The organism is Veillonella parvula (assembly GCF_040094895.1).
Lineage (GTDB): Bacteria > Bacillota > Negativicutes > Veillonellales > Veillonellaceae > Veillonella > Veillonella parvula_L.
Genome location: NZ_JBBNGV010000005.1, coordinates 56,090 through 110,816, shown reverse-complemented (window position 1 = coordinate 110,816; position 54,727 = coordinate 56,090). Strand labels below are relative to the sequence as shown.

Genomic DNA, 54,727 nt, shown 5'->3' with positions numbered 1-54,727 from the left:
ATCTTGAAGCTATTTGAATAGCTCATTATTTGTTGTCGTTACATTGAAGTAACTTTGAATTATGGTTGGTTTTGACTTTGTCAAAACCCGCACTCTGGCATATGTTCAATCGTTTTGATTGATTACCTATCATTGTTCAGTTTTCAAAGATCTGTTACGTTAGTTCTGCGCCCTAACGACTTGTATAGTATATCAATCTAACCTTAAATCGTCAACCTCTTTTCCAAAGATTTTTTCAACCGATTTTTGATTAAATTTATACTCACAATCATAACCAAAATCTCTAAAAATAGAGATAGAAAACTCACAAACCGAAGTTTGTGAGTTTTAATTTGGTGACTCACCCGCGACTCGAACGCGGGACACCCTGATTAAAAGTCAGGTGCTCTGCCAACTGAGCTAGTGAGTCATGTTGGCAGGGGTGGCTGGGATCGAACCAGCGCATAACGGAGTCAAAGTCCGTTGCCTTACCACTTGGCGACACCCCTACAGTGATTACGATGTGTAGGTTATGGGGTGAGTAGTGGGGATCGAACCCACGCGTAACGGAGCCACAATCCGCCGTGTTAACCGCTTCACCATACCCACCACCTTGTAGGTATCGAAGACATTGTCTTCGTAACAAAGAGAATTATATCTTTTCTAGAGATTTGTGTCAACACCTTTTTCTCAATTTCATTAATTTTTACAAACGAAACTTTTAATTGTGTTATCTCTAATATAAGCCCTTTAATCCCCATATAAATAAGGAAGCACTATCGGAAACTTTCGTTTCACAAATGGTGCTTCCCCATTATACATATTATTTACTTAGTTGGCAAATAATTTTTTACAAAATTTGGCAATGCAAATGCAGCTTTTTGAATATCTGCATTATAATACTTAGTTTCAAAGTTTTGTTCACGGTTTGGAGTCCATGTTAGAGGATCAAATGTTTTGGAACCCAATGTAAAACAATGCATTCCTGCAGGATAGATTGGAATAAAAGCTGTATATAAGCGAGCAATTGGGAAATGGCTATTAACGTAACCAAAAACTTTTTCCACTAATGGTTGATGTAACATCGGAGATTCTGTTTGTTGTACAAACAAGCCATCAGCTTTCAAAGCTTTTAATGTATTCTTATAGAATTCTTCTGTAAATAAGCCTTCACCAGGACCGATTGGATCGGAACAATCCACGATAATTACATCATAGTAATCTTCTGCTTCTGCCATGAAACCAATACCATCACCAATTTTTACAGTCAATTTAGGGTGGTTTTCAATCATAGCTTTAGCAATAGTTGGTAGATATTGTTTTGCCAACTCTACAACCTTACCATCGATTTCAACCATTGTTACTTCTTTTACACAATCATGACGTACACATTCTCTAGCTACGCCACCATCACCACCACCGATAATCAAAACGCGCTCAGGATTAGGATGTAAGAACAAAGGGATATGGCTCATCATTTCATGATAGATAAACTCTTCACGCTCAGATGTTTGGAACACGCCATCTAAAGCGAGCATCATACCATACTCTTTTGATTTAAAAACTTCAATTTTCTGGAACTCAGATTCCCCAGAGTAAAGCACTTCTTCCGCTTCAGCGCTTAGACGTAAGTGAGGTGTTTGTTCCTCAGTAATCCATTGACTCATGTAGTACCTCCTACTATTTATACTACAATACGCATCGCAAATCACTGCGATGCGTATGTATATTACTTTAATTGCTCTATTACTTACTCTTTGCGACTAATGTAACAGAATCCACCACCTAAAATAGTGTCTTTCATCCAATTCGCCAAAGAGAAATCACGAATTTCACCTTCATCAAAGATGCCACAGCGGATATCATCGCCGTCCATAAACATCTTGTGAATCGGAACCCAATGCCAGGTATAGAGAGCCTTCTCTTTTCCTTTATGACGATTTAAAAATGCTACAGGCACATCCTGTGCCAATGCATCATGTATAAACTGAGCTGCAGCCTCCACCTCTACGCGTGATGCACAGAACGGAGATACATTCAACATATGTACATCATAAGATAGGCTTTTATCCTCGAGTAAGCGAGTAAGACCACGTTCCATCCATTGAGTTTTATAAACACCACCACCAAAACGTGGCTTTACATATTTCCAAACTAAGTTCATCCGTTCTAAAGCAAGCGTTTGGTCGGATGTGGTTTCTAGATCTAATAAGCCATCCCTAAATAGCGAATAGCCCAATACTTGTGATGCCGATGTAGGCCCACAACCAGACAAGCGTTGCCACTCATCAGTGAACCACTCTTGGTCATACCCATATGATGTTTTACCATTTACATCGATATATAGCCATTCTGGATGTTTAATAGATACTTCATTCATGAGATTAACCTTCGATTACTTCTACAGTTTCCATGATAGCACCTTGTTGGATACCATCAACTACATCCATACCTTCAATGACTTTACCAAATACAGTATGTACACCATCTAAATGAGGTTGTGGCTCATATACAATAAAGAACTGACTACCACCAGTATTAGGGCCACGGTGAGCCATAGATAAAGCACCGCGCTCATGTTTATGCGGATTGCCAACTAATTCATCTTTAATTGTATAGCCAGGACCACCTGTACCGTTGCCATTAGGACAACCACCTTGTGCTACGAAACCAGGAATTACACGGTGAAAACGAAGGCCATTGTAGAAGCCTTTGTTAATCAAGTCGATAAAGTTTTGTACTGTGCCAGGCGCTTCTTTTTCAAATAATTCAATTACGATATCGCCGCCGTCAGCCATATGGATTTTCGCTTTTTTCATTGTTCAGGTACCTCCAAAATTGTACGCAACACATGTGCTGCTAATATAAAACCTGCCACTGGTGGCACAAAACTACATGTCCCAGGACTTGTGGCATCACCACGGAACTGTGGTTTTGTCGGTTTTTCAGTAGAAAATAAAACTAATTGTTTTTTTATACCCCGTTTTTTGAGTTCCCGACGCATAACGCGTGCCAAAGGACATGTATGAGACTTATTGATATCTACAATCATAAGTTTTTCTGGGTAAAAGCGATTACCTCCGCCCATACAAGAAATAACAGGGATGCTTTCACGTTGACAAACCTCAATGATATTAAGTTTCGCCGTTACCATATCGATGGCGTCAATAACATAATCAACGTTCAAGCTTTGAATAAATCCAGGATAGTTTTCCTCAGTATACATAATATCATGAGTTTCTATCACCACATCAGGATTGATAGAAAGAGCTCGCGCCTTTGCTACCTCTACCTTACGTTCCCCAATCGTATTATGAGTCGTAATCATTTGACGGTTCAAATTGCTAGGCGCTATGGAATCTCCATCGATAATGACGATGCGACCTACACCAGCTCGCACCAATGCCTCAAGGGCACCACCACCTACGCCACCTACACCAAAGAGCGCGATAGACGTGTCTCTTAATGTTTGGATTTTATTGGGACCAACCAACCACTCTAAACGGGTTAACATATATTCCATTAATATTTCCCCGCCGGAATGATTTCTGTCCAATATCCATCTGGATCTGCTATGAAATAAATACCCATATCAGCATTCTCATAAGCAACAACGCCCATTTCTTTATGCTTTTTAAGAGCCGCTTCATAGTCATCTACATAGAATGCCAAGTGGAATTCATTATCCCCCAAATTATAAGGACGATCCCAGTCACGCAACCATGTAAGTTCTAATTCATGTGCTGTATAAGGACTTTTTAAATACACGAGGGTAAAAGCACCGCTTGGGTCTTCCAAACGACGAGACTCCTCGAGCAATAACGCCTCTTTATAGAATGCTAGACTTTTATCAAGGTCTTTAACATTTATATTATTATGAGCAAACGAAAACTTCATAGAACCCCCTTCGTAAATACAGGATGTTTTTGTAGGAATTCTCCTCTTTTTATAGTAACACATTTGGCAAATCTATATCTAGTTTATGATATCTAGTTAATAACAAATTTTGCCGTACTACCGTCGTCACCTCGAGTCACTTCTAAATGAGCAGGTATACGAGACTTTAACTCAGGTACATGAGAAATGATGCCGATGAGACGTCCTGACGATTGCAACTGTAACAATGTTTCCATGGCGAGTTCCAATGTATCTGGATCGAGTGTACCAAAACCTTCATCAATAAACATCGTATCCATATGGATGCCACCAGCATAGCTTTGGATAACATCCGCTAATCCCAAGGCAAGCGCCATAGAGGCCAAGAATGTTTCACCACCAGATAAGGTATTTGCTGGTCTAGATTGGCCTGTAAAAGCATCCATAACCGCCAAATCGAGGCCTTGCTTGCCACGACCACCACCTGTATAGTCGGATCTCTCCAAGGAATATCTGTTGCGACTCATCTTCTGAAGTCGTAAATTAGCAGCATATACAACCTCATCTAAAATAGCCCCCAGCACATAGCGTTCAAAGGTAACATTTTTAAAGCCTTGCTCCCCACCATTAGCGAGATCATTTAATCGGCTTAAGAACTTCACCTTTTCACGAGCCTCACCCATAGCAGTTTCAAGTTCTTCTAATGAATTGAGCGTAGTTTCAATATGCTTTGTTTCTTTATCCCATGCCGCTAAATTACCTACTAGTGTATCCCGATGCTCTACTGCTGTAGAATAAATTTCATCAGTAATACTATCACTTGGCTTAACCATAGTTTCTGTGGCTTTTAATGCCGCATCATATACAGCTTGTGCTTTATTAAAGGCTTCAGTCAAAACGTTCAGCTGTGTTCTATAGATCTCTATCTCTTTAATCTCACGTAAAGACTCTACAAAATCATTCTCTGTTAAAGAAATGGATTGTAATGACTTTGTATAGTTCTTATACATCAAAATAAGATTTTTTGTTTCTTCTTTTACTTGAGAGGACAAAGTTTCTAAGCGTCCGCGTTTGGCATTCAATTGTTCTCGAGCAGTATCTAAATTAGTTTTGCTAACTTTCACCTGCTCATCGTAGAGTGTAATATCACTATCCAATGACTCTAACTGTTTTTGCCATGCAGCTATATCCGTGGTTGGTAAAGTTTTAGATAGAGCATCAATGTTAGCTTGTACTGAGCTAATACGAATTTCTAGGTCGTGTAGATTTTTAAGTAATTCATTATGGGCAAGTTCTAAAGTTGCTAACTTATCTCTAGCTACTTTTAACTCATGTTCATTGTCAGCTATAGTGTTACTCAACAATTCAGACTCACTATGTAAAGCTGTAAGTCGCTCCATTTTAGTCAACAAATCTTGTTGAACAGATGTAAAGTTTTTCTTAGAAAAACCATCCATAGATGACTTAAGTTTGGAACATTGTTCTACTTCTAACTTAGCTAACTCCTTAAGACGAGCATCTAATGTTTTCTGTTGTCCCACTTCGCTAGCTTGCTTTTGCAGTGCCAAGTCACGGGTTTTGCGAGCCTCTTCAATTTCATCCTTAGTCGGATACATCTCCGGCTTAGCTGCTAACCGTGGATGATCTGTAGAGCCACAAACCGGACAAGGCTCATTATCTACAACTAAATGAACTAGCTCAAAGGCACGTCCTTCTTGCATTAGATGCTCTAATCGTTCAAGATGTACCTTTGCAACCTGCAAGGTTTCATCTAAAGACGCTAACATTTGACCTTTATCGTCGATTTCTTTTTGTACCTTATTAATTTCTTCTAGCAATTCAGAATATCTATGTAAATCATTTAGTTGCCCTTGAATAACATTAGCATCCTCTAAGAATTTGTTATTATCTCGTAACTGTTTACGCAAAGCTTCTAAGTCGTTTTCTAAAGTCTTTACAAGCTTCCGTTGTTTAGCTAAGGCATCTTCGCTTTTTTTACTATCTAATTCTTCTAAATTACTCTGTAATGTGGACAATTCCTTTTTCAATACATCTAACTCATTAAACTTCTCTGCTTGTTGTTGAAATTGAGCCAAAGCAGTTCTTTTAGCTTGTATACTTTCAGCTCGACCTTCTAAGTCACTGTATACGTCTAAACATTTAGCCTCATGTTGAGTTGCTAGTTCTACATGTTCTTTCGCATCTGAAAGGGCCTGTTCTAAAGTTTTTAATATAGCTTGTTTCTCAATATATTGTTTATATAATTCATGAGTTGGTGCCAAAGAGTTAAGGAACTGAACCTTTTCGCTTAGATTTACACGCTCAGTTTCCCTTACTTTCACCATGTCAAGTTTCGAAGTAGCCTCAGCAAGAGATTGTTGAGCCTGATTATATAAAGACCATTGATTTCGGAGCACATTAAACTGTTCTACCACGGTTACTGCCTCATCTCGTTCTACCGCGAGAGCATCTCGATGTGGGCCCCGATTTGCTAGTAACTCACGCACATGCTCAATGGTTACCATTGGAGTCGCTCCATCATGAGGGATAGACTGCATAAATGCAGTTTGCTTAGTTAGATTTTCTTCAATACCTGCCTTTGCTTCATCATAGGCAACCTTCAGTGCTTCTTGTAACTTTCGATATAGCTCAGTTCTAAAAAGTGTATGCAGTAATTCCTCACGCTCACTCGTAGAGGCAACTAGCAACTTTCGGAATTCCCCTTGAGGTAATAGCACAACTTGTAAAAACTGATCCTTGCGAAAGCCTATAATTTGCTGAATAGTATCGCGAATAGCGGCAGCTGAGGTAGCAATGACCTTCCACTCACCATCTTTCCGCTCATATACAGTAGCGCTAGCATTCTGTTCACGCATCCCTGTACCACGTTTCTTTGCTACCATCTGTTTCGGTAACCGTTCAACACGATATTGTGCATTGCCAATAGCAAAGGAGAAATCGACACGAGTCATACGATGAGGTTCTGCAAAGTCACTGCGAATAGCATCTGTTTTGCGTACTTCTCCACTCGGCTCACCATACAAGGCATACACTATGGCATCTAAGATTGATGTTTTCCCTGCCCCCGTAGGACCAGCAATGAGAAACATGGAATGGTCTTGAAGCTCATTAAAATCTAAAGTGACCGAATCACGATACGGACCAAAGGCTTCTATAGTTAATGATATAGGCTTCATTTAGTCCTCCTTAAGAATTCGGTCCCATACAGAGTTGATATATTGCTGTTCTTTCTCTGTTAAAGGTTCCTTCCACACAGTTTCTGCAAACTGATTAAATAGATCACGTTCATTTAATTCTTTGAAAATTGCCTCACCCATATCTGCTATAGGCCCTGCCACGCGACCAACTAGATCAATGGTCATACAACGATGATATACCTGGCGCAGTTTAGCCATTCCATCCATAATCGGCATCGTATCAAGTAAACGGGCTTGCACATAATCATCCCTATATTTAGCCTGTAATGCTTTATCATTTAACAGGTCTTCAAAATATCCTTCCAAAATGACTACGTCTCGCTTCGCCTCTACAGGAATCGTGTTAATATCTACGTTCCCCTTTGTATCCATATCAATGATGGTAAAAGACTTCTTCTGCATATGTTCATCAAAGGAATATTTTAATGGGGATCCACTATAGCGAATATGATCAGCTCCCATTCGCTGAGGCCCATGCAAATGTCCCAAGGCAGTATAGTGAAAGTCTTTAAAGACTTGAGGATTTACCTGTTCGCTGCCACCTACAGACAAGGTACGCTCTGAGCCCCCTACTTCACCGCCCATAACAAAAGCATGGCTAATGGCGATACTGCGCATCCCCTTAGGCACTTGTTTATACAAGTAATTACTCCAAGCCTGATACATTTGGTCATAATTGTGCAGATTCAAAGCGCTTTCGCAATTTTGTTCATAACACGGTGTTACTATGTCAGTAATTTCAATATTGGTAGTTTCTGTATTAGTAGACTCTACATCAGCAAATAAAGCCTCCCCTATGCGTCGGGGCTCACTAAAAGGCATAGGACAAATAGCCACCTTGCCATCTGTCCCTTCAAATTCAAAAGGCTTCAACGCGTGATGAGGAGAGCCCCAAATATGGATACCCGATTGGCCCAACATAGAGCGCCCCACTTCAAGACGTTCTGCTCCATCGTGATTACCGCTCACCACAAAGAGAGGCACCTTGTAGTCCATAGCGAGACGAGTGATGATGGAGTCCCACAATTCGATAGCTTCAATGGGTGGCACCGCTCTATCAAAAATATCCCCTGCAAGCAATATACCATCGATGTTTTCATCTTTCAAAATATTAAAAAACTGATGTTCCAACACATGAGCTTGGTCCTCTGTTAAGTACTGGCCATAAAAAATACGCCCTAAATGCCAATCGGCAGTATGTAAAAAACGCATTTTGTCCCCCTTTCCAGTTCTCCCTATACCTTACACAACGTATGTATTCAAATGCCAAAACGAGCTCTTAGTCCCATAAGTTTATGGAAATTCAATAACTTTATATAACTTTATATAGCTTTATATAGCTTTAATAGCTTTAACAGCTTTAATAGTTTTAATAACTTTATGAGTTTGCAATAACTAGTATAGCATCAGGTATTCTACATATTTATTATATAACTAAATTAACATCTGTATTTTAATTATTTATTTTCTACGATAGAGCGTAGCATAGCAATTTCCTTTGCGTAACCGTCCAATTCATTTGGTGTTTCCAAGTAGAATGGTAAGTTCGTCAATTTAGGATGTGTTACAACGCGGGCAATAGCATCGATACCAATATGTCCTTCCCCAATTTTTTCATGACGATCTTTATGGGCACCCATAGGATTTTTAGAGTCATTCAAATGAATGGCTTTCAAACGATCAAGACCTACAATTCGATCGAACTCGTCAATAACGCCATCGAGATTATGTACGATATCATAACCCCCTTCGTGAATATGGCAAGTATCAACGCACACACCCATGTACTCTTTTAGCTTTACGCCATCGATGATGCGTGCAATTTCTTCAAAACGAGAGCCAATTTCTGTACCCTTACCAGCCATTACTTCCAAGAGGACTGTTGTCTTCATACCTGGGAATAAGATTTCATTCAAACACTCTACAATGTATTCAATACCTTGATCTACGCCTTGCTTCACATGGCTACCAGGGTGAAAGTTATACATTTGACCTGGCAAATATTCCATACGCTCTAAATCTTCCATCATAGATTGCTTCGCAAAAGCGCGTAAATCCTCTTTGGCGGCACATGGGTTATAGGTATACGGCGCATGTGCCAACAAGGTACCAAAGTTATGTTCTTTCATATATGCACTAAGGTTATTCATATCCTCAACATCGAGAGCTCGCATGCTACCACCACGAGGGTTGCGAGTAAAGTATTGGAAGGTATTACCCCCAATTTTAGTCGCTTCCTTGCCCATATGTAAATAACCTTTGCTAATTGATAAGTGACTGCCTATTACAAACATGATACTCCTTTATACGATTATACGATTTCTACAATTTTATAATTATAAAACGCTTAACTCTAATATCTATTGTATTATGCTTATATCTAATTATCGCTATTCTATAACACTAATAGATATAAGGTATACGATATACGATTAGATATAAGATATACGATAACTAATATAACCCCTGCCGTGAAGGAGCCCTTCAACAACAGGGGTTATCTATTAATGACTTTCTTTTTTTGCACACTCAGGGCAAACACCTTCGAAGGTAATATGTTGACCTGTGATTTGATATTCGCTACCTTGATCAGCAATCGTTTTGATAGCTTTCAAATCAATGCCCATCATATCCTCTACCTTATTGCAACGAATGCAACGGATATGGGAATGAGCTTGTGTATCCCAATCGTAATGAGCACGCTCATCACCAACTTCTAAAATTTTAACAAGACCGATTTTTTCAAAAATCTCCATCGTCTTGTACACTGTAGCCAAGCTCATGCTTGGATGTTCTGGGCGCAACGTATGATACAACATCTCTGCTGTTGGATGATCATGATGACCACGCAAAGCATCATAAATCGCAATACGTTGTGGAGTTACTTTAAACCCCTGGCTACGCAAAATTTGTGCGATATCCATAATAATCTACCTTTCTCCACTTGGAAATCTATAAGGCATAGGCCATTATCGACCGTTTACAAGAAATAATTATTATTTATTATACCAAAATTCTCAACACTTATCAAGATAAATAGTATTAACTATTAAGTAATAAAAAATGTGGATTGCCCAGAAGCAATCCACATCCTATTAGTCTTTAAAGTAAGGTTTAAAACCTTCACTTTGATGGCGAGTTTTTTTCTCGCCACGCGGACGATCAAATTTACGCTCATCTCTGCGGCGGTCACCTTTACGGTCATTGCGACGATCACTTCTACGATCATCGCGACTGCGACGTGGGCGGTCATCTCGACGACGATCACCATCACGACGGCGACGATCACTACGACCACTTTCACGACGACGGCGTACGCGCAATGGTTTTTCTTCTGTAATATTTACAGGAGTAGTATCTGGTTCTTTTGTTAACAATTTAAGAGCTGCCGCCAAAAGTGTTACGGAATCTGTATCATTCAACAATTCCTCAGCACTAGATTTGAAAGGCGCCAAGGCTTCTAGATTATCTGTCATTTCAACGAGGCTTTCAATTGCCAAACGTTGTTGACCTTCAAGAACTTCACCTAATGAAGGTGCACGACGACGTGCAATTTTACGTTTTGTTAAACGCTCGATAGCATGTAAATGCTCCATTTCACGAGGGATAACGAACGTGAAAGCTTGACCTGCTTTACCGGCACGACCTGTACGACCTACGCGGTGTGTGTAGCTTTCAGGATCTTGAGGCATATCATAATTATATACATGAGACACGCCAGAAATATCAAGACCACGAGCTGCCACATCTGTAGCCACGAGAATATCAATGGTACCTTCGCGGAATTGGCGAATTACGCTGTCCCGTTTTTGTTGAGACAAGTCGCCATGGATGCCTTCCGCCATGTAACCACGTTTCTTAAGACCTTCTGTCACTTCATCAACACGACGTTTCGTACGCGTGAAGATAATCGCAAGTTCAGGTGTTTGGATATCAAACAAACGACAAAGAACATCGAATTTTTGACGGTCTTGCACTTCGATATAGTATTGTTCGATCAAGTCCATCGTAACTTGAGTCGGTTTCATGCGAATCAATGTTGGCTCTGTCAAATATGTTTCAGCTAATTGTTGGATAGCTTTAGGCATAGTTGCAGAGAACAACAATGTTTGATGGTCTTCTGGGATAGCACCCAAGATTTTATTGATATCATCAACAAAGCCCATATTTAACATTTCATCGGCTTCGTCCAATACCACAACTTTCACATGGTCAAATTTAATAGAACCACGGTCCATATGATCCATCAATCGGCCAGGAGTGGCAACGATGATTTGAGGGTTCTTTTTCAAGGCACGGAACTGACGATTAATATCTTGACCGCCGTAGATTGGCAATGCTGTGATATTCGTGTACTGAGCCATTTTGTTAAGCTCTTCAGCTACTTGAATAGCTAATTCTCGTGTAGGGGATAAAATAACTACTTGAACGTGACGCTCATTCCCGTCTACGCGTTCCAATACAGGCAAGCCAAATGCTGCTGTCTTACCAGTACCTGTTTGAGCTTGACCGATCATGTCCTTACCGCTCATGGCAACTGGGATAGCTTCCTGTTGAATTGGCGTAGGCTCTTCAAAGCCCATATCGTTTAACGCTCTTAGAACAGGTTCGCTAATCATTAATTGTTCAAATTTTTCTAACATCTAAATGTGTTTCCTCCTATCGCGCACGAACTATGCGTATTTAAGTAGTATATCATATTTCGATGGTGAGCGCTATAAAAGTAATTCTGAATCTAAGCTAAATAGGATTTCTTTTCCCCTTAAAATGTTCAATCAACACAATTCCACCTGATACGCATAACAAAACAAGATATGACAAATGAATAGGCGTATACAAGCATTCAACAAGAACAACCCATATAATTAATAGTAATTTAGAAATCCATTTCGTTCTTATTTGATCAGCGATTATAAATATAGATAAATTGATAATTATTTTAATGATTATCGCAGCAATAATAACTAATGTCGTAAATTCTTCTCTATAATCAGTCAATTCATATAAGGGATATAATAAATAACTTAATAAAACGCTAAGTATTATTAAAAACCAAATATTGAGTCTCTTTAAAAGTTTAGATTTACTATAGTGAAATACGCCAACCAAAAGAAAAAGTAAAACACTAAGGAATATTCCTATAATTAATAGATAATCTAACTGAATCATGATTTATACTGCCTTTTAATGATTTTTAATTTCTAAAAATCATTCCATAAGTGCCCACACAAAACAACATTATTTTAATAATATCTGAGTTGGTATATGGTCTATTAAAATAGTACTTTCCTAAATGCATAAGCAAACACGATCATACCAAACAACACAGAAACTATAGCAATAAGACTCCGTTTAAAATATACGCTGTCTCTCTTCTGACAAAACCCTGTAAGCATTGTTAAAAAAAAGAAAAACAACCAAATACTGCCATAATTCACTATAAATTTATAATCTTTATCAATTAAAAATTTAAGATTTAATATCACCAAACTTATAATAGAAATTATTGATAAATACTTTGTTAAGCTACCAAAAATCCTATGTTCTTTTATATATTCATGTTTTTTATCAATTGGATGATTACGAATCTCAAGTTTATATAATCCCATAGATAACGACATAGATATAAAAATCCAAATATATCCTAATATTTCAAGTTTATTCATCTTCCACCTTCCACTATATGGTTACCGACTCAAATACTGACGAAGTGTCTGGTTTTCTAACGGCCCTAACTGCAATGCCTTCCGATTTTTAATTGCATCAATGGTTAATGCTTCAAAGGTAATTTTATCAAAATCAGAAAACTCGTTAAAGGAATTAAACACGATGAATCGTTGATTTAGTAAATTAGTTAATACCTCTATATCTTTCGTTCTTACTTTATTTAACTCATTTCGTGCATAAGATTCATATCTCTCATCACCTGCATTATTCTTGCTAAACCGACCTATATCAAGATTATCAGAATAATAGCTATATATAGCCTTCTGATAGAAATCAATTTTAGTCAATTTCCCGAATTCAAAATTATAATAAGCATTATTTCTTAAAATATGCTCACTACCATACTCACCAATAATAGTCCCTGTAGAAAGATCTACTATATCATTATGCTTAATCAAGTCTTCCTTTCTATACGATACATAGAAAGGTAACTTTATAGTATATCCAGCGTTTGGACCTGTATATCGTTTCTCACTATCATAAAAGATCTCATGCCATATATCTCTATCACTTTCATCAAGACTAGAAATATTAGGGTATAACTGATCAAGACTTACATTAAATTGTGTTTCTTTAGAATCTATCCGAGGAATGAAAGTATTATATTTATTAAGATTTTTATTCCAAGCATCTAGTAAACTTACATTTTCATCAAAAATACCAATACCGTCTAACGTTATGTAATAGAGTTTATTATCCACCTCATGAACAGCAACTACATTATCAGCAATCTTACGGTTTTCATTGCCATAATATAATCCACTCTCTTGAAGATCACTTAAATAAATCAAACTATTTTTAAAGTCACCACTTGCCAAGAAATATATCAATACTCCCAATATGAGTATATAAAGCACTACTATTATGCCAATAATATATCCAATCCATTTAATTACTCTCTTCAAATTCATAATAGCCCTCTATAAATAACACGATTTTATATGGCTACAATTATAACATACACTATACTTTTACATATAATAGACTATTCTTAAGTACAAAAAAGACACCTCTTTCGGGCTACTTCTTTATTATGATTTATTGAGAGGTGTGTGGTATTAAATCAGCTATATGAGTAAACATTTAATTTAGATATAATATAATTAAAATAATGTACTCCAAAATTCCACCAATAAATTAAACAATACCTGTTAAGCAATTACGATTTACTAAACTTCCTAAAGTAGTATAAAAGGAATATACAATGAAACCTTTTACCCTAAAACGATTTATATTATTTCCACTGATTATACTATCCCCCATACTAACAACGGGTTGTCATCTTCTCTCACATTATAGTGAAGATGAGGTACAACAATATATAAATGAGGATTATCCTAATCTAACATATCACTTAGAGTCTCATAGGAACAATACATGGCAAGTCACCTTTGACAAATATCCACAAATGCCCATTGAAATATCTGAAGCCTTGAACACCTCTGCACCTGTTGTACCACAAGTGGAGCGAATACTGATAACTAACATCCCATTAATAACTGCATTCCCATTAATGAAAAACTATATAACAGCAGAGGAGTTATCCTATGCTACATACGATACATCTTCTTTGTATATTGAAATGCCTATTCCCTATTCGGCCATACAAAACCAAGATGTAACAAATTTTTACAATCGAATGGATCAATTCTGCAAAGAATATGCAGCAACATATCCAGACTTCAAAGAAGATATATATATTAGAGTTATTATAAAACCTTCTGATGGTTCTGATGCACCAAAAGAGTATAGAAAAATATTCCGTCTATCTCAATATTAGTAAAAGAGGCACCTCTTTCGAGGTGCCTCTTTGTTATAGTTCATCGGAGAAGTTTATATGTTATTAATCTAAATCGTAGAAACCAGATGGTTTATCGCTCAAGTTTACGATGATGTTTTTCATTTGAGTGTAGTGCTCAAGGATAACTTTATGAGTTTCACGACCGATACCGGATTGTTTATAGCCGCCAAATGGAGCGCCTGCAGGGATTGAGTTGTATGTATTTACCCACATACGCCCTGTTTCGATACCGCGAGCTACGCGGATAGCACGGTTGATGTTTTGAGTAAATACGCCACCGCCAAGGCCGTATAAGCTGTCATTTGCTTGTTCAATAACTTCTTCTTCGCTGTGGAATTTGATGACAACAGCTACAGGGCCGAAGATTTCTTCGCGAGCTACACGCATATCATTTGTAGCATCTACAATAAGTGTAGGTCTTACAAAGCAACCTTTACCAAGTTCGCCATCAGTAACACGTACACCACCGGCTACAATGCGAGCTCCTTCTTCTTTTGCAAGGTCTACATAACTCAATACTTTATTAACTTGGTCTTCGTAAATCAAGGAGCCAAGTTGAGTAGATGAATCCCAAGGCAAACCAACTTTCACCTTATCGAATAGTGCAGCAAGTTCAGCTACGAATTTATCGTAAATTGTATCTTGTACGAAGATACGGGAACCAGCGCAGCATACTTGACCTTGGTTAAAAAGAATACCGAGCATTGCCCCGTCAAGAGCTTGTTTCCAGTTCGCATCTTCAAAGAAGATATTCGCAGATTTACCACCTAATTCCAATGTGGCAGGAATCAAGCGTTCAGATGCTGCTTTATATACATCTAGACCTACCTCTGTAGAGCCTGTGAAAGCAAGTTTGCTAAAACCAGGATGATCAAGGATATATTGACCGGATTTAGAACCTTTACCAGTTACGATGTTTACAACACCTGGTGGCAAGATTTCTTTCAAAATATCGCCAAGTTCTAATAAGCTAAGAGATGTGTGGCTAGAAGGTTTGATAACAACTGTACAGCCTGCTGCAAGAGCTGGAGCCAATTTCCAAGCGGCCATTAGGAATGGGAAGTTCCAAGGCACAACTTGACCTACAACGCCAATCGGTTCACGAACGATGAGACTCAATGTATTTTCGTCAAATACTTGTGCAGAGCCTTCTTCGGAACGAAGCACGCCTGCAAAGTAACGGAAATGGTCCGCCCCAAGTGGAATATCCACGTTCAATGTTTCACGGATTGGCTTACCATTGTCGTATGTTTCAACTTGTGCCAAATGTTCTTTGTGAGTATCGATAGCATCCGCAATTTTCAATAAATAATCAGCACGTTCTACTTGAGAAACGTTTTTCCACGTTTTGAAAGCTTCTGTTGCAGCCTCTACAGCTTTATCAACATCGCCATATGTAGCCTCTGCACAGATAGCGAGTTGTTCGCCATTAGCAGGGTTATATACTTTAAATTCAGCACCGTCAGATGCCTTTACCCATTCATTATTAATTAAAAGTCCATATCTTTCTTTAAGGTTCAAGCTCATTGCATTACCTCCTCTTTAGGAATATGATTTAGGAATTTCCCCTCTATGGTTTCATCATACTCCCTATATCTAATTTTTTCAATTAGATATATCATTTTCGATATATCTGTTCTGCATTAATATACATAGTTTTTAGCTATATAGAAAAACCACACCCTCTAAAACCATAGAGGGTGCGGTTTTTGGTATAATGACTTTTAGTCAAGAATGCCTATCATTTAAAATCTATTAATGTAGATTAACTAGTCTTCTAAGAAATTATCAGTTTCGACGATCCCCATTATTAAGAGAACCATTATGGCGATTATCATTTTGACGTCCGCCATTATTACGGTTGTTGTTTCGGTTATCATTATTTCTACGTTGGCCATTATTATTTCTATTATGGTTATTATCGTTATTCTTTGGTTTTTCTGGTTGTAATGCTTTTACAGACAGACCGATGCGATTGCGCTTTACGTCAACAGAAATGATTTGAGCTTCGATAATATCACCTACAGCAAGCACATCAGATGGATGTTGACGGCTATTGCAAAGCTCGCTGCGATGTAATAGACCATTCGTTTTAAGCCCAAAGTCTACAAAAGCTCCGAAATCAACTACGTTATGAACAGTACCTTTTACAACGGTACCGACCTTGATATCTTCAAGGCTCACTACGTGTTTTCTGGTCAATGGAGCCGGTAAATCTTCCCGAGGGTCGCGACCTGGTTTAGCAAGAGCCGCCAAGATATCCCGAACAGTCGGCACGCCCGCATCAAGCTTGGCAGCCATTTTATCGGCATCCACAAGAGGTAATTTTACTTGCAATGCTTCTAATTGAGATTTATCTTGTAAGTCTTTTAAGGTAAAGCCTAATTCACCAATGATGCGCTCTGCCAATTCATAAGACTCTGGATGAACGGATGTATTATCCAGTGGATTTTTACCGTGTTGTAAGCGCAAGAAACCAGCACATTGTGTAAAGGCTGCAGGGCCTAAACGAGGTACTTTTAGCAATTCCTTACGGCTTTTAAACACACCATTCTCTTGACGGTATGCAACAATATTTTTAGCCACCGCACTAGAAATGCCTGCAACATGTTGCAAGATAGCTGGAGATGCAGTATTTAGCTCTACCCCAACGTGGTTTACTACAGTTTCAACTACTTGGTCTAAGGTATGTGTCAATTGTTTTTGATTTACATCATGTTGATATTGACCTACGCCGATAGATTTAGGATCGATTTTAACAGATTCAGCCAATGGATCTTGTACACGGCGTGCAATCGATACAGCACCGCGAATGGTAACGTCTAAATCTGGTAACTCATCGATAGCCAATTTAGATGCTGAGTACACAGATGCGCCCGCTTCATTAGTAATGATATAGTGGCAATCTAATTTTTCCTCTTCAATCATAGTAGATGCAAATTGCTCTGTTTCGTAAGATGCAGTACCATTACCAATGGACAAGAGCGTCACCTTAAATCTACGAATCTTATCAGCCAATACCTTTTGAGCTTCCTTGCGAAGCTTTTCACTATTTGTTAAGTAGTAAGCACCGTAATCGAGCACATTGCCTTGTTGATCAATGATAGCCATCTTACAGCCGGTGCGGTAACCAGGGTCGAGACCCATGATGACGTGCCCTGCTAGTGGCGGTTGTAACAATAGATTTTTAAGATTCACACCGAATACCTTGATAGCTTGCTCGTCCGCATTTTCCGTCAATTCATTGCGGATTTCACGCTCTAAAGCTGGGAAAATAAGGCGTTTGTACGCATCGGCTACGGCGGCTGCTTTATAGTCTGCAAAGATCGACTTCGGATTTTTCTCTAACTTTTGAACCATATAAGCGACATAGGTGTCACCTGGTACAGTTAGAGCTAGTTTTAAAGCACCTAATTTTTCACCGCGATTTACCGCCAAAATACGGTGCGACGGCATTTGACGAACTGGCTCAGCATATTCAGCGTATTGCAAGAATTGTTGTTGTTCTTCCTCTTCACCGCTCAATTCAGCTTGAATAAAGCCTTCATTCCACATCTTCTTACGCAAGTACGCCCGGAAGTCTGCACTATCGCTGACGATTTCCGCTACGATATCAGAAGCACCTTGTATGGCATCCTCTGGTGTAGGAACCTCTTCTGTTATGTATTCTTTTGCGATCTCTAGCGGATCACCAGAGATAACTGTATCGTTAAGGATCATTTCCGCTAACGGCTCCAAGCCACGTTCACGGGCAATCATGGCGCGCGTACGTTTCTTAGGACGGTACGGTAAATATAAATCCTCTAACTCTTGAAGCTTTGTTGCTGCCTCTAAGGATTTCATCAACTCGTCTGTCATCTTTTCTTGCTCTGTAATAGAAGCAATGATTTCTTGGCGACGTGTTTCTAAATTGCGCAAGTATTTAATGCGTTCTTCAATGGTGCGCAATTGCTCATCTTGCAATTCGCCCGTTACCTCTTTACGATACCGCGCAATAAACGGCACCGTATTGCCTTCGTCCAGCAATTCTACTGCAGCTTGCACCTGCTTTGGCTTAACATTTAATTCACTGCCGATAAGGGCAAACATTCTTTCACTCATTTAGCTGCCTTTCTGCGATAGGTTACAAAACGATGAGGATATTGATTCTTTTCATCCACAATGCCGTCTACAACGGATTCGATAGTGAAAGCATCCTCTGAGAATTCAGGGAAAAATGCATCCCCATCAAATTCGTGGTCCACTTCAGTGATATACATAGTATCTACATAAGGTAGAAAAGCTTCGTATACTTGAGCGCCACCAATAACGTAGGCCGCATCAAGAGCACGTGCTGCTTCAGCAGCCGCCTCAGGGTTATGGAAAATCTTAACACCTTCTGGTGCATCAAAGCCTTTATCACGAGTAATTACCCAATGCTCACGATTTGGCAACAAGAACGGTAAGCTTTCAAAGGTCTTACGGCCCATGATAATAACATGTCCTGTTGTTTTTTCCTTAAAGAATTTCAAATCATTTGGCAAATGCCAAATCAAAGTATTATCTTTACCGATTACACGATTATGTGCTACGGCTACGATTAATGCTAACATACTGCCCTCTTTCAGTTAATACTATATGGCAACAGTCATAAATTATACTATTTAGCAATGGCTATAAACATAATACTATATAGCAATAGCCATACATATTATGCTATTTAACAATTGTCATGAATACAATGCTATACAGCAACAGTCATGGATAATTTACCTAAATGTTCATATCCATCTAAGGTAATGTCCTCTGGTGTGAAGTCATAGAAGTCTTTTACCTCAGGATTCACGATAATTTTTGGAGCAGGCAACGCTTGATTGCGACGTGCTAATTGCTCACGCAATGCATCTACGTGATTTTCATAGATATGGGCATTGTTGATAACATGTGTAAATTTACCTGGTTTTAAACCTGTTACTTGAGCAATCATACATTGTAATGCCGCATATTGAGCCGTGTTAAACGGAACGCCAAGCCCCATGTCGCCACTGCGTTGGATGAGCATGCAGTTCAAGTAACCATCCCCTACATCCCATAAGGTTTCATACGCACATGGTTGCAACGCCATATCATCTAAATCTTCAATATTCCAAAGGGTTACAATCATTCGGCGGCTATCAGGATCTTCTTTAATCGTTTTGATAAGCTTATCTAGTTGTTTGTACTTCGCAATTTGGTAGCCGTATGCTTTACCAATAGTACCATCTTCACGCATCCATTCATCCCATACGTGCACATTCATTTCTTGCAATTTGCGCACGTCATTGGACTGCATTTGCCAAATCCACAATAATTCTTTCACAGCTGTTTTAAAAGCTACAAATTTAGTGGTTAAAATTGGAAATTCCTCTTGCAAGTCAAATTGCATGATTTGTTGAGGCAATTTGTACGTTGCAATGCCTGTGCGATTTTGACCATAAATGCCATGATCTAAAATATTTTCAATAATACCGAGGTATTGTGTATCTGCTAAGCTCATTTATCCCCCTAGATCTATATATAATAAGCAAAAAATACTAACGTATATCTTGCTAGTCTTACTAAAATATATAGTACTATCATACTAAAAAATATACAGTACTACCATATATACAGTAAAATTTATTATCCCTTATATTCTGCAATGGCCTGTAAAAAGGTAAGTCCATATTTTTTTAATTTTGCTTCCCCTACGCCTTTAACATTGCCAAACTCACCTAATGTTGTAGGTCGTAAATTTGCCAAATCTATGAGTACTGTGTCAGGAAAGATAAGATACGGTCTAAGACCCGCTTTTTCTGCCAAGTATTTGCGATGTTGACGTAAATGTTCAAATAAGCCGCCCGATGTAGAGCTGGACTTTCCTCGCACCACTGAGGCAGCAGACTTACTAGTGCGAGAAGGCACAGACACATGTTGTCTAATTTCCTCTACCTCTTTACGACCTGCTAATACTTCCTCTGCACCAGCCGTTAAGGATAATATAGGGTATTTTCCAGTCGAACTGCGCAAGTAGCCAGATGCTACAAACTGTTGGATAAGTCCTTTAATAGATTTTTCATCTACATTGCTCAGTAAGCCAAAGACAGGCAATGCATCATGTCCAGCACGCATAATACGATCCGTTCGCTCCCCGCGGACGATAGAGGTTATCATTGATGCCCCATATCGCTCATCGGTGCCCATGATGGCACGAAAAATAGCTTTTGCTTCCTTCGTAACATTGACCTTATCAGCAGAACCCTTACAAGAGCTACAATTATCACAAGTAGTCCAAACGGTGCTTTCACCAAAGTAATTAAGCATATATTTACGCAAGCAATTACTACAGAAACAGTAATCAATCATGGACTGCAATTTGCGTAACTCCACATCTTGTCGTTCCGGCGTTTCGATAGATTGTTCAATTAAATACTTATGAACCTGTACATCCTGCCCACTATAAAGCAAGATACATTCAGCAGGTGCCCCATCACGGCCAGCTCGTCCTGCCTCCTGATAATAGGACTCCATATTACGCGGCATTTGATAATGTAGCACATAGCGTACATTGCTTTTATCAATGCCCATACCAAAGGCATTCGTCGCCACCATAACCTGTAATTTATCGTCTGCATAGGCATTCTGCATTTCATGGCGCACCTCGTCGTTGAGTCCTCCGTGGTAATGGCCAGCTTTGATGCCCGCACGGGTTAAATTTTCATAAACCCGATCTACATCCTTGCGCGTTGCACAATAGATAATACCATTTTCATTGGCGTGCTCTCGCACATAATGGACAACGTAATCCATCCGCTTCGGTGTGCGGATAACAGAGAACGATAAATTAGGCCGATCAAAACCCGTCACGTATACATTAGCCGTATCTAGACCTAATAATTTTTTTATATCATTTTCTACATATTTCGTCGCCGTCGCCGTAAAAGCCCCCACGATAGGTCTCTTTGGTAATGAATTGAGCCACTCTCCGATAAGTCGATAAGACGGTCTAAAATCATGGCCCCACTCAGAGATACAGTGAGCCTCATCCACGATAACTTGAGCAATCGGTAACGCTCGCAGTACATTACAGAAAAAATTAGAGCTCAACCGCTCTGGCGCAATATATAAGAGTTTAATTTTGCCACTGCGTACTTCGTACATGGTTTTATTAAACTCTGCTTGGGTAAGCGTACTATTGATAAGTGACGCTGGTATATTCTGTACTAAAAGACCATCCACTTGGTCTTTCATAAGAGAAATAAGCGGAGAAAACACAATAGTCAAACCCGGCTTACAAAGCGCAGGAATCTGGAAACAGATAGACTTCCCTGCCCCTGTCGGCATGATTCCAATTACATCTTCATTCCGCAACAAGGATGCAATAGGAGCCTCTTGAGCCGGTCTAAAGGAGGTATACCCAAAGTAGGTCTCTAACATACGCAACGCTTGTTGTTTCGTCACAACTTGATACGGTTTAGGTACTTCATGCTTAGTGCCTACTTGTTGTTCCATAAGGTCCTCCTTTCACGTTCCAGAAATGTAAATATTAATCTCGATGACTACTGACCAATATTTCGTATACCCAATACGAAATATCGTTTTTACATTCTTTTATTTTATCATATTTCGTTCGGTATGGGACTCATTAGTATATGATTTCATAAGCAACAATCTAATGCGTATCTCTAAAGTATATGGGCTAAATTGGTATAGGAATCTTATTAATATCACCAATTTTTTTACCCTCTAAAGTACTAATATGTGGTACAATAAAAATTATTTACTATACTATAGAATATAACTAGAACCTAAGGAGGTCTTATATAGGCATGACACAAGACAACTTAATGATTATTATCGCCTTTGCCTTATACCTAGGACTCATGATGTATATCGGGGTCTACTACTATCGCAAATCAAACAGCATTGGTGATTACATCCTCGGTGGCCGACAACTAGGACCATGGATCACAGCACTCAGTGCAGAGGCATCAGATATGAGTGGTTGGATGCTCATGGGTGTGCCTGGTCTAGCGTATACTACGGGGATTTCTGGTGTATGGATTGCCGTAGGCCTCACATTAGGTACATGGGCGAACTGGAAATTCGTTTCTAGACGCTTACGTAACCATACTGAGGTAGCCAGTGATAGCTTAACATTACCGGATTATTTGAAGAATCGTTTTCATGATCAATCCCATTCGGTAGCTGTCATTTCCGCCTTATTTATCTTGATTTTCTTCTTGATTTATACATCATCAGGATTCGTGGCAGGGGGCAAATTGTTCAATACCATCTTTGGTCTTGATTACACCGTATCCCTCTTTATCACCGCTGGCATCGTCGTATTTTATACCTTCCTTGGCGGATTCCTTGCCGTATCTTGGACAGACTGTATTCAAGGCGCATTAATGTTCTTTGCCATCTTGGCAGTACCAATTACAGCAGCCATGTACATGGGTGGCCCTATTGAAACATTCCAACTCATCCAACATGAGTTTCCACAAGGACTTAGCTTGTTTGGTAATCCATCTGATTGGTTTACTTGGGCTATCGGCCTAATTTCTTCTCTTGGTTGGGGTCTTGGCTACTTCGGTCAACCTCACATCCTAGTGCGCTTTATGGCTATCTCTGATGCGAAAGAGCTTAAGAAATCTACGAATATCGCCATGGTATGGGTTATCTTATCCCTTATGGCAGCTATTGCAGTAGGTCTCATCGGTCATGTTTACATGCTGCCAGATAAATTAGTAGGCACTGATGCGGAAACAATATTCCTCATCATGACTGAACGGCTCTTTACTCCATTTGTAGCAGGCCTTATCTGGTCCGCTGTATTGGCCGCTATTATGAGTACCGCATCTGCTCAATTATTAGTAACAGCCTCTGCTATTTCTAATGACTTCTATGCTAATATCATCCATCCAAAAGCAAGCGATAAAGAGCTTGTATTAGTAAGCCGTATCGTAGTACTTCTAGTGGCATTGATTGCCATCTATATGGCTATGGATCCAGACAGCTATATCTTGACGATGGTAGCCTATGCATGGGCAGGCTTCGGTGCAGCCTTCGGTCCAGCAATCTTGTTCTCCTTGTTCTGGAAGCGCATGACGCGTCACGGCTGTATCGCTGGTATTGTTGTAGGTGGTTTAACAGTACTCATTTGGAAACAATTTGGATTCTTTGGCCTATATGAAATTGTGCCAGGCTTCATCTTCTCTTCTATCGCAATCTATATTGTAAGCCTCATGGGTAAATTGCCTCCACGTCCGGTTCTAAAAGACTATAGAGAAGCAGAAAAAATGCACGTTCTATAAGAAAACATAAAAAAGCTAGTTGATTCACCGATCAACTAGCTTTTATTTATGAGTATTGGTGTAAACCTTCCTCAATTGCGGCTTTTACCTCTGTCACTAAAGAAGCTGGAGTAAGCACTTTTACACTTTGCATATATTGGAGCGCCCAATATTTAAAGGCGTCATGATTAACACGTACACGACATACAACATTATCAGCTGTTATATTTGTAAACTCTACATTGCCATCGAACCAATCTAAAATTTGATTTACGATGGAACGTCTAGCTTTAAACGTAACAGTAATAGATTCACCACCGAACATATAAATATGTTCCTTTACGTATTGTGACACATTAAAGGTGCGTTGTTGTTGATATCCCTTTATCTCCCGCAAAGGTTTTCTACGTTCATTTAGCACCGTAATATGTGCAATTCGATCAACGCGTAATGTAGACATGTCATCATAATTTTCGTGATTTCCTACCAGGTAATAATGTCCTCGATTCATTACTAGTTGGAATGGATTAAATACATACTTCCGTTCCTTATGATCTGGGCCAAGATTAATATGTAATCGCTTATCCACATCTGGTTGGCAATAGGCCAATGAAATTTTTCTACCCTTTTGTATTGCTTCTTCTATGAGATCAATATTAAGAAATAAATCTTGGCTTCTATGAAGGTACCCCGTATTACTTTCAATATCAATACCATGAGGCTTAAAATAGGAGCTACCCAATTTTGCAACACGCCCGATTAAATCTTTACGTTGAGATGCAGTAATATGGCGAGATGCCAATATACCATCAATCAATAATCGCAATTCAGAATCTTCAAAGGTATGAATCATATAGAAATCAGTACGTCGAATTGTGCCATCTGCTCCCACAGCAGACTCTTCACATTGAATACTAAAATCTCCAGATTCATATAAATCATTTAAATGACGGCCTAAGGTTTTCCGATCGACGGATACCTCGTACCGTTCGGCTAATATACTGCGAATCTCCTCTTGAGATAACGTATGATTAGCATCTGTTTCGTCTTTCAGGATTTCTAGTATATATACTAGAACTGCCTTCTTAGATGCCATAAAAGACTCCTTTTACAAATAATACAATTAATACAACTTTATCAACTAATACAATTTATAGAATCATCCACAACACATCGGATGATATTTACAAAATACCCATACACATTATACCATATTTTCATGAACGGCTCATTTTTTCCTCATTAAAATTATCGATTTACTATACTTTTTCAGCAATATAAAATAACTAAAAGTAATAAATATAAAATAAAAGTAAATTTAATTATATAAAACAAAACCCGTTAACACTTAGTACATAAATATGTTATAAGTGTAACGGGTTTATATTTTAGCTATAAAATCAGCAGAATATAATACAGACTCATAGCAACAGGATCAAATAAAGGGAGCTATCACTTAGGAAATACTACCTGTTTTCTTACTTCTAACAAAGCCCAAATGTTCCATACGCGTTGTTAATTCATTATAAAAAGCTTCAGCCATGGCATTTTGATGCTTTGTAGTTTGAGACTGATCTGCACTAAAGAGAGCCTCTTTAATCTTTTTAATTACCGTAGATTTCGCTTTTGGTTTGTTCAATAACTCCATAAATAATAAATCCTCTTCAGAAATATCACCAATAGCATCATTGAACATATCTGCTCCATACATATATTCACTACCACCATGAACAATAGCCTTTACAAAGTTTGTAAAACGGGCAGGTATATAAGATAAGCCCTCCATATACTCTTCTTTTACAGGGAATGTTTTATAGAAGCGAATACCACCACGTACCATATGCTCTACTACAGCTTTATACAAGCTACATACAGCAGGTTCTAATTCATCATTAGATGCATGAGCCGCCTCATGAGCCGCTTTCAAAATAGCGAAGGCCTCGATCATATTGAACGTACCACCATCTTTGATAAGCGCTTGGAACGTATCTCTTACGAGCTCATTTTCAAACATTTCCAGTGCTTCCTCATCAAAGAGAATTTGGAAAACAAAGCTATTTACAGTTGTACGTACAGGAATTGTATTCACTTCAGCCGGATTCGCAATAGCATAGTTGATATCTTTTGCAGCGCTAGCTTTACAAATAATAGACTTGCGGAATGTTGTATCTAGTATAAAATCTAAATATTGTTCTTGATCCGCTTGGCTATTAGGAGCCAGTTGTTCAAGTTTAGCTGCTATACTTTCATCGTAGGTACGAACCATAGATAGTGTAAGGTCTGCATCGCATACATACGCAAGATCATGCGCTTTCAAATGATCATTGAATTGATAGAAATAGCATGGATCATTATGAGGCTCTAGATGATCATGACCTACATAATAGTCATCCTTTTGCATGACAGAGCGCAATGCACCAAGAAATTTACTATTTCGTTCTTTAAGATTATCATAGTTAAGAATCTGAGCACCCACAAGACTGCCTACGGTCTTCCCGCGCAATACCTTTTCCTTATGAGTCAAATTATCTTGATCACGATTAGCAAATAGCATAAGCTGACGAACCTCTTCCATAGTATGCCAGCCTGGATACGTATTGTACGACACATAGGCAATGCCATTATCAGCCAAATGACTAGAAATAATATTGAGCAATTTATCCTTCATTTCATCACTAATCCAAGAGTAGAATCCATGGGCAATAATGTAATCGAAGGTCCCCATCGATTCCTCAAAATTCAAGATGTTTCCTTGTATCAAGGATACATTATCTAGTTTGGCATCACTGATGATTTGATTGCCCTTCTCTACTTGGTCTTGTGAAAGCTCAATCCCTACAAAGGTCGCCTCTGAATTAAATACGGCTTGAGAAATAATATTACCGCCATAAGTAGCACCTAGTTCAAGAACGCGAGCTGTCTTCGCAGGTGGAGTATTTAGCCCTACAAGAGCACCATACGCTTCTAAATAGGCCGGCGTCGTAAAAGGAAATGGATAGGATTTATAGCCTAACTCTTTATATATCGTTTGTTGCATGTCTTCCGTTGTCATTTGTGTATTATCCTTAGCCATATGTACCTCTATATTTAATATTAGAATTATCCAAAATATGTATTGCTAAAATTATGCATGACTCCTTATCATTATACCAAATTCCTAGTATATTACCTATGTTTTAAGCAGTTAATACGTAAGTAATACAATAGCAACTAGCACTATAACTGATTTATGGAAGATACTTAATATGATATTTAGAAAACCAAATTTACATACAAAAGAGGCACCCTCGAAAGGGTGCCTCATATAGTTTTCAGTCGTTAAATAACGAATTATTTTACGTCTTCAAAACCTTTTTGTAAACGAACATAGCTTAAGCGACGTTCTTTAGCATCTTGTTCAGTTTTAGCGAACAATTCTTCTGCCACATCTGGAGCCGCTTTAGCCAAGGAAGCGTAACGTACTTCACCTTTAAGGAAGTCTTGGAAGCTTTCAGTTGGTTCTTTGGAATCCAAGGAGAATGGATTTTTACCTGCTTCTTTAAGTTGAGGGTTGTATCTGTAAAGATCCCAGTAACCAGCTGCAACTGCTTTACGTTGTTCTTCTTGAGCTTTACCCATACCAGCTTTGATACCATGGTTGATACATGGGCTGTAAGCGATAATCAAGGATGGACCTGGATATGCTTCAGCTTCTGCAACAGCTTTCATCAATTGGTTTTTATCTGCACCCATAGCTACTTGTGCTACGTATACATAACCATAAGACATAGCCATCATGCCAAGGTCTTTCTTCTTAGTACGTTTACCAGAAGCTGCGAATTGTGCAACTGCTGCTACATTAGTGGATTTGGAAGCTTGACCACCAGTGTTGGAATATACTTCTGTATCGAATACGAAGATGTTGATGTCTTCGCCAGAAGCTAATACATGGTCAACACCGCCGAAGCCGATATCATATGCCCAACCGTCACCACCGAAGATCCAGTGGGAACGTTTGATTAAGAATTGTTTTTTCTCAAGAATTTCTTTCAATTCAGGAGTTGTAGCGCCTTCAGCTTCGATAGCTGCTACTAGACGTTCGGAACGTTGACGAGTAGCTGCACCAAGGTTAGCAAATTCAATCCATTGTTCCAAAGCTTCTTTCAATTCGCCAGTAGTAGTTTCAACTGCTTTAGAAGCCAATTCTACTAATTGTTGACGAATTTTCTTAACGCCGATGTACATACCATAACCATACTCAGCATTATCTTCGAACAAGGAGTTTGCCCAAGAAGGACCATGACCTTGTTGGTTAGTTGTGTATGGAGATGCAGGCATGGAAGCACCCCAGATAGAGGAACAACCAGTTGCATTGGCAATCATCATACGGTCACCGAACAATTGAGTTAACAATTTAGCGTAAGGAGTTTCACCACAACCTGCGCAAGCACCGGAGAATTCGAACAATGGTTGTTCAAATTGGGAACCCTTAACAGTTTCCTTCTTCATAGGGTTTTCTTTTACAGGAAGGTTAACACCATAGTTCCAAGCTTCAGCTTGTTCGATTTCAGTATCGATGGATGTCATCACGATAGCTTTGCCCTTAGGAGCTGGACAAATATCAACACAGTTACCGCAACCCAAGCAATCTAATGGGGATACAGCGATACGGAATTGAAGGTCTTTAGCGCCCAATGCAGGGATTGTATCGAAATGTTCTGGAGCTGCAGCCACTTCTGCTTCAGTTGCCAAAATTGGACGAATTGTAGCATGTGGACATACGAAGGAACATTGGTTACATTGAATACAGTTTTCAGGCAACCATTTTGGAACGAACAATGCAGGACCGCGTTTTTCGAATTTAGCAGTACCAGCAGGCAATGTACCATCTTCATAGCCAGAGAATGTGGATACAGGAAGATCATAACCAGCTTGTGCATTGATTGGTTGTGCAATATTTTGAACGAAGGATGGGCAAGATTCGCAACCAGGTTTAACTGCATGATTGCCATCATCTACTGCGTCTTTCCAGCTAGCAGGAACATCTACTTTTACCAAAGCGTTAACACCTTGATCGATAGCAGCATTGTTCATGTCAACAATATTTTGACCTTTTTTACCGTAAGAAGTTACTACGGATTCTTTAAGGTATTTAACAGCATCATCTACCGGGATGATTTCAGTCAATTTGAAGAATGCAGCTTGCGTTACCATGTTGATACGACCGCCCAAACCGATTTCGGAAGCGATTTTCGCAGCATTGATGATGTAGAAGTTCAATTCTTTTTCTGCGATTTGACGACGTAATTTAGCAGGTAAATGTTCATCCAATTCTTCAGGAGACCAAGTACAGTTCAATAAGAATGTACCGCCTTTTTTGATGCCGCGAATCAAGTCGTATTCATGTACATAAGATTGACGGTGACATGCTACGAATTGAGGTTCAGTAATCAAGTAAGGCAAGTTGATTGGGTTTTTACCAAAACGAAGGTGAGACATTGTTACGCCACCAGATTTTTTGGAGTCGTAGTCAAAGTATGCTTGAGCATACATATCAGTGTGGTCACCGATGATTTTGATAGCGGATTTATTCGCACCAACTGTACCGTCAGAACCGAAGCCCCAGAATTTACATTCAGTCAAGCCTGGAGTTTCAACTTCTACGCCTTCAGCACGATCTAAGGACAAGAATGTAACATCATCATTGATACCCAATGTGAAGAATTTCTTGCCATTTTCAGCAGCTAAGTTATCGAATACAGCAACGATATCTGCAGGGATAACGTCTTTGGAGCTCAAACCATAACGACCAGCGATAACTTTTACATTACGGCCACCGTCAACTACAGCTGCTTGTACGTCTAAGAACAATGGTTCAGCCAAAGCACCTGGTTCTTTAGTACGGTCAAGAACTGCAATGCGTTCTACAGTTTTAGGAAGAGCTTTCAACAAACGATCTGTTGCGAATGGGCGGAACAAATGAACGTTGATAAAACCAACTTTGCGGCCCAATTTGTTGAGGTAATCAACAGTGGATTCTACAACTTGAGCGGAAGAGCCCATAGTTACAACAACGTCAGTAGCATCAGGAGCACCATGGTAGTTGAACAATTGGTAGTTAGTACCTGCCAATTTGTTAACTTCGTTCATGTAGTGTTCTACAACGTCAGGAACGTTCAAGTAGAATTTGTTGGATGCTTCACGATGTTGGAAGTAAACGTCAGGGTTTTCAGCAGTACCACGAGTTACAGGAGCATCTGGATTCAAAGCATTTTTACGGAAAGCTTTAACAGCATCCATGTCAACCAATGGTTTTAAATCTTCATAGTCCCAGATTTGAATTTTTTGAATTTCGTGGGATGTACGGAAACCGTCAAAGAAGTTGATGAAAGGTACGCGAGTTTTAATAGCTGTCAAGTGAGCTACAGCGGACAAGTCCATTACTTCTTGTACAGAGGATTCAGCTAACATAGCACAGCCAGCTGCACGAGCAGCCATTACGTCTTGGTGGTCACCAAAGATAGCCAAAGCATGTGCAGCCAATGCACGAGCAGCTACTTGGAATACACCTGGAAGTAATTCGCCTGCTACTTTATATAAGTTAGGAAGCATCAATAACAAACCTTGGGAAGATGTGAAAGTTGTTGTTAATGCACCAGCTTGTAAAGAACCGTGGGTTGCAGCAGCAGCACCTGCTTCAGATTGCATTTCTACAACTTGAACAGTGTTGCCGAAGATGTTTTTTCGACCAGATGCAGCCCATTCATCAATGTGTTCTGGCATTGGAGAAGATGGAGTGATTGGATAAATCGCAGCAACTTCTGTAAAACCATAAGAAACGTGAGCAGCCGCTTGGTTGCCGTCCATAGTTTTAAATTTACGACTCATGTGATTATTGCCTCCTTAAGCATTTAGCAAAAATAGAACACTTGCTTAATCTATCATTATGTTTAGGAATAACAACCATTACAAACTTGCGCACATGAAAAAATAATGCAATAATATATATGTTATATATAATATGGCATTATGTGTGAGCATACTTTTTTGTGATGGGCACAACCATAATTCCTAATATCATAACTTGATATAGCCCTATATGCTAATTATAACGTGCTGGGCCCTATCAACGCAACACATACAGTGACTGTCGCTTTGCCAATATTGCTATCCATGCTTTACATAAAGTAATAGCTAATTGCATTACAGTAATAACTATTCTCATTTAGTTAGGTCACGTCCTATAACCAAGTTTTATTTTTAGGGGGTTAATTATGGATTTTCATCATTTGAAATACTTCGTTGAAGTAGCTGATCAAAAAAGCTTTAGTAAGGCTGCAAGGAATTTACACATCTCCCAATCTGCAATCAGCCGTACAATTAAAGCTTTAGAAGACGAACTTGGTGTTGTTCTCTTCATGCGTAATGCTAAATCTGTAGAACTTACTGATGGGGGTACCATCTTCTTAACCCACGCTAAACGCGTTGTGTTTATGTTTGAACATCTAAAAACTGATTTTGAAAACGAGTTTCGTTTGGAACAAGGTTCCATCAGAATTGGTATTCCACCAATTACTGATGCTCCCATTTTTGCCCAGTTATTAGGTGAATTTAAAAAAGTATATCCACAAATCGAATTGGAACTCTACGAACAAGGTTCTAAAAAGGTTGAGATCAGCGTTCAGGAAGGTTTAATCGATATTGGCATCATCTGTACTAAACCAAACCCTAAAGAATTTGAATCTTTCTACCTTACAAGTGACCCACTATCCGTTATCATTCCTAAATCTAGCCCTTTGGCAAAAGAAAAAGAAATTCGCTTAGAAATGCTAGCTGATGAATCCTTTGTATTGCATAAAGACGATTTCAACTTACATGATGAAATCATCAAAGCTTGTAAACACACCGGCTTCCAACCGCATATCGTGTTTGAAACGAGCCAACGTGATCTCATGTTACAAACAGTTAGTGCAAACCTTGCTATTGCATTATTACCATCTCGCCTCTGCCCTGAGGTAGGTGAAAATACGGAGGTTGGTTCTAAGGTTGTCGTAAGACCTCTCGTACCTGAAATTATTCATACCCTTTATGTAATTTGGAAAAAGGGTCATTACCTCTCCCACGCTTCTCGCTTGTGGTTAGACTTCGTAAACTCCAAATTACCATTACCTGGATTACAACTCGAGGATCGTCAATAATGAACAAACCATCTGGGCTCGCATGTAAATTGCGAGCCCTTTTGAAAGCTAAAGAAGCGCCCATGTGGGGCGTTATCATTGTGCTGGTTATCGTTATCATATTCCAGCAAATACAAATCTCTGAATTACAATGGCGTGTCGATGAAGACCACGATGGCTCTACCATCGACAGTGTAGCAGGTCGTCTTTACATTCTTGAAGGGATGGCTAATAAACATAGCGACCAACTAGACGAAATCCTAAAAGATATTCGTCAGCTACAAAATGACGGTGCCAAGTACGACTGGGAACTAAAACAATTACAATGGTTGCATCCAGAACTCAAAGTACAACCACCAGAGGCAAACCCACACCCATTCAAATCCACAGATCTAAACCTCGATATGAATCCTGGGAAAGTGCCTGATGTAACAAAATAAAATCAATAAAGAAATCAGGAATAAATAAAAGCACCTTATATACCTACAAAAGTCATCACAAATGACTCTTCTCATAGGATATAAGGTGCTTTTATCATTATTCTATTATAAATTTAATTGCTAGTTTTCCCATACGTCTCTGCAATGACAAGTTACTTCTACTTGCGATACGCTTCTAATTTATATGCATATTCACTTAAAAGATCCTTTGAATAGATTTTTTCATTTTTTGAATCTCTAACTTCTTTCCAAATAATAGATGCTACTTTTAATTTATTCGAATAATTGCCACTACATTCGTCTGCACAAAAATCCTTAAAAAATTGATTCCATTGACAAGCCGAATTGTCATACTTTGCATAATCTGATTCACCATAATATACTTTCAGCAAATCTCCAATGGTAAAGCTAATATTTTTTTCACTTTTTACTTTTCTCCAAGCAGTAGCCATATCAGCATTAAATTTAAATCGTGAAACACCTATTAAATCAGAAAAATATTCTCTAAACTTCGTATTAAAAGAAAAATTACATTCAAGTAATGGTGTATCTAAAGTAATATTTTCCACTTGTTTTTTTCTATTTTTTATTGATGATTTTTTAATTAAATTGCCTTTAAAGTACTGCTCAATAATATGATTGAGTTCTTGTTTTATTCCCCTATATTCTAATCCTAATGATTTACATATTTGTGAAAGTTCATCACGATACCAATAATATTTTTTAAATTCATCAAATGATGTAATTTCATCAAACTTAGGTCTACACTCTTTCAATATTCTGTCTCCTCAAGTTTAAATAATACTATTTTGTAAATTGTAACATAAAATTGAATAGTACCCAAAATCACACCATTGAAGCATTCGTTAAATATTTTCCTATGAAGTTATCTATAATATAACTCTACTTAATCCTCTTTATGCTCCATAGATTTTGGAAGTGTCAAAATTAATAGACCAGCAAGGAACATACAAGCCCCCATTACATAGTAGCCATAAGCAAAGCTACCTGTGTGACCATTGATGAATCCAAGCATATAAGGACCTACCCAGCCCCCCATGTTACCTGAAGAGTTAATGAGTCCCATCGCCCCCGCTGCAGCAGCGCCAGATAAGAAGGTTGTTGGCATGGTCCACCATACACCCATACCACCGTAAACACCTACTGCAGTTAAGCATATAAAGAATAAGCTAACTTCTGGAGACAGACTGTGTGGTGTTGCTAAGAAACCAATAGTACCAATGAACAATGTAGTAGCAACGTGCCAACGTTTTTCATTGCGCTTTTCAGAAGAGTAACCACAGTATATTTGTACAAGTAAGGCTGCTGTCATTGGAATAGCAATAGACCACGCTACCACACTTGGTGGCCATCCAGATAAGCTTTTAAGAACTTGAGGCATCCAAAAACTAAAGCCCCAGAAACCAATAACCCACAAGAAATAGATTAACGCTAGGCGCAATACTTTTGGGTCTTTCAACGCTTGCCAAGTAGTATATTTCTTTACCGCTTGCTTTTGTTGCTCTTCTTTTTCAAGCTCGGCTTTAATATATACCTTTTCTACATCAGTTACCCAAGATGCATGTTCAGGACGCTCTTTCATCCAGAATGCGAAAATGAACGCAAAGATCACAGCAGGAATAGCTTCAACGATAAAGAGTGTACGCCAACCATGTAGACCAAAGAACGTTGTATCCAATAAAATACCTGCCAATGGCCCACCAATGATGTTAGAGAACAATAAAGACGTCAACATCAAAGAGATCGCCTTCGCACGCTCCTTTGGCAAGAACCAATTTGGAATAAGTAATGAATAAATTACAGGATATAAAGAAGCCTCACATAGACCAAGTAAAAATCGATAAACATAAAATTCCAACTCAGTGGTCATCGTCGTCATAAGAATACATACGAGACCCCAACTAAACATGATACGCGCCACCCAATGCATAGCATTACAACGAGCTGCAATTAAAGATGCAGGCACTTCAAACAAAACATAACCAATAAAGAAAATGCCTGCCCCCATACCAAATACTTCTGGCGTCAACCACGGTAAATTCTCCTTCATAGTCAAGCCTGCATAAGCAATATTAACACGATCTAAGAAGGCAATAATAGAAACAATAAACAATGGTAAGACTACGTGAAGCATACGACGTTTCGTAAAATCTTTGAAATTGATGTCCCCACTTTGAGGCTCTAGTGTAGATGAGTTCATATAATTCCTTTCTGCTTATTAAAATATTACATACTTTACCATCTTAAAAGAACAAACGTCCTCTGTCAATGGAACTATATAAAATATAGAAATATCAAATAGGAATAGTGAAATCAAAATAATAGCATATAAAAATAGAAAAGGTATATTCGCTAGAAATGACTATATAAAATAAAAAAGCACTTTATAGTATAAATCTGTCTCTATTATAAGATAACAAAATACTATAAAGTGCTTTCATATTAATTAGTACTAACAGGATCATAATCAGCAGGCACAGGAGCGACGATACTCACAAAGATGACATCTTCTGTTCCAGTATTTTTTGCACCATGACATTCACCCTTTTTAGATACTATAACTTGCCCCTTTGTAAAAGGCACCTCCGTATCCGGCGTTGGATAAAATACCCCCTTGCCTTGCAATATAACCCATATATCATCAGAGTTATGATGGTAATGCTTTGGTAAGGTTTGACCAGCTTTAATAACCCATATTGAGCCACCTGTGGAATCAGTTTGATAAAATGGTGTCTTAACAGCTTTCTCCAAACTTTCAACTTTCACGAGTTCCATATCAAAAACACGTTGATCACTCATAATGCTCACACCTTTCATTGATTAACAACTAGCGAGTGCCCGATGCATATTCTCGCATATTAATATCTAGAACCTCTCGAACCGGGTGACTTAGAGAATCCTCATATTGTACTTTCCACTGAATATCCTGATTCATCTCGCCATTTTGTAACCCCGCAATGGTTCCCCCATCACCTATTAGATTATCATGTTCGAAAATATAATTCAACACATTATAAGCATGAAATACTACATGATTAGGATCTACACCGTGAAAGTGATACTGTAAATCAGGTAAAAATAATGTACTCATACCCACAGAATCTACCATCATATCATTGGTACCTTGAATACTAAAATAACGTACATTTACAGCATAATAAATAAAACGAGTTACCGCTTTATCTGAATGATTTTCAATCGATTCACGACTTAAGAACTTACGAGATGGACCAAATACAACAGCTTTACAAGATGGATATAGCTCCAACAGTGCATCTACATATTTCACTAGCATATCGGCCCGTTCTTTAGCCTCTAAACCAGAGGCTAACATATCCGTAGCAAACACCCTGTATTGACACTCTGTCAACAACTCATCCACATTGGGACAATCCCACACCTGACTACGTTCAAAATCATCTAATACAGGCTTATCGATTTTCTCACAATCCGTCACCATTAACGTCGGTGAAATATCTGCATCAGTATCCTCGTAATGCACCTTATAATTCTGAGGAGCAAAACCAGCAGACTCACGACGGTGATCAAAACAATCAACAGGTCCTAGATGCTTCGTAAATATCTCTATCATTGTATCCCGATCAGGCATATCACACTGCTTCGGCATTAATAACTCAACGAAAAAAATACCACCTGGTCGGACTGAAGTATCTGTTAAATCTTGTTTAAAAACTTGGCTCATATGCGCTCTCCTAATTTTTAACTATTATTCTGATGAGTGTATTAATTTATACCATTTTACAATACCTTCAGGAATTAAATAATTTTCACTTTCCATCTTAGCCTTTACCCATCGGTATAAGTCATTTGGAGTAATAATATGAATCAAATCACTTTGAACGTTTGATTTATTTACTATACCTTCTGATGTAAATAGATATACTTCTTTTTTTCGCTTTTGGTCATCTACCAAATCAACATAATTATTAAAATCTAAGGGAACACTCCCTTTTTTTACCTGAGGATATGCAAGCATCCCATTTTCTGGATTTACTAATACACATTCATATAGCTCAGTTGCAATTTTATTCGTAGATGGGATTGTCACATAACCTTTACGATCATATAAATATAGACAAACTAAATCTTCACAATCATTTGGTGATAAACAATCATAAAACAATTGTTGTAAAAATTCTTCATTTGACTTCTCTAATACCAAAGGTTTTCCCCAAAATGCATATTCAGCATATTCAAACATATAGTCTTTATTTATGCGTTGTATAGTTCGACCGCGAATAAAAGCTGTTGCTACTGCTCCTGGCACCTGACTTTCATCACCAATCCGTTCCCACTTAATTCCTGTAATTTGATTAGCTGCATCAAAATCTAATGCATCCTTGTCACAATTATAAGTAAAATTAGAATCTTCGTTCACACGTCCTAGATAATAAATACCATTATCGCGCATCCAAATATAGTCACCCTTTTCGACTTCACTCAACATATCAACAGCGACTAAACGTTTTTTTTGATTCATCCCATATAAACCATACGTTCTAATAACATCATAATACTGATCTATATTTTCTATTTGATTACGTTTTTCTTGTATTTCAATTATAGCCTCAGGATTATAGTGCTTTATATGGTCATCCTTAATACTCCATCCTAAAGCGGCAACATCATTATCTAAACAATACTTTGAAATTTTTTCTCCACTACTACTATCTGTTCTTGTTTGTAATCTCCATACAGACCCCATTGTGTCAACCTCCAAATTAAATAATACAAACTTCATACAATAAATACATTACCTTTTAATTTATAGTATACAGGATGATATTCAGTACTACAAATCGCCATCCATCGTTCTACAAACTTCTCAAAATCAATGTTAAAATTACAATTTAATAGAATTTGCATAGAGTTTTGCAATAGATATACTCGTTCAATTTCTAATCTATCTATTAAAGAATTTCTTATAAGTTCACCCTTAACAACTTGTTTAAATATTGCATATAAATAATCAATACACTGATTTTTATATCCAAGTTTATAATTGCTAGCCACAAATAAACTACGATATGATAATTCACTCGGGAGAAAAGATTCCCATTCTAGTATTTCATGTCCATCTTCAACCATTCTAATATACATATCATTAATATCAATATAATCTCGAATCCAACATTCAACCATTAAGTAAATATTTAATTCTTGCTCCATTAAGTCATCTATATAAAAGTCCTTTAATCCATCTATATCAAATTCTACATTAGCTCTATATTGATACATAGATATCCCCCTAATATATAATCACATTCTTTTATATAGATATTATAACTTTATGAATGCCCAAATTTTCACCCATAGCATCATATTTAATATATAAAAATCTCACATTATCCCCTCCCTACGGCCCTACAATTCATAAAAATACAAAAAGGCCCTCTCCGTGGTCCGTAGACGAACTTCAGTCATGTGTGAGTTCGAGGACCATAGAGAGGGTCTTTGTTTTAATTATAGAGGTTTACGAACCACGTCAAGGATAGAACCATCGCGGTATTCTACGATTGCCACGATGTCTTCATCTTTGTCGGATACAGGGATATCTTGTGGTTTACCTACTAAGTCAAATGCTAATTGTTGTAATTCTTCAATTGTGTAGATAGGCAAGTTGCTATCTTTGAAGCGTTCAATCAAATCAGTACGAGCTGGGTTGATGGCGATACCATATTCAGTAACGAGAACGTCAACGGAGGAGCCTGGTGTAATTACAGTTGCTACCTTGTCACGAATCATTGGCAAACGGCCACGGATCAATGGGCAAGTAATAACTGTGCATTTAGCACCTGCTGCTGTGTCGGAGTGACCGCCGGAAGCGCCCATCAATACACCGTTGGAGTCAGTCATTACGTTTACATTGAAATCAAGGTCGATTTCAGTAGCACCAAGGAATACTACGTCTAAGTAGTTTGTAGTGCAGTCTGTCCATGGGTTAGCGTACATGGAAGCGGACATTTCAATGTGAGCAGGGTTTTTATCCAAGGATGCAGCTGCAGTAGTATCGAATGTTTGAGTATCATAAATAGCACGAATCAAGCCTTCTTCAAGCATACCAGTCAAGATACCAGTAGCGCCACCGATAGCGAAGCCACCTACTTCACCGCGTTTACGAAGTTTTTCAGCAATGAATTTTGCTACAGTCAATGGAGCACCACCAGCGCCCAATTGGAATACGAAACCGTCTTTGATAATGCCAGCTTGGTCAAGGAATTCACCAGCTAGTTCAGCAATTTTGATTTGAATAGGGTTTTTAGTGAAACCTACTGCACCAGAAGCGATACCTTCTGGATCACCAATGCTTTCAACCTCAACAACATAATCAACATCAGTTTGAGGGATTGCATAGTTGTGTACATAATCAACCAAATTATCTGTGATAATAACAGTTGTATCTGCATAGTGGGAGTCAACTTTAGCATAGCCAAGAGCACCACATGCGGATTTGCCCATGCGACCAGTAGCATTACCGCGTGGGTCAGCTGTAGGAGCACCCATGAAAGCTACATCGATATGAACTTCGCCAGATTCGATAGCACGAGCACGACCACCGTGAGAACGAATCACTACAGGGCGTTTCAATACGCCAGGGTTTTGTGTTAAGAATTTACCAAGACGATCGCGCAAGCCAGATGTTTCAATAGCTGTTACAGTGCCGTCTTGAATCATTTCTACCAAGAATTCATGGCATGGGGACAAGGAAGAAGACGCGATAGTAATATCTTTAATACCTTTTGCTTGTACGCGTTCCATAACCATTTTCATTACATAGTCACCGTTGCGCAAGTGATGATGGAAGGACAAAGTCATGCCATCTTTTACGCCAGCCTTTTCGATTGCTTCATCGATGGAAGCAAGTACTTTATTAGTGCCAACACGGCTCATGTGTACAGGTTTACCTGCACGATGAACTTTAGGTTCAATGGCGAATTCACCTTGATATACTTCACGGCCTTCTAGTGCTGGGATATTTGTTGGGATATCGCGACCTACTTTATTTAACATCGTATTCTGCTCCTTCCTCTAATTCAACTTTAATGCCTGCTGCACGTGCTTTATCAACTACGCGTTGTGCACGAACTACGATAGGACCATCGATCATTTTACCATCTACGGAGATTACGCCTTTATTGTTGCGCAATGCATCTGCATAGCTGTTCAATACCTTAACGGAATGAGCGATTTCTTTTTCGTCAGGAGTGAATACTTCGTGGATAATTTTGATTTGGCTTGGGTGGATACAAGATTTGCCATCATAACCCAAAGCTTTAATGAATTCAACTTCTTCGCGGAAACCTTGAGGATCTTTCACATCGGAGAATACAGTATCGATTACTCGGATACCTGCTTCGCGTGCTGCATGAAGGATTGTTTGACGAGCGAACAACAATTCAACAGCTGGTTTATGTTTACCTGTGCGAAGGTCTGCACGATAGTCTTCAGCGCCAAGAGCGATAGCAACTACGCGAGGGCCGTGGCAGATTTCACGAACATTGTATAAGCCACGAACGGATTCGATAGCTACGATAATATTGATTGTACCTTCTGGCCAGCCGTTAGCTTTTTCTACTTCTTCGATTTTCTTCGCTACGATTTCAACTTCAGAAACATCTTCAGTTTTAGGTAAACGAATCATATCAGGTTTAGCTGGAACGATAACATCAAGATCGTCATAGCCATAAGGAGTTTGTGTAGGATGGTTGATACGAACAACTGTTTCTGCACGGAATTTACGGGATTTCAATGCTTCTGCAGTTAAAAGACGAGCTATGTCTTTTTCTGTAATTGGCACGGAATCTTCGATATCGATCATGATGGAGTCAGCACCGTGAATATCTGCACTGTTAATCATTTTAGGTGTATTACCTGGTACGAACATCATGGAACGAGACAAACGTTTTTTAGCAGCCTCTGTTAATGGGTTTGTTTTAACTTCTGGGAATGTTTTATCGTTAGCCATTATGCTTTGCTCCCCCTTTCCAATGCACCTAATACGCGAGCTTTAATTGTGTAATCCCAAGCATTTTTATCTTGTACGATTACTTTTACGCCATCATAACCAGCTTCTTTCACTGTGTTCAAGATAACGGATTTAATTTGATCGCCATATTGACGCATAACTTTGGATGTTAACTCGATTTCGATACCGCTAGCAATCGGTTCAACCGTTACTAATGCATCATTTTTTTCGTCGAAGCCAGCTTGTGCAGCTTTTACTAATTGTGCCATGTTGCATCCTTTCCTTGTGAAACATTTATAAAACCCAAATTTGTACAGACTCGTCGCGAGAGCCTATACAGATATTGAATACTAACAATTAAAATCTAACACTCCATAGTGAAAGTTTCTGATTACATGAAACCAGCGATTTTCCACCAAGGGATACCGATTACGTAGTTCAAAACTAAACATACAACGGCGGAGATAAGACCAACTGTCCACCAGTCTTTTACATTGTTGTAACCAGCGGAGAAGATGATTGGACCAGGAGCCGCACCGTAGTGAGTTACGGAACCACCATAGGAGTTTGTCCCAATTAAGATGAAAGCTAGTAATGTAGGATCGATACCTGCGTTGATACCTACAATCAAGAATACTGGTAACATTGCAGAAATATATGCAGTACCAGATGCAAAGAAGTAACGAACAGCAACAGAGATTACAGAAATAAGGATAAGCATCATGAATGGATCTAAGCCAAAGTTCATATGAGCCTCTAAGTATTTAGCCAACCATTCGAAGAATTTACCTTTAGTCAATGCAGAGGATAAGCCCAAGATACCACCGAACCAAATCAATGTGTTCCAAGCTGCTTTAGTTTTGAGCAAGTCATCCCAATTAATAATGCCACATACAAATGTAGCAAGCATAGCTACGATAGCCACTGCAGTAGCATTAATATTAATATCAAAAGTAGGAAGAACCCAGCCTACGATTGCAAGAAGTGCAATGGCAATAAGGCCTTTTTCAGACGCTTTCATAGGTCCTAATTCTGCTAACCCATCCTCAGCAATTTTCTTATTGTCGATTTCTTTTACAGAAGGACGTTCATACATATAACCGATGAATGGGATACACATTAACATAATGAAACCAGGTACGAACATAGCCAACGCCCATTGCGCCCAGTTCAAGGATACCCCTGTCAATTTAGTGATGAAATCTAATGCTAATAAGTTTGGCGCCATTGCAGTAGCAAAGAAGAAGGATGTGACCTTTGTTGCGAAGTAACCATTTTGCAAGAGGTAAGCACCGGCTTTTTTAGCAGTTTCACCAGGATAGGAACCAACAGCTTCAGCGATGGACAAATTGATAGGATATACGATACCTGCCGCGCGAGCTGTGTTGGATGGAGTTGCTGGAGATAAGATCATATCAAGGAATGCAGTTACATAGCCAAGACGAAGCGTAGTGCTACCAAAGGCGCGAACCAAGTGGTACGCAATGCGGTGGCCAAGACCAGTTTTACCAAACGCAACGGATAATGCGAAGGCTGCGAAGATTAACCATAATGCTGTGTTACTGTAGCCAGTTAATACATCTTTTGTGTTATTCAATAAAATAGAAGATGTAGCAACACCTAATAATACTGTAATAGGAACAGGGAATGGTTTTAATACCAAGCCCACGATAGTTGCTAAATAAATACCAAATAATTGCCATACTTGTGGTTTGAGCCCTTCTGGGGTGCCACCAAACCATGCGATTGCGACGATGGCAGCCATAACGGCAACGCGCCATAATTTGTCTTTCATGTGTGTCTTTCCCTTTCTGAATTAACTTAGGCATACATAAAATCATCTAGTCTTCAACAACATAACCGTTCGCGACGTCGATTACATTGATTAAGTCTATACTCATTATAAATGTTTAAAAGAAATATGAATAATAGATTACCTTTATAGGGGTTATAAAAACTTTTATATCTGTCAATCATACTTTTTATGCATTTTAAGCATAGTTTTACAGTCCCAAATGAAAAAAATGCATGTATACGTCCCCAAAGGGGTGTATACATGCACTTACATGGTACTGCCTTTCTCTTTCGAGACACTTTTATTATTATCTATTATATCGAAAAAGTCCAATACTGAAACAGCATGGATAAACAGTTAGAAAACCTCATAGATATGCTCTATTGATAATTCCTAAGACTTATATTCTCTAAATATACTATTATCTACAACGGTGTGTTCCTTGTAATAGTTACGGACATATTCAATAAAGGTATTAACAACGATTAAATTTTCCGAATCTTTTGTGTACACCATATTGGTATCACGGGTGATATATTCACCATTTTTACTGCGTAATGGACTCACATAAATATCTTTATCCTTACAGGATCCAAGTCCCATATAGGTCAAGATAGACCAACCAAGACCAGCACGAACAAAGTGACGACACGTACTCATAGAATTTACGTCCATCGCCACACTTGGGGGCTCGTCAAAATGTTCTGCACACCAAGTTTCGATAATATTTGCTACCGATGCATCTGTTTGGTATTTAATGAACGGTACCTTTACTAAGGATTCAGGCGGCACTAATTCTTTATATACAAGACAATAGGGCTCTGCTAGTAACAGTTCAGACTTACCAGACACGTCATAGCCACCACGAGCAAAGGCGACCATACAGTCACCAGTATTAAACATTTTTACCACTTGATGGCTGAAAGCAGTCTTCACTTGAATATGAACATCAGGATATTGTTCGCGGAAAGCTCTCAATAAAGCAGGTAGTTCATAATCTGCAAAGTTGATAGATGATGCGATTTTCAAGGTCCCTTGAATCTTGCCAGAAGCGGAGTTCATAGCGTGCTCCAAAGCCTCTTCTTCTTGCATCATTCGCTTACAGTAATCATAGAAAATTTCGCCTTGTGCCGTGAGGGCAATCCCCTCAGCAGTCCGCAACAACAGAGAATGGCCCAAGGCTTTTTCCATATGGCGCAACCGATAACTCAACGCTGGTTGCGATAAAAATAATTTTTCTGCAGCCCTTGTAATATTGCCTTCATCGACAACAGTAACAAAGGTTTGCCATTCTCTATCGTCCATACAAACTCCTTTATTATCGCTTATTACCAAAGATGCGTAATAAGGATAAGAATAAGTTAATGAAATCTAGGTATAGGCTCAAAGCGCCTGTGATTTCAATGCGGTCTAAAATTGTTTCATCCTCCATGAGCGCCACTTGTGTCACATTATTCTTAATGCGGTTCACATCGATAGCTGTAAAGATAGAGAATACTACAACACCTACATAACCTAGAACTAAACTAACAGTATCACTAAAGCCACTGAGTACAGTCCAGTTAAAGAAGCGGGCCCCCATCATCACCAAGGATACGATGATCATGCCGAACAATGCCGCCATCACATATGGTGTAAGGGATGATAAATTACGTTTAGTTGTAGCCCCTACCACTGCAAAGCCAATGAAGAAAGCAAGCGTACCTATTAACGCCGGAATAACAACATCAAACACATTGTATCGCAATGATACCAAAGTCAATGTGAGACCATTCAAAGCACTATAGAGGAAGAACATACCTCGTAACGTCATTACATTAGCAGAATATGCACGAGCACTAAAAAGGAATACCACACCTAGCTCTACTAATAAGATAATATTAAAATTTTGGTACGCAAAGCGTAACCAATTTGGATTCACTAATGCAGCAAAGCCAACACCAATAGTTGTAAGTAAGCCTACAACCATCCATAAAAAAGAGCCTTTTAATCGTTGGGATACGATACTTTCAACCTGTGCAACCTCAGCTGCAGTAGGTCCTGTTACATTATATGGATTCATACTATCCCTCCTTATTTAATTATCACTTATAGAGATTATCGAGCATTGGCAATGCCCGCAAACACCTTACCACGTTCGCCATCGATAGTCACTTCTTGACCTTCGAGGAGCACTTCATGAGCATTTTTAGCGCCTAAGATAACAGGAATACCATAGGTAATGCCCGCAATAGCGCTGTCCGATGTATAACCATCTTCTACGGCAATAATGCCACCTGCTCGTTTTGCAATAGCCATCAATTCAGGCTCAATTGTGCCTACCACAAGGATATCACCATCTTTGAAACTTTCATAATTACCCTTATGATTAGCCGCAATGTATACATTACCTGTAACGGATTTACGTAAAATACCATTGCCAGACAAGAGTACTCGACCTGCAATGTGAACGCGAATCATGTTTGTAGTACCGGTTGCACCGGATGGCACACCAGCGGTAACAACTACAAGGTCACCAGACTCGATAGCCCCAGTACCAAGCGCACCAGTAATGGCTTGTTTTACCATTTCATCGGAGTTGATAATTTCATGTCCCTTAATAGCCTCTACGCCCCAGCATAATTGCATGCGACGAATAGTTTCCTCATGAGGTGTGACAGCGATGATTTTACAATCTGGACGATGACGCGCCACGCTAAGTGCGGTGTGGCCAGATTCAGTACATGTCAAAATAGCAGCGGCCCCGAGATTTTGAGCTACGCGCACACTAGCCAAGCATACGGCGCTTGTAGTAGTCATTTCTTCATCCTCACGAGCGCGGCTATAGCTATCGTAAATAGCAGCCTTTTCCGTTACCTCTGCAATGCGAGTCATGGTCGCAACAGCTTCTACAGGATAGGAACCATTGGCTGTTTCACCAGATAACATAATCGCATCGGTACCATCCAAAATGGCGTTAGCTACGTCACTTGCTTCCGCACGTGTTGGACGTGGATTTTGAATCATAGACTCAAGCATTTGTGTCGCCGTAATAACGGGTTTACCCAAGTTATTGCATTTTTCAATCATCATCTTTTGAAGTACTGGCACTTCTTCTGCAGGGATTTCTACACCGAGATCGCCACGCGCAACCATGAGGCCATCAGCTACTTCCAAGATTTCATCGATATTTTTAACGCCTTCTGCATTTTCGATTTTCGCGATAATCTTGATATCTTTTTTCTCAGACTCAAGAATGCGGCGAATAGCCACAATGTCTTTACCCCGTTGCATGAAGGATGCGGCCACAAAGTCTACCCCTTGTTGACAGCCAAAGCGCAAGTCCGCTTCATCCTGTTCAGATACAGGTGGCAAGCTTAGTGCTACACCTGGTACGGCTACACGCTTGCGGTTGCCGATTTCCCCGCTATTTTGAACAGTTGTAATGATATTATTGCCTTCGATAGCATCGATGGTAAGTGTTACAAGCCCATCAGCCAATAGAATTTTATCCCCTACGGACACATCACCTGTAAGACCTTTGTGGTTCACGGAGCTAAGCTCTTTTGTGCCTTCCACATCATCTGTAGTCAACGTAAATGGTTGACCAGCTTCGAGGAATACCTTGCCTTCTTTAAATAGACCGAGACGAACCTCAGGGCCTTTTGTGTCGAGCAATAATGCGATCGGTTTATTCACAATCATCGCTGCATCGCGCACCATTTGCATGCGTTCTGCTTGCTCTTCATGGGATCCGTGAGAGAAGTTAAAACGAGCTACGTTCATGCCCGCCCGCATCATATCTTCTAAGATACCAAATTTATCCGTTCCCGGACCTACAGTACATACTATCTTTGTACGTTTCATCTTTCCTCCTATGAAAGCACATCCAAGATTGGATCTTTCATTTCTTATTATATCAATGTTGGTGAAAGCTATCTGTGCCTCACACAACATATGTTATTGCACCTCTACGGAGCCTTCACCTAAAATAGATTCAATAGCCCTGATGGATTCATCACTAGGGTCAAAGCACATATTTGGTGGCAGATTAATCCGTTTTCGTTGACGGTGTAAATATAATGACGTTGGCACAGAGCCAGCAGTGCTAGTCAACACGCGTTTTAAGGCTTCGCTATTTTCTGGTGTATCATATTGGCTATAAATGTGGATTGCCACCTGTTTTGCCTGCCCATAGTTTACCTTTAATGGCGTAATACGGTCTGCAATGATTTGCACACCTTTTTCATCCGCATCAACCCGGCCTTTTACCTTAACAATCATATCGACTGCAATGAATTGCTGGCTTTGACTAAAGACCTTAGGGAATGCCACTACATTAGCCGCACCAGAATAATCTTCAATGCGAAGAATGGACATAACCTCATTGCGCTTCGTCATGCGGTCTGATTTATTTTCGATGAGACCGCCAAAGGTAATGGTTTGACCATCGTATTGCTCTGGATTTTCTACGAGAGCACCCAGTTCAAAGAGGCCCTCCAACTCCTTCGCATATCCTTGCAATGGATGCCCCGTAATGTAAAAGCCGGTATATTCCTTTTCATCCTTTAATTTATCGTCTTCCGATAAATCCTCCACATTGGGAACAGGGATAAAATCGACAGATTCTTCCATATCGCCAAAGAGGTTCATAGTGCCCATAGCGGCATCCTTTTGCTCTTTAGCACCAACGGCTTGTGCGCTTTCATACATGTGCAATAATTGGTTACGATTTTCCTTAAAGCCATCCATAGCGCCGCAGCGAATGAGACTTTCAAGTAATCGTTTATTAACAACCTTATTGTCCACCCGTTTACAGAAGTCCACGATATCCGTATATAGACCATGCTCATTGCGCTCACGAATCAAGCGATCAATGGCGTTGTCCCCTACATTCTTGATACCGCCAAGTCCGAAACGAATAGCGTCGTCTTGTACGGCGAAACTACGCTCAGAATAGTTAATATCTGGGCCTAGTACCTTAACATTGTGCTTCTTGCAGGCATTAATGTAGTAGGTCAATTTCTGCATGTTCTGCATGAAGCTAGTCATCGTTGCAGCCATAAATTCAGGGAAATAGTGGGCTTTCAAATACGCCGTTTGGTACGCGATATACGCATACGCCGCACTATGTGATTTATTAAAGCCATAGCCGGCGAAGTATACGAGCAAGTCAAATACTTCGTTCGCAATGGACTCTTCTATACCATTATTAATAGAACCTTGAATAAAAGATTCGCGCTGAGCCTTTAGAACGGATTCCTTTTTCTTACCCATGGCGCGGCGCATTAAGTCCGCTTGACCAAGGGAGAAGCCGCCCATGGCGGATGCAATCTGCATAACCTGTTCTTGGTACAAGATGACACCAAAGGTATCTTTCAAAATCGGTTCCAAGATAGGATGTAAATAGGTAACCTCTTTTTTACCGTGACGACGGTCGATAAAGTCTGCCACCATGCCAGACCCCAATGGACCTGGACGGTACAAGGCTACCAATGGAATTAAGTCCTCAAAATGCTCAGGCTTAAGGTCCATAACGAGCTTTGTAATACCTTCTGATTCGAGCTGGAATACGCCAGAGGTATCGCCCTTAGTGAGGATATCACAAGCTGCCTTGTCGTCTAGTGGAATAGCATCTAAATCGAGGTCAATACCACGGTTCGCTTTGATGAGCTTTAAGGCATCCCCCATAACCGTTAAGGTACGTAGGCCCAAGAAGTCCATCTTTAAGAGGCCTAGTTCCTCGATATTATCCTTATCGTATTGCGTTACAAAGCCCTCTTCGTTGGCATTTTGTACCGGTACGTGGTCATCTAGAGGGTCTGCAGAAATTACGACACCCGCTGCATGAGTGGACGAATTGCGCGCAATCCCTTCTAACTTTTTACCAAAATCAAATAACTCTTTAACGTTTGGATCAGCTTCGTACAAAGCCTTTAATTCTTTACCTTGCAAAGCCTTATCTAAGGTTATGCCTAGTTCGTTGGGAATCATCTTAGCAATGCGGTTAACTTCCGCTAGTGGCAGGTCTAGCACGCGACCTACGTCACGGATAACGGCACGAGCCGCCTCTGTACCGAAGGTAATAATCTGGGACACACGAGCTTGACCGTATTTTCGAGTTACATATTCGATGGCTTGACCACGCTTTTCATAGCAGAAATCAATATCGATATCAGGCATGCTTACCCGCTCTGGATTTAAAAAACGTTCAAAGAGCAAGTCGTACTTTAAGGGATCGAGGCCTGTAATGCCTAATAGATAGGCTACTACGGACCCCGCCGCAGAACCACGACCAGGACCTACTAAGATGTCGTGCTCACGGGCATAGCGTACATAGTCCCATACGATGAGGAAGTAATCCTCAAAGCCCATGGTGCCAATTACATCTAACTCGTAGTCTAAACGTTTTTGTAATTCTTCAGAGGTCTCCCCATAGAGGCGAGGAATTTCTCGTTCACAAACCTTACGCAAATAGGTCTTAGACGTTTCCCCTTCTGGCACATCAAAGTGCGGCAAGTGATGTTCGTCAAAATTAAACTCCACATTACAGCGTTCTGCAATTTTTAAGGTATTTTCGATGGCTCCCGGAATATGTGAGAACAGCTCTGCCATCTCATCCCCAGATTTTAAATAGAACTCATCATTAGGGAACTTTAAGCGGTCCACTTCGGCACGACGTCGGCCTGTAGAAATACATACCTTAATATCTTGCGCATCCGCATCCTCTTTTAAGACATAGTGGAAGTCATTAGATGCTACAATGCCAAGACCATATTCCTTGCTGAGCTTAATGAGCTCCTCTTGGGCCTTTGCCTCCTCTGGCAAGCCATGATTTTGGATTTCTAAGAAGAAATTATCCTTGCCGTACGTCTCGATATACCATTCAATAGATCGCTTCGCGCCTTCCATATTATCTTGCAAGATATATTGAGGGATTTCCCCCTGAATACACGCACTGAGGGCAATTATCCCCTTACTGTATTGGCGCAATAAATCACGGTCTGCACGTGGCTTATAATTAAACCCTTCAGTAGAGGCTTTCGACACGATTTTTACGAGATTACGATACCCTTCCATAGTCTCTGCTAATAGAATGAGATGTTTCAAACGTTCACGGCTGCGACCTTCTGGTTTATCAAGGCGGCTATGTTCCGTTACATATACTTCACACCCAATAATCGGTTTAATGCCTTGTGCTACACATTCCTTATAAAAATAAATGGCTGCATACATATTGCCATGATCCGTAATGGCAAGGGCTGGCTGATTTAACTCCTTCGCACGACGTACCATGTTAGGCAAGCGACTGATGCCGTCTAGCAAACTAAACTCTGTATGACTATGTAAATGTACAAATGGCTGCATGGTACACCTCCTTTAAGGGCGATGAGCAAAATACACGTTCAATGACTTCTTACGAGCCTTCCAATCTGGCAAAAACTGTGCCACTAGATTGTGAAAGTTCTTGGAATGGTCTAAATATTTAAAATGGGCAAACTCATGAATCATAACGTACTCAATATACGCCTGTGGCCCCTCTAATAGTCGAGTATTCATCTTGATGAGCTGCTTTGTAGGCGTACAAGAGCCCCAACGACTCTTCATACGCTGCTGTTTTATGGTTGGCATAGGTACGTCAATACCTTGCTTGTGAAAGCGCTGATACACGACCTTTGCCCAATGGACAAAGACCTTCTCCCCTAAATTGCGCCAATAACTTTGCATTAATTTATGCTTCGCTTCAAAGGTCGTACCACGAGGTACCACCATGGTAAGAATGGCCTTCCCGTCAAAGCCGATATGAGGCTTTCCGTCCTGCTCAACTAGGCGCAAAGTAACGGGAATGCCGAGGATGGATAAGCTTTCACCATTCACATACTGTAGCGCCTCAACACGCTTGGCATTCAATGCATCAATCTTGTAACGAGCCCGCTCAATAAAGGGCATATTCTCGATGACAAACTTGTCCACCCTATAATCCGGCACATAGGCATTCGCCGACACATGGATCACACCATCCTTTGTAATGCGCATGTTCATGTTCTTCACACGCTTGATGGTTAACTCATATTCAATTCTGTCGCCATTATAGGTAATAGACCTAGTTGTTGAAGTATTCATACCTTTTATTTTATCATAAAACACTCATGAAAACGTAGAATTCTGGTAATTTTAATAGAACTACTTAGATTTTAATCAATACTGATTTTTATTAGTTTTCAATATAAAAATGACACCTATACCAGTCCCTTATGAAAGGTATAGATGTCATTAAAATAAGCTTATAACATTTAACACTAAATATTATTTAAGGATAGAAGTTAATAAAGGTTAATCCCAAAATTAAAAGTAATCATAAGTATAGAACCAACTTAATAATCTTTTAGAATCTATAATCCCAAGTCTATAAACTTCCCTAAAACTTTAATTTGCCAGAACATCCCTCTAGTAGCTTTTAAATCAATGTCTGTTTTTAACTTATCAAAACTCACATCATAAAATGGTAATAATACCTGTAATGATGCTAATTTTGCTTTCATAGTAATTAATTCTTTACTTAATTGCCCGGATATATTAGTATCAACTATCTCCTGTAAATTGGAAATACATGCTTGAAAATCTTCATTCTGAATACGTTCACACGTATATATTTCAGACAAATAGGTCTGTTTAATACAACTTAAGATTGATTCAGAAATGAATTCAGGTTTTTGTAAGACTTCATACAATCCTAACAAAAACAACGCCCAAAATATCTCCTCTACATAATCGGTAAAGAAATAGATACCGAACTTCTTTTCATCATGTGTAGAAATCTTTAACGCTTCAGATAAAGTATTACCCTCTAACTCCCGTTCTATTAAAGCAATCCAACTACTGCATTCAATATCATCTAACATATCATTTAATGGTGGTATAGGAATCCTACGAGCCATCCACTCATCAACATCCTCTAAACTCATCCCATCTCCAATAATATTTAACAATTTATCGGACAGATGTGCTTTTCTACACATTAATCGAATTAACATACTAAATATGTAATATTCTAGAATGGTCAAATCAATATAATTTCGTCTATATGCCTTAACAGCACCCAATATAAAGACCATTAAAAATGTATCTAAGCTTTTTTTATTTTTAAAATAAATCATAATTATACCTCTACCCACTATATTATTTTAGCTTTTGATTTACTGGTTTATCATTAACCCTTTTTATTTATAGTAATAAATAATATATATTCTTTAGCCAGACTCCCCAACTAAGTATGAATACATTGAAAAGTTAATCACTCTAAATAGTTTTCTAACCCCATTTTATGTTCTGGTTTTAAGCTCATACTCTCTCGTGCAGTGACTAACTTAACAAATAATTCTTCTATAACCTCCTTATCCTCTTTACTAAATTGACTATAATGATCTATAGCTATAATTTTATCTTTCAATTGTTTATCATGATTTCGTTCTTTGATTAATTCATTAATAATAAACTCTTTTGATTTACTAGAAATCGTCTCATTAAGAAAATTATAATTTAATAAGTTATTAGAATAGTACTTCCATACAGTACCTGTTTCTAAATCTATCTTTGTAATACTACCAAAATCAACATTATAAAATATATTGTTAGAAATTTTATACGTATCAATTTTCGATAATTTAGATCCTGTAGCTAAATTATAAATCCCACGGGTTTCGTAAGAGAAAAAGAATGGAAATCTAATTATATTGCCTTCCTCTATAGGAATTCTTTGCCTAAAATCAGCATAAAATTTGCTTTTCCAAACCTCCTGTTCCGCATCAGAGAAACGACTAAATTCCGGATATACATTAGTAATGTCATCTATTCTAATTTCATTAGGTGGCTCTTTATGTAATATAAATACATGTTCGTTATTTAATTCATTATATACACCAATACCATTTGTAGTTATATAATATATTTTCCCTCGTACTTCATCAAAACCAAGAACATTAGAAGCAATTATATTAGTTGGCTCTTTGTAATATATTATACCTCCCCTCAGATCCAAATAGTGGATAAATGGGTGCATAAAGTTTGTAGCAAAGAAAAGCCAACCGCCAAAAATAATACCTACTACTATTAAACAAGAAAGAAGTATTCTCTCAAGCCATTTTTTTGAGTTTTTTCCTATCTGCATGAAAGCTCATCCAATCAATTCCATCAACGAACTTAAAATCATTTATCTTCATAAGTTAGCTCTAAAGATACCTCACCATTAGAGGTTAATGTATATACTAAACCAGAGAATGGGTTTTGATTATAGAATTTAAAAGTCTCAATTATCGCTAAAACTTCATTCTTTAAATCATACATAACCTCCGAAATAATAGCCGGCTCTTCATCATTATTTTCTATATACTTTGTAATACATGAATCATCCTCAGTTTTATAAACTAAAAGCTCTACAGAGAGATTATCAATATTCATATCAAAGTGTAATTTAGCACGATGCCAATTTAAAGGCGTTAATTTGTATATACTTTTGGCCACTTTATTATAATGTTTCTCAAGTTCTGATTCTAAGCTTTTATGCTTTAACTTAAACGCCTTATCAATAGCAGTATAATTTTTTGCTAATACACGAGACTCCATATCTTCCAATAATAAAACACCTCGTGGACCTTTTAGCATTTTTTTATATACATCCGGATCAAATTCATCTTTATTTTCCAAAACACCAAAGTTTTTATATACCCACTTATATCTATTTTGGAGCCAGTAATCGTCAGTTACAAAATCATTATGGAATTCACAATGTGGCTCATAATCATCGTGTGAAATATACATTGTCCCCCACGTCCATTGCTCTGTAGAGGCTTCATGTAGTAATCGTACATACGTTAAAATCTCACTAGTCCCAGCTTTTATAGATTTTATTTTTTCATCACTGCAATTATATAGCAAATCTCCATAACTAATGATTGAACCAGCCGGGGTTTTTACATAATAACAAGCCGAACTCATACCTGATTCTGTACATTCAAAAAACAAATAAATCTTATACCAATATTTAGGCGTACACTCCACCAATATATCTCTTATTTTATTAATATATGTATTCATAGTAGTTCCTATTAATCTTCACTTTTCCAATTAAATTTATTTAAATCTTGATGAAATTAAATACAAACATACATGTTAATAAAAATAACATTGGCAATGTAGAATAAAAATCTTTTTTAGCTTTTTTATTGAGCATTACTTTCACGTCAGGTGATAAACTACAATCCAATTCAATAGCAGGAACTCTTAACCACATTTCTAATAAAAACAGAATTACAGATATCAATTCTAATAAAAACCGCACTAGTCTAGAATATCCTGCAAAAATAATATATAAGAAAATTATCACACCTAAAAGCAGCTCTGAAATTAACAAAGATTTTGAGCGTTTAATTTTAATATGCTGTAATGTGAAGTATGGATTTTTAATAAAATACAGACAAAATAAAAATACTAAAAATCCTGCAAATACTACTATCATAACTTTCTCCTATAAGACTAGTAAATATTTATTCCTCTTCTATAATTCAATTATATGTTAAACTAACGTATACCACCAACGAATATTTTGTTATATACGGCAAAAAAAGCACCATCTATCGAGGGACGACTTATGTGTCGGTTAGCTCCCCAAATAGATGGTGCTTTTGTTTTAAATTGTGCAAGTTAAGGAATGCCCTCAATCTACAAGGTAGTATATTAAACTACTTTAGATTCCGTCGTGCCGCTAAACTACCCGCACTGTTAGCTAGTCCAGCCCGATTGATATGAGGGTTCCCATGTTTGTACGTTTTTGGCTTGCTATCTTTATCTTCTACCTTTGATTTCTCAAATTTAGTAAATAGATTATCGAGCTCGCGCAAGAGCGCACGTTTTTGCGAGTCTTTCAACTCGAATACTTCACCTTTATAGGCAATGTATTTATTTTTTAATACAGGACTGAGATCATAGATGGGCTCGTGTTCTTCTCCATTTACATCCAACAGCTCATCCAAGGTCAATCCATAATAGCGAGACAGGGCACAGAGTGTATCTAAATCTGGTTCGCGATACCCTGTTTCGTAATTTGAAAGTGCCGCATTACTGATACCTACGGCCTTTGCTACTTCGATTTGGCTTTTGCCCATGCGCACGCGAGCACGCTTTAAGTTCTTGTAAAACTGCATGTTCATCACCTGTATCGATACATAAACAACTACAAACTATAACTTCTTATAATAATGTATCACTGATTTTTTTGAAAGCTTCATCAGCAACGGCTAATGTGCGTTCCACTTCACTGCTCTTATGGCAGATAGATACGAAATTACTTTCATAAGGGCTTGGCGCATAGTAGATACCATGGCTCAAATTATGGTGGAAGAACATTTTGAATTGTTCTTCATTGCAAGCTGAAGCATCATCAAAGTTCTTAACTGGTT

At 38.7% G+C, this 54,727-nt stretch carries 45 protein-coding genes and 3 tRNA genes (1 of these 48 only partly in view); 4 read left to right on the top strand and 44 right to left on the bottom strand.

The features are described 5' to 3' along the window. Nucleotides 1-333: 333 nt before the first annotated feature. From AAAT26_RS09070 to AAAT26_RS09000, 15 genes are all read right to left on the bottom strand, one after another. A tRNA-Lys gene (locus tag AAAT26_RS09070) sits at nt 334-409 on the bottom strand. Between the two features lie 4 nt (nt 410-413). Next, nucleotides 414-488, bottom strand: a tRNA-Gln gene (locus AAAT26_RS09065). Nucleotides 489-512: 24 nt separating this feature from the next. Then, nucleotides 513-588 (bottom strand) — tRNA-His (locus tag AAAT26_RS09060). 218 nt (nt 589-806) lie between these two features. Further along, nucleotides 807-1,646 (bottom strand): polyamine aminopropyltransferase, encoded by an 840-nt coding sequence (gene speE, locus AAAT26_RS09055; RefSeq protein ID WP_004695340.1) that lies wholly within the window; start codon nt 1,644-1,646, stop codon nt 807-809. 83 nt (nt 1,647-1,729) lie between these two features. After that, a complete protein-coding gene (locus tag AAAT26_RS09050) occupies nt 1,730-2,359 on the bottom strand; it encodes a hypothetical protein (protein WP_004695338.1) in 630 nt (209 codons plus the stop codon). A 4-nt stretch (nt 2,360-2,363) separates the two neighbouring features. Beyond that, on the bottom strand, nt 2,364-2,798 hold the full coding sequence (locus AAAT26_RS09045; RefSeq protein WP_004695336.1) for a peptidylprolyl isomerase: 435 nt from the start codon (nt 2,796-2,798) through the stop codon (nt 2,364-2,366). Further along, nucleotides 2,795-3,502 carry a tRNA threonylcarbamoyladenosine dehydratase gene (locus AAAT26_RS09040; protein ID WP_227037432.1) on the bottom strand — a complete coding sequence of 236 codons (708 nt, stop codon included), beginning with the start codon at nt 3,500-3,502 and terminating at the stop codon, nt 2,795-2,797. The genes AAAT26_RS09045 and AAAT26_RS09040 overlap by 4 nt, the downstream gene beginning before the upstream one ends. After that, on the bottom strand, nt 3,502-3,876 hold the full coding sequence (locus AAAT26_RS09035; protein WP_004695332.1) for a VOC family protein: 375 nt from the start codon (nt 3,874-3,876) through the stop codon (nt 3,502-3,504). Before AAAT26_RS09035 ends, AAAT26_RS09040 begins: the two co-directional genes overlap by 1 nt. 92 nt (nt 3,877-3,968) lie before the next feature. After that, nucleotides 3,969-7,052: an AAA family ATPase gene (locus AAAT26_RS09030; RefSeq protein ID WP_316689756.1), complete on the bottom strand. Its 3,084-nt coding sequence runs from the start codon at nt 7,050-7,052 to the stop codon at nt 3,969-3,971. Continuing rightward, the gene (locus tag AAAT26_RS09025; RefSeq protein ID WP_349209108.1) at nt 7,053-8,285 is read right to left on the bottom strand and encodes an exonuclease SbcCD subunit D; all 1,233 of its coding nucleotides are present in this window, start codon (nt 8,283-8,285) and stop codon (nt 7,053-7,055) included. Between the two features lie 245 nt (nt 8,286-8,530). After that, a complete protein-coding gene (locus AAAT26_RS09020; protein ID WP_012864699.1) occupies nt 8,531-9,367 on the bottom strand; it encodes a deoxyribonuclease IV in 837 nt (278 codons plus the stop codon). Nucleotides 9,368-9,577: 210 nt separating this feature from the next. Then, nucleotides 9,578-9,997: a Fur family transcriptional regulator gene (locus tag AAAT26_RS09015; protein ID WP_004695325.1), complete on the bottom strand. Its 420-nt coding sequence runs from the start codon at nt 9,995-9,997 to the stop codon at nt 9,578-9,580. A gap of 171 nt (nt 9,998-10,168) precedes the next feature. Beyond that, on the bottom strand, nt 10,169-11,716 hold the full coding sequence (gene cshA, locus AAAT26_RS09010; RefSeq protein ID WP_288581947.1) for a degradosome RNA helicase CshA: 1,548 nt from the start codon (nt 11,714-11,716) through the stop codon (nt 10,169-10,171). 630 nt (nt 11,717-12,346) lie between these two features. After that, nucleotides 12,347-12,739: a hypothetical protein gene (locus tag AAAT26_RS09005; RefSeq protein ID WP_024061604.1), complete on the bottom strand. Its 393-nt coding sequence runs from the start codon at nt 12,737-12,739 to the stop codon at nt 12,347-12,349. Between the two features lie 21 nt (nt 12,740-12,760). Next, on the bottom strand, nt 12,761-13,711 hold the full coding sequence (locus AAAT26_RS09000; protein WP_060919701.1) for a hypothetical protein: 951 nt from the start codon (nt 13,709-13,711) through the stop codon (nt 12,761-12,763). A gap of 293 nt (nt 13,712-14,004) precedes the next feature. Here AAAT26_RS09000 and AAAT26_RS08995 point away from each other — a divergent pair, with 293 nt between their 5' ends. Further along, entirely contained in the window at nt 14,005-14,580 is a 576-nt protein-coding gene (locus AAAT26_RS08995) for a hypothetical protein (protein WP_316115538.1), read from the top strand. Nucleotides 14,581-14,643: 63 nt separating this feature from the next. Here the strand turns inward: AAAT26_RS08995 and AAAT26_RS08990 are convergent, their stop codons facing one another. From AAAT26_RS08990 to recQ, 5 genes are all read right to left on the bottom strand, one after another. Next, complete coding sequence (locus AAAT26_RS08990) at nt 14,644-16,128, bottom strand: aldehyde dehydrogenase family protein (protein ID WP_004696787.1); 1,485 nt, start codon at nt 16,126-16,128, stop codon at nt 14,644-14,646. Nucleotides 16,129-16,389: 261 nt separating this feature from the next. Further along, nucleotides 16,390-18,702 (bottom strand): Tex family protein, encoded by a 2,313-nt coding sequence (locus tag AAAT26_RS08985; protein ID WP_316058604.1) that lies wholly within the window; start codon nt 18,700-18,702, stop codon nt 16,390-16,392. After that, nucleotides 18,699-19,193, bottom strand: coding sequence for a dihydrofolate reductase (locus tag AAAT26_RS08980; protein ID WP_008715045.1), 495 nt, complete (start codon nt 19,191-19,193; stop codon nt 18,699-18,701). Before AAAT26_RS08980 ends, AAAT26_RS08985 begins: the two co-directional genes overlap by 4 nt. A 131-nt stretch (nt 19,194-19,324) precedes the next feature. Further along, entirely contained in the window at nt 19,325-20,116 is a 792-nt protein-coding gene (locus AAAT26_RS08975; RefSeq protein WP_012864704.1) for a thymidylate synthase, read from the bottom strand. 125 nt (nt 20,117-20,241) lie between these two features. Then, nucleotides 20,242-22,110: a DNA helicase RecQ gene (gene recQ / locus AAAT26_RS08970; protein ID WP_278470433.1), complete on the bottom strand. Its 1,869-nt coding sequence runs from the start codon at nt 22,108-22,110 to the stop codon at nt 20,242-20,244. 317 nt (nt 22,111-22,427) lie between these two features. On the opposite strand from recQ, the gene putP reads away from it, so the two are divergent. Further along, nucleotides 22,428-23,915 carry a sodium/proline symporter PutP gene (gene putP / locus AAAT26_RS08965; protein WP_024061612.1) on the top strand — a complete coding sequence of 496 codons (1,488 nt, stop codon included), beginning with the start codon at nt 22,428-22,430 and terminating at the stop codon, nt 23,913-23,915. A gap of 46 nt (nt 23,916-23,961) precedes the next feature. Here the strand turns inward: putP and AAAT26_RS08960 are convergent, their stop codons facing one another. The 3 genes from AAAT26_RS08960 to nifJ form a co-directional block, all read right to left on the bottom strand. Beyond that, complete coding sequence (locus AAAT26_RS08960) at nt 23,962-24,990, bottom strand: helix-turn-helix transcriptional regulator (RefSeq protein ID WP_012864707.1); 1,029 nt, start codon at nt 24,988-24,990, stop codon at nt 23,962-23,964. Nucleotides 24,991-25,350: 360 nt separating this feature from the next. After that, on the bottom strand, nt 25,351-26,967 hold the full coding sequence (locus AAAT26_RS08955) for a methyltransferase regulatory domain-containing protein (RefSeq protein ID WP_024061614.1): 1,617 nt from the start codon (nt 26,965-26,967) through the stop codon (nt 25,351-25,353). A gap of 257 nt (nt 26,968-27,224) precedes the next feature. Continuing rightward, complete coding sequence (gene nifJ, locus AAAT26_RS08950; protein ID WP_349209107.1) at nt 27,225-30,761, bottom strand: pyruvate:ferredoxin (flavodoxin) oxidoreductase; 3,537 nt, start codon at nt 30,759-30,761, stop codon at nt 27,225-27,227. 386 nt (nt 30,762-31,147) lie between these two features. Between nifJ and AAAT26_RS08945 the strand changes: the two genes are divergently transcribed. Next, on the top strand, nt 31,148-32,071 hold the full coding sequence (locus tag AAAT26_RS08945; RefSeq protein ID WP_008602616.1) for a LysR family transcriptional regulator: 924 nt from the start codon (nt 31,148-31,150) through the stop codon (nt 32,069-32,071). Continuing rightward, the gene (locus AAAT26_RS08940) at nt 32,071-32,490 is read left to right on the top strand and encodes a hypothetical protein (protein ID WP_012864710.1); all 420 of its coding nucleotides are present in this window, start codon (nt 32,071-32,073) and stop codon (nt 32,488-32,490) included. Before AAAT26_RS08945 ends, AAAT26_RS08940 begins: the two co-directional genes overlap by 1 nt. Nucleotides 32,491-32,648: 158 nt before the next feature. Here the strand turns inward: AAAT26_RS08940 and AAAT26_RS08935 are convergent, their stop codons facing one another. From AAAT26_RS08935 to hemL, 21 genes are all read right to left on the bottom strand, one after another. Continuing rightward, complete coding sequence (locus tag AAAT26_RS08935; RefSeq protein WP_012864711.1) at nt 32,649-33,266, bottom strand: SAP domain-containing protein; 618 nt, start codon at nt 33,264-33,266, stop codon at nt 32,649-32,651. A gap of 131 nt (nt 33,267-33,397) precedes the next feature. After that, on the bottom strand, nt 33,398-34,711 hold the full coding sequence (locus tag AAAT26_RS08930) for an MFS transporter (protein ID WP_012864712.1): 1,314 nt from the start codon (nt 34,709-34,711) through the stop codon (nt 33,398-33,400). Nucleotides 34,712-34,953: 242 nt separating this feature from the next. Beyond that, a complete protein-coding gene (locus tag AAAT26_RS08925; RefSeq protein ID WP_012864713.1) occupies nt 34,954-35,310 on the bottom strand; it encodes a cupin domain-containing protein in 357 nt (118 codons plus the stop codon). Nucleotides 35,311-35,338: 28 nt separating this feature from the next. After that, nucleotides 35,339-36,214, bottom strand: coding sequence for a DUF4261 domain-containing protein (locus tag AAAT26_RS08920; RefSeq protein ID WP_024061617.1), 876 nt, complete (start codon nt 36,212-36,214; stop codon nt 35,339-35,341). 24 nt (nt 36,215-36,238) lie between these two features. Continuing rightward, on the bottom strand, nt 36,239-37,237 hold the full coding sequence (locus tag AAAT26_RS08915) for a hypothetical protein (protein WP_012864715.1): 999 nt from the start codon (nt 37,235-37,237) through the stop codon (nt 36,239-36,241). A 32-nt stretch (nt 37,238-37,269) separates the two neighbouring features. Beyond that, the gene (locus AAAT26_RS08910; protein WP_349209106.1) at nt 37,270-37,770 is read right to left on the bottom strand and encodes a hypothetical protein; all 501 of its coding nucleotides are present in this window, start codon (nt 37,768-37,770) and stop codon (nt 37,270-37,272) included. Between the two features lie 225 nt (nt 37,771-37,995). Then, the gene (citF, locus tag AAAT26_RS08905) at nt 37,996-39,543 is read right to left on the bottom strand and encodes a citrate lyase subunit alpha (protein WP_024061618.1); all 1,548 of its coding nucleotides are present in this window, start codon (nt 39,541-39,543) and stop codon (nt 37,996-37,998) included. Further along, nucleotides 39,533-40,498 carry an HpcH/HpaI aldolase/citrate lyase family protein gene (locus AAAT26_RS08900; protein WP_024061619.1) on the bottom strand — a complete coding sequence of 322 codons (966 nt, stop codon included), beginning with the start codon at nt 40,496-40,498 and terminating at the stop codon, nt 39,533-39,535. Before AAAT26_RS08900 ends, citF begins: the two co-directional genes overlap by 11 nt. After that, a complete protein-coding gene (gene citD, locus AAAT26_RS08895) occupies nt 40,498-40,767 on the bottom strand; it encodes a citrate lyase acyl carrier protein (RefSeq protein WP_024061620.1) in 270 nt (89 codons plus the stop codon). Before citD ends, AAAT26_RS08900 begins: the two co-directional genes overlap by 1 nt. A gap of 122 nt (nt 40,768-40,889) precedes the next feature. After that, a complete protein-coding gene (locus AAAT26_RS08890; RefSeq protein WP_024061621.1) occupies nt 40,890-42,293 on the bottom strand; it encodes an anion permease in 1,404 nt (467 codons plus the stop codon). A gap of 393 nt (nt 42,294-42,686) precedes the next feature. Further along, nucleotides 42,687-43,598 carry a LysR family transcriptional regulator gene (locus AAAT26_RS08885; RefSeq protein ID WP_278457999.1) on the bottom strand — a complete coding sequence of 304 codons (912 nt, stop codon included), beginning with the start codon at nt 43,596-43,598 and terminating at the stop codon, nt 42,687-42,689. Between the two features lie 13 nt (nt 43,599-43,611). Continuing rightward, the gene (locus tag AAAT26_RS08880) at nt 43,612-44,355 is read right to left on the bottom strand and encodes a Bax inhibitor-1/YccA family protein (RefSeq protein ID WP_004695271.1); all 744 of its coding nucleotides are present in this window, start codon (nt 44,353-44,355) and stop codon (nt 43,612-43,614) included. Between the two features lie 35 nt (nt 44,356-44,390). Further along, nucleotides 44,391-46,139, bottom strand: coding sequence for a pyruvate kinase (pyk, locus tag AAAT26_RS08875; protein ID WP_278458001.1), 1,749 nt, complete (start codon nt 46,137-46,139; stop codon nt 44,391-44,393). 93 nt (nt 46,140-46,232) lie between these two features. Further along, nucleotides 46,233-49,640, bottom strand: a complete 3,408-nt coding sequence (locus AAAT26_RS08870) for a DNA polymerase III subunit alpha (protein WP_349209105.1) — start codon at nt 49,638-49,640, stop codon at nt 46,233-46,235. A 12-nt stretch (nt 49,641-49,652) separates the two neighbouring features. Further along, on the bottom strand, nt 49,653-50,420 hold the full coding sequence (locus AAAT26_RS08865; protein ID WP_329881216.1) for a M48 family metallopeptidase: 768 nt from the start codon (nt 50,418-50,420) through the stop codon (nt 49,653-49,655). 245 nt (nt 50,421-50,665) lie between these two features. Next, on the bottom strand, nt 50,666-51,430 hold the full coding sequence (locus AAAT26_RS08860; RefSeq protein WP_039965274.1) for a DUF3969 family protein: 765 nt from the start codon (nt 51,428-51,430) through the stop codon (nt 50,666-50,668). Nucleotides 51,431-51,567: 137 nt separating this feature from the next. Next, a complete protein-coding gene (locus tag AAAT26_RS08855) occupies nt 51,568-52,440 on the bottom strand; it encodes a hypothetical protein (protein ID WP_287508238.1) in 873 nt (290 codons plus the stop codon). A gap of 38 nt (nt 52,441-52,478) precedes the next feature. Beyond that, entirely contained in the window at nt 52,479-53,366 is an 888-nt protein-coding gene (locus AAAT26_RS08850; protein ID WP_302682988.1) for an immunity protein YezG family protein, read from the bottom strand. A 40-nt stretch (nt 53,367-53,406) separates the two neighbouring features. Beyond that, complete coding sequence (locus AAAT26_RS08845) at nt 53,407-53,787, bottom strand: hypothetical protein (protein WP_302682989.1); 381 nt, start codon at nt 53,785-53,787, stop codon at nt 53,407-53,409. Between the two features lie 223 nt (nt 53,788-54,010). Beyond that, entirely contained in the window at nt 54,011-54,472 is a 462-nt protein-coding gene (locus tag AAAT26_RS08840) for a helix-turn-helix domain-containing protein (protein ID WP_288565861.1), read from the bottom strand. A gap of 46 nt (nt 54,473-54,518) precedes the next feature. Next, a protein-coding gene (gene hemL, locus AAAT26_RS08835; protein ID WP_349209104.1) for a glutamate-1-semialdehyde 2,1-aminomutase crosses the window boundary here: on the bottom strand, nt 54,519-54,727 show its 3' portion. 1,096 nt of this gene lie beyond the right edge of the window; the window shows 209 of its 1,305 coding nt (coding positions 1,097-1,305); its start codon lies beyond the right edge, outside the window — the gene reads right to left on this strand; it ends in the stop codon at nt 54,519-54,521.

What these genes read in the sequence shown, in the direction of transcription:
- AAAT26_RS08975 (WP_012864704.1), bottom strand. Translation starts at nt 20,116, where the DNA reads ATGAGCTTAGCAGATACACAATACCTCGGTATTATTGAAAATATTTTA.
- pyk (WP_278458001.1), bottom strand. Translation starts at nt 46,139, where the DNA reads ATGAAACGTACAAAGATAGTATGTACTGTAGGTCCGGGAACGGATAAA.
- AAAT26_RS09040 (WP_227037432.1), bottom strand. Translation starts at nt 3,502, where the DNA reads ATGGAATATATGTTAACCCGTTTAGAGTGGTTGGTTGGTCCCAATAAA.
- AAAT26_RS08885 (WP_278457999.1), bottom strand. Translation starts at nt 43,598, where the DNA reads ATGGACGATAGAGAATGGCAAACCTTTGTTACTGTTGTCGATGAAGGC.
- AAAT26_RS08995 (WP_316115538.1), top strand. Translation starts at nt 14,005, where the DNA reads ATGAAACCTTTTACCCTAAAACGATTTATATTATTTCCACTGATTATA.
- AAAT26_RS08890 (WP_024061621.1), bottom strand. Translation starts at nt 42,293, where the DNA reads ATGAAAGACAAATTATGGCGCGTTGCCGTTATGGCTGCCATCGTCGCA.
- AAAT26_RS09015 (WP_004695325.1), bottom strand. Translation starts at nt 9,997, where the DNA reads ATGGATATCGCACAAATTTTGCGTAGCCAGGGGTTTAAAGTAACTCCA.
- AAAT26_RS09045 (WP_004695336.1), bottom strand. Translation starts at nt 2,798, where the DNA reads ATGAAAAAAGCGAAAATCCATATGGCTGACGGCGGCGATATCGTAATT.
- AAAT26_RS08870 (WP_349209105.1), bottom strand. Translation starts at nt 49,640, where the DNA reads ATGCAGCCATTTGTACATTTACATAGTCATACAGAGTTTAGTTTGCTA.
- citF (WP_024061618.1), bottom strand. Translation starts at nt 39,543, where the DNA reads ATGTTAAATAAAGTAGGTCGCGATATCCCAACAAATATCCCAGCACTA.
- citD (WP_024061620.1), bottom strand. Translation starts at nt 40,767, where the DNA reads ATGGCACAATTAGTAAAAGCTGCACAAGCTGGCTTCGACGAAAAAAAT.
- AAAT26_RS08915 (WP_012864715.1), bottom strand. Translation starts at nt 37,237, where the DNA reads ATGGGGTCTGTATGGAGATTACAAACAAGAACAGATAGTAGTAGTGGA.
- AAAT26_RS08955 (WP_024061614.1), bottom strand. Translation starts at nt 26,967, where the DNA reads ATGGCTAAGGATAATACACAAATGACAACGGAAGACATGCAACAAACG.
- AAAT26_RS09050 (WP_004695338.1), bottom strand. Translation starts at nt 2,359, where the DNA reads ATGAATGAAGTATCTATTAAACATCCAGAATGGCTATATATCGATGTA.
- AAAT26_RS08850 (WP_302682988.1), bottom strand. Translation starts at nt 53,366, where the DNA reads ATGAATACATATATTAATAAAATAAGAGATATATTGGTGGAGTGTACG.
- AAAT26_RS08845 (WP_302682989.1), bottom strand. Translation starts at nt 53,787, where the DNA reads ATGATAGTAGTATTTGCAGGATTTTTAGTATTTTTATTTTGTCTGTAT.
- AAAT26_RS08985 (WP_316058604.1), bottom strand. Translation starts at nt 18,702, where the DNA reads ATGAGTGAAAGAATGTTTGCCCTTATCGGCAGTGAATTAAATGTTAAG.
- AAAT26_RS08855 (WP_287508238.1), bottom strand. Translation starts at nt 52,440, where the DNA reads ATGCAGATAGGAAAAAACTCAAAAAAATGGCTTGAGAGAATACTTCTT.
- AAAT26_RS09025 (WP_349209108.1), bottom strand. Translation starts at nt 8,285, where the DNA reads ATGCGTTTTTTACATACTGCCGATTGGCATTTAGGGCGTATTTTTTAT.
- AAAT26_RS08900 (WP_024061619.1), bottom strand. Translation starts at nt 40,498, where the DNA reads ATGGCTAACGATAAAACATTCCCAGAAGTTAAAACAAACCCATTAACA.
- AAAT26_RS09030 (WP_316689756.1), bottom strand. Translation starts at nt 7,052, where the DNA reads ATGAAGCCTATATCATTAACTATAGAAGCCTTTGGTCCGTATCGTGAT.
- AAAT26_RS08920 (WP_024061617.1), bottom strand. Translation starts at nt 36,214, where the DNA reads ATGAGCCAAGTTTTTAAACAAGATTTAACAGATACTTCAGTCCGACCA.
- recQ (WP_278470433.1), bottom strand. Translation starts at nt 22,110, where the DNA reads ATGGAACAACAAGTAGGCACTAAGCATGAAGTACCTAAACCGTATCAA.
- AAAT26_RS08940 (WP_012864710.1), top strand. Translation starts at nt 32,071, where the DNA reads ATGAACAAACCATCTGGGCTCGCATGTAAATTGCGAGCCCTTTTGAAA.
- AAAT26_RS09020 (WP_012864699.1), bottom strand. Translation starts at nt 9,367, where the DNA reads ATGTTTGTAATAGGCAGTCACTTATCAATTAGCAAAGGTTATTTACAT.
- cshA (WP_288581947.1), bottom strand. Translation starts at nt 11,716, where the DNA reads ATGTTAGAAAAATTTGAACAATTAATGATTAGCGAACCTGTTCTAAGA.
- AAAT26_RS08860 (WP_039965274.1), bottom strand. Translation starts at nt 51,430, where the DNA reads ATGATTTATTTTAAAAATAAAAAAAGCTTAGATACATTTTTAATGGTC.
- nifJ (WP_349209107.1), bottom strand. Translation starts at nt 30,761, where the DNA reads ATGAGTCGTAAATTTAAAACTATGGACGGCAACCAAGCGGCTGCTCAC.
- AAAT26_RS09000 (WP_060919701.1), bottom strand. Translation starts at nt 13,711, where the DNA reads ATGAATTTGAAGAGAGTAATTAAATGGATTGGATATATTATTGGCATA.
- AAAT26_RS08930 (WP_012864712.1), bottom strand. Translation starts at nt 34,711, where the DNA reads ATGAACTCATCTACACTAGAGCCTCAAAGTGGGGACATCAATTTCAAA.
- AAAT26_RS08910 (WP_349209106.1), bottom strand. Translation starts at nt 37,770, where the DNA reads ATGTATCAATATAGAGCTAATGTAGAATTTGATATAGATGGATTAAAG.
- AAAT26_RS08990 (WP_004696787.1), bottom strand. Translation starts at nt 16,128, where the DNA reads ATGAGCTTGAACCTTAAAGAAAGATATGGACTTTTAATTAATAATGAA.
- speE (WP_004695340.1), bottom strand. Translation starts at nt 1,646, where the DNA reads ATGAGTCAATGGATTACTGAGGAACAAACACCTCACTTACGTCTAAGC.
- AAAT26_RS08980 (WP_008715045.1), bottom strand. Translation starts at nt 19,193, where the DNA reads ATGTTAGCATTAATCGTAGCCGTAGCACATAATCGTGTAATCGGTAAA.
- AAAT26_RS09035 (WP_004695332.1), bottom strand. Translation starts at nt 3,876, where the DNA reads ATGAAGTTTTCGTTTGCTCATAATAATATAAATGTTAAAGACCTTGAT.
- AAAT26_RS08960 (WP_012864707.1), bottom strand. Translation starts at nt 24,990, where the DNA reads ATGGCATCTAAGAAGGCAGTTCTAGTATATATACTAGAAATCCTGAAA.
- AAAT26_RS09005 (WP_024061604.1), bottom strand. Translation starts at nt 12,739, where the DNA reads ATGAATAAACTTGAAATATTAGGATATATTTGGATTTTTATATCTATG.
- AAAT26_RS08880 (WP_004695271.1), bottom strand. Translation starts at nt 44,355, where the DNA reads ATGAATCCATATAATGTAACAGGACCTACTGCAGCTGAGGTTGCACAG.
- AAAT26_RS08840 (WP_288565861.1), bottom strand. Translation starts at nt 54,472, where the DNA reads ATGCAGTTTTACAAGAACTTAAAGCGTGCTCGCGTGCGCATGGGCAAA.
- putP (WP_024061612.1), top strand. Translation starts at nt 22,428, where the DNA reads ATGACACAAGACAACTTAATGATTATTATCGCCTTTGCCTTATACCTA.
- AAAT26_RS08945 (WP_008602616.1), top strand. Translation starts at nt 31,148, where the DNA reads ATGGATTTTCATCATTTGAAATACTTCGTTGAAGTAGCTGATCAAAAA.
- AAAT26_RS08925 (WP_012864713.1), bottom strand. Translation starts at nt 35,310, where the DNA reads ATGAGTGATCAACGTGTTTTTGATATGGAACTCGTGAAAGTTGAAAGT.